Origin of the sequence: Magnetovibrio sp. PR-2, assembly GCF_036689815.1 — a bacterium.
Classification (GTDB): Bacteria; Pseudomonadota; Alphaproteobacteria; order Rhodospirillales; family Magnetovibrionaceae; genus Magnetovibrio.
Window position 1 is genome coordinate 57,672 of record NZ_JBAHUR010000014.1, and the last position, 42,867, is coordinate 100,538.

A 42,867-nucleotide genomic window follows, 5' to 3' on the forward strand; every position below is an offset into this window, starting at 1 on the left:
GGCCTATCTGACCCGTGCCCTACAGCAGGTGGTTGAGGACACTGACAATTCTGCTAGGTTGACTTTCAACGGTTCTGCCTTTCATATTGTCAATTATTGAGGTTCGGGAAGGTGTTACGGGGCAGAATCCAGGGGATTTGTCACAGATACAAATACAATTATTGGCTGCCTGAAGGGGATGTCGGAAAAAAGCCAGCTTGTCTCCTCCATTCCCATATTGAATGATGACACAACAGCTTTGCTGAGAAGAGGAACAATACCATGCAATCGATTAAAGCAATTATGACGGCAGGCGCCATCGCCATGGGGATTTCGTCGTTTGCGGCCATTCCGGCAGCTTTTGCCGGTGAACAGCCCAACGTTATGATCATGGGCGAAGACGCCGACAAAGATACCGTGCCGCGCAATTCGCGGGTGTTCAAACGCGTTGTTGATGCCTTGGCGAACGAGCTGCACAACGAAGGTTTCGATGTCTATGACGAAGTCTCGTTGACCATGGACGATTTCGCCCAAGGCCGCACCCGGCGCACGGATGTGGAAATCATCGATATTGCGCGCTCGGTGAAAACCGCGCCCATCGATGTCGCAACCATTTTTGCGATTTATCCGAAAATTAAGAAAACGGCTTACACCACCAAAGTGGAAGCGCGCATCACGGGACGTTTGCTGAACGTTAAATCCGGCCAGCGCCTGGGCAACTTCGAGGTCATGTCTGCCATGCCGGACAATGCCCCTGTGGAATGTGATCGCGAATGCATCTTGGAAGTCTTCGGGGACAACGCCAAAATTCTGGCTCAAGATTTGGGTGTCGTTCTGGCGACCAAGCTGGATGCGCAGTCCCCGGTTTCGGGTGGAGCTGCGATGGGGACCGGTGAAGGCGGCATGTCGATGGCCTATAGCCTGACGTTCTCTGGTTTTTCACCGGATGAAATCACATCCATTGAAGAATACATTGTGGCGTTCAGCGGCTATCACCACCATCGCCCTTTGTCGAGCTCCATGCGCACCAATGAATACTGGTATGAAACCAACAGCGAAAGTGCGCGTTTGAACCGCAACCTGCGCCGTATGATGGATCATTTAGGTGTACAAGGTCGTGTGGTGTTCGCCGGCAATAAATTTAGCGTCGAAAAAATCGCCACGGTCCGCAAACAACGCTAACGGTTTTGCCGATAGGCGAGAACCGAGACAAAGAATGCCGGGATCGTGATGGGCTTCGCCAATCTGACCCCGGCATTTTTTTGAAATTCAAGAGAGAGTGTTATGCGTAATTTTTACACTGGAATAACAGCAGCCTTGGTGTTGGGTGTTTTGGCCTTTGGACAGGCCGTCCCCGTACTTGCGTCGGATGAGATGGAACCGCAAGCACGTGTGAAAAGCTTCAACGACATTGTACGTTCTCTCGCTCCCATCGCCGGTCAAACGGAAGCCAATGGATCTGTTGATTTGGAAATTCCGTTTGCTTTAAACAGCGCAGAGCTTTTGCCCGGTGCCTTGGCGCAGTTGGAGGCGCTGGCCGCAGCACTGGAAACGGGTGAATTGGCGGCGCATCGTTTTCAAATCATTGGTCATACGGACGCCAGTGGGGCTGCTGAATACAATCGTCAACTCTCCGCCAAACGCGCCGATGCGGTTAAGGCCTTCCTCACGGGCGAACATAAAATCGCCGAAGATCGCTTGAGCACAAAAGGCATGGGTGAGGATCAATTGAAAAACGCATTGAGCCCGGAAGCGGCTGACAATCGTCGGGTAGAGGTTATCCTTATCCCCTTAACCGGAGAAGACGTCGATAAAACGCCCCTTCCGTCCGACGGCGTAGAAGTCCGTTCGGATGGGACCGTGAAGGTTCAGTGGTGAGGTTGATAGTTGATGATGCGCATCGGGGTAATCTTACTGGTTGGTTTGTTGGCGTTTCCTATCGCTGTGCAGGCCAGATCGCGCGGCTTGTCCGTTGAGCTTCGCACATCCGAAACAGCAAACGCGCCTCTCGCAAAAACCGTCAAACTGTACCAACGTTCATACGCCTTGGTGATCGGCAACGATGACTACACCAACGGCTGGCCCCGCTTATCCAATGCCGTAAAAGATGCCCAGGATGTGGCGGAGGCTTTGGGTAATATGGGCTTTGACGTCACCCTCAAAACGGATTTGAATAGCCGTCAGTTGGTGACCGTGTTGGAAGATTTCATCTATTCCAAAGGCGCCGATAAAGAGGCCCGATTGTTTTTATGGTATGCGGGCCACGGCCATACTTTAAACGGAGAAGGCTATCTCGTCCCCACCGACGCCCCTCGCCCAAAGGCCGGGGCTAAATTTAAACGCAAAGCTTTATCCATCCGCCGATTTGGCGAGTACATGCGTGATGCCGAATCAAAACACGTGTTCACAATCTTTGATTCATGTTTTGCCGGAACCGTATTCGACAGCGCCCGCGCCATGCCGCCGGAAGCTATCACACGCGCGACGACTTTCCCGGTGCGACAATTTTTAACGTCCGGTGATGCTGACCAGGAAGTTTCCGACAATGGTGACTTTGCAGAACTTTTTATTCGTGCGGTGAAGGGGGATGAGCGCGCAGATGCAAACGGCGATGGGTATGTCACCGCCAGCGAGTTGGGTTTATTTTTGACGGACCGGGTCACCAACCTGACACGGTCCCGCCAAACACCCAAATACGGCAAGTTGTTAGATAAGGATTATGACCGGGGGGATTTCGTCTTTCGGTTAGCTTCGGCTTCACCGTCTGCACCAAAAGTTTCCCTACCGTCGTCGCCAACAGGCGGTGGAGTGAATTTTGATGATTTGGAACAACAGGCAGATAAGCTTGAGGAATCAAAACGCGAGTGGTCAGCCTGGCAGAAAAAGATGAACAAAGATTATGACAAAGTCATTGCCTACCTTGATCGTGACGTACCGTTTGATTTGAAAAAAGCAGCGTTAGAACGGTTTGTAAAGGGGTACGATACTGACAACCCCTATAGTGATCAGGATGACATTATTCGATCAAAACTGAAGCACCAACTCAGCCAGATATACCAAAACAACAAGTTCGTAAATGCTGATAGTACACCCAAAAAAATGGGCGATAAAAGGTGTTACGATGTTGTTGAAGTCGCTGAAATAAACGGTAAAGAGATAAGGCAAGAATCCACATTTTGCCAACAACCAGATGGATCTATGGTTAAGGTGAAGAATATTAAATAGTACGCTCTACACCCTACATACCCATTGATGAATTTTACAATATCATCAATGGAGAGATAGCTATGTCCCATACCGTCCCAAACTGAATATGGAAGAAATTCTCAGTTCCATCCGGCGATTTTTGTTGATGATGAGACACCTTCCTCAACAAATGAAAATGCCTATAACATTGACGGTCAGTTCCTGAGAGCAAAGAACAGGAAATGCCTCTCTGCTGTCATAACATCATTAAATTCAAACATGCTGCAGTTGATGGATTTAGATGGGCAGACCTAACAATAGCTTCCTAAATACATGAAGCCAGATCTTATCTCCAATAATTTTATAGCCGATGCCTAAATTGCATTTGCGTCCTCCATACCCGTTATAGAACAAAGTTATGTGGGGTGAATTATGGGAATGCAGATAAGAGAACTTACAAAGCAATTGCACCGAGCGGAAGTAATTGAGCAATGCTGGAATATATTGGCAAAAGCTTGCACGAGGGAGGGATTATTGTTCGCCAACATGTTCTGGCGCGGCAGGGTATATACACAGTATCCACCGAATTTTCAGACCAGCTTAACTCACCCTCACCAGCACACGGTTTTCACATTTGGGCACGGCACTAAAGATGTTTTGAATGTCACCATTGGTGATGGACGTCAGCGCAATTATTCAGCATTAAATCTCGATTTTGATGTTTGGAACGAAGTTGTTGAGGCCTTGTATCATCGTCTCGTTGAGATTGGTGAAACACAAGATTTAACACCGCGTGAACTGCAATGCTTGCACCTGATTGCTCAAGGCAACACCAGCAAAGACATTTCCGAAATCATCGGCATCTCTTTACCTGGTGTGAATTTTCACGTCCGCAATGCAACCCATAAACTCAATGCAAAAAGCCGAACACATGCTGTGGCACTTGCTATGGCCGCAGGGATTATTGGACTTTAGCGATTTTTCTGTGGGCGGCGTGCTAAAAGTCGTCCCGTTTCCTCCATACCTCAACATAACCGGAACAGTTATTGATCGTTTACGCGATGTATGAATGAAAAGGGCATGGAGCCCAGAAGGAGTGAAGATAATGAAACAGGTTTTGTCCGTTAAAGCTTTTCTTGTCGGAGCCGCTCTTTGTATAGGCATGTCGTTGATGACCTCTGGAGAGGCATTTGCAGCGACACGTTCAGAGATCAAGCAGATGGTGATTGAAGAGGCTAAAGAGAGCCGCGTCCCTCCTGCTTTGGCCTTGGCCGTCGCCAAGATTGAATCCGACTTCCAGGAACGTGCATTGTCGACCGCTGGCGCACGTGGCGTCATGCAGATTATGCCTCAAACAGCACAGGGTGTGTTTGGCGTCCACAAAGACGACCTTTGGGACCCGCGCCTAAACATTCAATTGGGGATCGAGTATCTCGAACAACTTTACGATCAATACGGCGGCCGCTGGGATTTAGCCTTGTCGCATTATAACGGTGGAACGCTCAAAGGCGGCAAAGGCGCACATGCAACACCGCACAGCTATACTCGAAAGTACGTCGCCAGCGTCATGAAATGGCACCAGCGTTATGACGAACAAGCCCAAGTCTGGCAGGTTGCATCTGCATACCCCGCGCAGGATGACTGGGAACTGTCACAAACACAAACACGTATGGAGGAGTTAGAGCAAACCCGCAAGGTTATCGTACGTGAGTTGGCCGACCGTGAATTCGACAACCGCTACAAACCTTGGCGTGCTGCTCAAAATGGTACTCTGCATCGTCCCTGGCGTAAACAGAGTGCCTGGACAGATAATCGCACAGATTTTGACAGATCTGATTTCAACAAACGCTTGAGAGCTGTTCGCGGCACGTTAGACGACTTTACGCCGAAGGAGATTTGGACGGAGGGTAGTTAGTTATATTGGGCTAGACATCTGGACACTTGCCTAGAGCCGATCGAATAAGCAATACTGATGGTTGTTGAATGCCTGATCTATGTGTGTGAAATGATTTATTGTAATCGTTATAAAAAAATACTTCTAGTAGCCTTTATTGCCTTTTCCATTTCAATGAGCTTTGTAATGGGGGGCGTGCAGGCAAATCAGAACGGTGACTCAAATGAGGGAACAGCAAATTCTATATGGGATGGCAATACCTCATTTTACATCTCTGGACACAATATATTTAGATTTAACTATCCCTTCATAGAAAAATGGCATTGGCACAGTGGGCAATGGAGGAGTTCCAGATATGATTTGAGCTCCGTTATCAGCCCGCATTTTGAGGAACCTGAAAAATGCGAGCTTCCAGGCAAGAGTAATGGCTCCCAACTGTATTTACTTTGTCAAACAGACACACAAAAACTTATTTTTTATATTAATGACTATTCGATGGAGGTGCAGGAAAAAGTTAACCTTGATAGGTATTGCGCTGGCTACTATCAGATGTGGTTTAGGGTTGTTAAAAGCCACCCAGTCTTAAAATGCATGTCAGGAAAAGCTTCGGATAAGCTTATTCTTTTTACCAGATATCTCGAACTCATGAACGAGTATAGTGCACCAATATCATGGTTGTTTACACTGGATGAAAACCTCACGAAATTTATATCCGGCTGGTTTTCAAATCAAATCATGTATGAGCATAAAAATGATGCTTTGCTTCAGACTTGGTTGGGGGGGCGTGCCTTCGGTGGTGGCTTGGCAATTTATCTAAACAACGACCTTGTTATTGAAGAAGGGCGTTTTAGGTTTTTTGTGCGCGATATTCATCAACCGATCCGGGTTCCAATCTCACCCATATTTGGAAAAGTGTTGGGAGCTGAATTCTTAGGCAGACATCTCGTTTTTAAGGAGGATGATGTCAGAAATAAATATAGGGTGGTGATGTATGATGTCACGACAAAAGAAGAAAGCGTCGTTTATTCTTCCTATGTCAGGAAGCGCGGTAATCTTTACGTGGACGGTATCTATCATTTTGCGTCTGACAGTTTGATTGTCACTCCTGACCGCCCCGGGTCTGGAAGCGACTTTTCAGTATATAAGCTGGGGCACACAACCCCGCTACTCAAGGTGATTGGCTCAGATGTTTTTGTGGGAGCAAAAGTAGACAAAAACATACGTAAGTTAACTTATTTACAGCTCTTCAATTTATATGAACAACATCAATATTCACAAAAATTAGATATGGAAGAAGTCGAAGAAGTCATAAACAAATTCTTTTCCCCACTACCTGATTGGCGAACGCCTCCCCAGTGTCGCACAAGACCGGAAATTGTAAATTTATCTTTATTGCATTCACTTGTAGGTAGCAGTTTCCCTGACGCATTCCTTTTTCAAGCGTATTCTCGTCCAGTTGATACGTTTGCGACGATTATCACAAATAGACAGTATCTTCGGTTGTTGAATGCTAATGCTGACCGTTTTTCATCACTGGCAGCGCTTATGTTGAAACAACGCGATAAAGTTCTGTCTACGGATAAATGGCAAAACAAATTCAACGGTTTTAATCCCATGGAGACTGGGCTTGAGCAATACCGGGAAGCTGGTTTCCCAATAACTACTGATTCCTGTCTATTAAATTCGAATGCTGTCCAAGGTGGGCTGGAATACTGGATGTATTCCTTCTGGTACCGTCGTTACCTCGATGGAAGCTTTGAACGTGTTTCTTCTATTTTAGAAGCTATATCGACTGCAGACGGGTTGGCAAACACTGTTTTAGCCAATCTCGAAGCCTTATCTTTTAACAATACACCTCCTGCCAACGAAAATTCTGTGTTAACTGGAGCGCTTCCCGCAAATTCAAGCTCTGATAATATTTCCCTCCTCGGCACATTCCATGCCTTAGTCATCGGAAACAACCAATATCATGGTTCTGGATTGGCAAAATTACAAACGGCAGTCAATGATGCGACAGAGGTTGGGCGTGTCTTAAACAGTCGGTATGGCTTTGACGTCACCTACCTGAATAACGCCAGCCGGGCGGATATCATTACGTCTTTGGATAAGTATCGATCAGCTTTAGGTGAGGGTGATAGTCTTCTCATCTATTATGCAGGTCATGGCTGGCTTGATGAGCAGGCAGAGCGCGGATATTGGCTGCCTGTTGATGCCAGCGCAGACAACCGGGTCAACTGGCTATCAAATGCAGACATAACAGATACACTCAAGGCTCTGAAAGCTAAGCGGGTGATGGTTGTAGCTGATAGTTGTTATTCAGGAACATTAACGAGAAGTGCAACACGCGGCATATCTGTTGTGCAAAAAGATGCTACTTTTTACGATGACCTAGCCAGAAAAACCGCACGGACAGTTCTCAGTTCCGGTGGGCTTGAACCCGTTGACGATAGCCGTGGAGGGAAACACTCCGTGTTTGCCAAGGCCTTTATTAATGCCTTGAATGACAACACAGCAACAATGGACGGCACGCAGCTCTTCGCCAATGTCCGAGAACAAGTCCGCCTCAACGCACGCCAAACCCCCCAATATCAAAACATCCGCTTTGCTGGGCACGAAGTCGGCGGCGACTTCTTGTTTGTAAAGAAACAATGACCCGTTCATAGCAATGCGTGATGACTGTGAAGAGACGCAATAATTTCTGCATGCTGTTGGGTCAGAATCTTCTACCTGAAAGTTGGCTATGCCAGAGCTTGTTGCGTGTTGCGGTTAATAACTGAAATCAGTCTACTTATAATAGTTACAACCTATTATTTATAATAGCTACACAAGCGATATTCATGCTGGTATAGTCCCGTCTAGTGGGGCGGCCTGATATTTTTGCATTACCTTCTATTCCATTTGCAGGCCCGTAGGTATACGCATGAATGCATTACGGAAGATATCTTTAGCTATTGCGTCTTGTGCGCTGGGTTTGTTTCTGATTGCCACAGACACAAATGCATTCGACCTTCCATTTTCTCTGAAAAACAAAAAACAGTCTGTTGCGGCCATGACGATTGAAGATCGCCTTCGGGAAGGGCGGGTGAAGTTCTTAGGTGTGTTTTCATCTTTGGGAAATAGCGACGCGGCCCAACATCTCGGCCGGGATCTGGTGACTGGTGGCGACAGTGGCGTGTTGGTAAACTCAAATAGAAACAATCAGCTCTTGCGCGAAGCTTGCCCGATCCTTTCTCAAAATGCCGAGTTGGTCAGCCTGCTTAGAATTGAGCCTCAAAACTGCTTAAGGTCGGGCGATGGTGGAGTGTTTGGTTACAAGTACTTCTTAGCTATTTATGTGCCAGACGCCTTTGACGATCTCACTTCTTATGAGCTTTTCGGGGCGAAAGCGCACCGCAAGGAAGTCTTTGTACCTGTGTATATAGATCTGATGCAGGTCAATGATGAGAAAATGCTCGAATCTGTTTACACGCGCTTGTTCATTGGCTCAGATTATAAAGTTCAAGATTTTCAGATTTCTCCAAACCAAACGAAAGAACTTTACTTAAAGGCTTTTCGCGGTGCCATCGAAGATCATGTGACAACTTTGCTCAGCCATAAAACGGCCCCGCTACCAGAATTAGATTCAGAAATGGGATTTGCAAAAACAATGCAAATTCATCAAGTCGGTCTCGTTGACAGCGTCAAATTGAGTTTGTCCACTTACGGGAAAAAGTACGATGAGTATTTTCTGCAGTTTCTGGCTTTCGATTTGTATAGCAACCTCTTGTCTGACCTCATTAAGCAAGGTGAGACAGGAATAAAGATAATGCCCCCCAAGTTGAATGGGCAGGTGGCAGATATCAAAATGGATATTGCCAAACTGATTTCCAATATGCTGGACGATGACGAAATTTCCGCCGCATATTTAGATGTTCCAATGATGGCGGATAGAATTGTTATCAAAGGCATGTTTTTGAAGCTGCAAAATCAAGTCGTTGCGGAATCAAAAGTCGATCAAGCCCGAAAGGTCAGATCCGTTTTGGGTGCCGCAGCATACCTTGTGTCAGATGGTGAAGATATAATCCTGCCATGCGATGGATCTCCGAAAAAAAGTAAGATTGCTTTGGCCGCAGGTAATTCCGTTTACAAAAATATTTACAACGTCAAAAAGTCCAAATCGAAACAGATTGTCTTAGCGGAATCCGTTCATAACAGTTTGGGTGGGGTTTCAGAAAGGTTAGTGCCGATCATTCAAAAGATCAGCAGGCAAACAAGTCAGAATTCAAAATGCTTTTGATGTATAGCTTTTCTTCCAAAAATGTAGGTAGCGCGTTTGTCTTGAAGCGGATAGCGCTCTATGCGCGTTTGGTCGTGATCTCCTTGCTGATCCCCATATCTTCTGCTCACGCAGAGGCTATCAGATTATATGGACAAGGAGAGACTGAACCCGCCGCCATTGAGCAAGGCATGCGAATTGTCGTTAAGAAAATTCTCGATAAGCAAGCTGGCGGCTTGTCTGGAGACAGCCGCTTTCTGAAAACATTGGATGGCGAAGTATCACGCATCGGGCTCACGTCTCTATTTTCAGAAAACGTCAAAAAACGCTGTGCCAAAGATGATGATACTACCGTATGTGAAATGGTTTTGGATGTAAGCGTTGAAGCCGTTAAAACAGTCATTGCCGAGGCTATTTCCAAGCATAACGCCAGCAAAACATCTCAAGTTCGCATTGCGGCTTGGAGCAATGGCACCTGCACACTAAATGGCAGCGCCACAAGTCCGAAGCAAAAATGCGCGGATGTCTTCCAACACTTACAAAGCGCCATGGGAACTTATGGGTATAAGTTCAAGATGTACACGCAGACCTCAAAGCCAAATTATTTTCCTGATATTGATTACATCCTGCAATTTCAGGCCATCTCATTCTCTGGCTTTGAGTACGATCCGAAGGCGTTGGAAATGTCTGGAACATTGAGCGTTTCATATACGCTCAGCAACAACCTGAACAATTCAATTCTGAATATGAGGCCTGTTAGCGTACAGGCTGTGCGCCAAGGGCTTAATCCGGATGAGCTCAAAGACCTTGTCTCCTCAGATCTTGCTGAACGGGTGTCCCGGAACTTAATTGGTGAAGTGAACAGTAAAATATCTAGCGCTTTGAAGAACGGCACAGCGCAAACAGTCATCGAAGTTGTGTACACAGAAGACCGTAAGCCGCGTGAGCGCAAGCGTTTCATGAGAGTTCTGCGCCAAAATGTGAACGCTTGGGTATCTGCACTAGCGAAAGAGAACCGTGAACAGATTGAAGATTTCTCTCACGATTATTCCCACGCTGATTTTACATCAAATATTACCAACACCGCCTTTGGCGTACGGTCCCCTTCAAAAATCAACAGTGCGAAATTTGAAGACGATATTTTGAATTCTCTCCCCGAACAATATGACGAAGCGGACATCAACTTCGACGGTGCGGAGAATAAATTTGTGGTGACTTACTAAACCTAATTCTAAATAGAGGAGTGGAAGAATATGAAGATTGCTAAATCAATGACGGCAGCCGTCACGGCTGTGGTGTTGAGTGCTGGAATTGCAGGTTTTCCTGTGAGCGGGCACGCTTTTATGGACTCGATCGCTGGCGCCATCACAGGCGGTGACGAGAAAAAAAGCGGCAAGCCGATCGGTGAGCAGGCTGAAGACGTCCGTGTCCTTTTGGGTCTAGCGACAAACCATTTTATCGATGCAGCTCAAGTTGTAGCCGAGGCAGTGGAAGACAACGAAGAGGTAATGAAAGCTGCTTCGACACTAACTGATTTATGCAAAAACGGAGATGATGCTTGTGTGAAAGGAAATACCGATTTTGAATCTAAAATATCAGGCAAAAAAATTGATTTTTCCAAGTTAAGTAAAGAAAAAGCTCTAAAAGCACTATTAGATGTGTCTTTGGCGGGGGTTTATGATAAACGCGCAATTGATGCAGGTGGCGACCTCATGGATAACGCTTCAGCAACAGATCTAACTGATAGTGCTGTTTCGAGTGCAGTCAGCATGTACAAGGATTTTGCATCCTTACTTCCACAACACATTGAGTTGGGAGCAGGCTGGATTGACGGTCTGACCACATACCTTAAGGACCAGAATATTGACATGTCTGAGGTGTCGACAGAAGTCGCAAAAGCCGAAGATGTGTCTCCTAGCGAGGCAAAAGGCGCAGAAGACGTATTTCCTGGATAATATCATCAAACGCAATATCTATGCTAAGAATGCCCGGGATAAGACATCTCGGGCATTCTTTTCGTATATTTCCAGCTATAGGGGGCGAAAAGTCCCTTCTGTCCTCCATATCCATAAATTGACAGGGTTTTCCCTCCATTCAACTTTTGATAAAGTTTGTGCACGGTGCCGATAGGGGAAAGAGCATTGCGTCTGGTTGTTTTTTTAATCGTTATGTTGGGGACTTTTCCGGCTTGGGCGGAAAAGCGTGTAGCGTTGGTCATTGGCAACAATGCTTATGAAACCTTGCCGCCCTTACAAAATGCGAAAAAAGATGCGCAAGACATGGCGGCCAAGCTGAAGGGCTTGGGTTTTGATGTCATTTTGCAAACAAATGCCTCGAAACGCGATATCGGTCGGGCCTTGGCAGATTTTGAAGGACGTCTGGCCGGGGCGGATGCGGGCTTGGTGTTTTACGCCGGGCATGGCATTCAGGCCGACGGTATCAATTATCTGGTGCCTTCTGATTCTCGTATCGAAGAAGAAGCCGATCTGCGGTTTGAGGGGATCAATTCCCAAGAGTTTCTGCTCACCATGAAAAATGCGGGTGCGCCGGTGAATGTTGTGATCTTGGATGCTTGCCGTGATAACCCTTTGCCTAAGCGTTCCCGATCAGGTGTGCGGGGGTTGGCGGTGCAGGCTGTGCCGACAGGGGTGAAAGGCGTGGCGATGCTGTATTCCGCCGGGCCGGGTGAAACGGCAGCAGACGGTGCCCTTGGCGGCAATGGCGTGTTCACTGGGGAATTGCTCAAATCCATGGATGCCCCCGGCAAAACCATCGAGCAGGTTTTTAAAGACACAGCGCGCCGCGTCAATGTCGCAACACACGGCAAACAAACGCCCTGGATCAATGCCTCGTTAACCGGTGATTTTTATTTCCAACAAGGCAATCATAGGCCAAGTCAGGCAACATTACCTGTAGCCCCGCAAAATTCAGCGGAAGTTGTGTTTTGGCAATCCATCTCCAACAGTCAAAACGCGTCAGACTATGAAGCGTATTTGCAGCAATTCCCCCAAGGAACATTCGCACCGTTGGCGAAAAGCCGTGTGCAGCAGTATCGTGTTGCGGAAATTGTTCCACCGAAGCCTCCCAAACCCACCTCGCAGGCACGCAAAAGCGGTGGTGGTTCGAATGCCGGCGAAGTTTTCCGCGATTGCGCGGAATGCCCTGAAATGGTGATTATTCCACCGGGGAGCTTCCGGATGGGAGATTTGAGCGGCGATGGTCGTGATGATGAGAAGCCGGTGCATACGGTGAAGATAGGTTACAGCTTTGCGGTTAGTCGGTATGAAGTAACTTTAGCCGAGTGGGGCGTTTGCGTCCGAGACGGGGTGTGTGATGGTGATGGGACTTCGGAAAACAGAGGCCCCTCATATGACGAGGGGTGGGGCCGCGGGGATCGCCCAGTGATAAATGCGAACTGGAACGACGTGCAGAAGTATGTGAAGTGGCTAAATGGCAAGACGGGTCATGAGTATCGCTTAATGAGTGAATCTGAATGGGAATATGTAGCTCGCGCGGGCGCGGCAACGAGGTGGAGTTGTGGAGATAGTACAAGCTGTTTGAATGATGTAGCTTGGTACAGAGGTAACTCAGCATCATTTTTATCGTACAAAACCCATCCAGTTGGCGGGAAAACGGCGAATGCTTTTGGCGTTCATGATATGCACGGAAATGCTTCAGAATGGGTCGAGGATTGCTACAGAAATTCGTATAGGGGTGCACCAACAGACGGGAGTGCAATGACGGAAGGAAAATCATGCCATCGTGTCGCTCGTGGTGGTGGTTATATGTATGTTCCCAATGAGATCCGTTCAGCTATTCGTATCAGGAGACATCCTGATACTCGGGAGGGAATTTTGGGATTCCGCCTTGCAAGAGTGCTATAGATTCAAATCCTCTCAGGCCACCTACCTTAATGCATGGAACACCTAGGGTGAAAGTGGCCTGCTTGGTGTAGGTCGGGTGACCAATACAAGTGCCACCAGATATTTGTGGGGCAAAGTCCCCAGGAAGTTCGTACGGTCTAAAGAAAGGTAGCACAATGAATAACCCTATCCACATACTGCGACATGCCGGAGCGGATCAGGAATGTGTCGAACTGTTGCGGGGCATATTGGACTCTGGGCGGTATGCGTATCGGGATTGCGAACGTTTGGCGTCCATCATTGTCGGTGCATCAGGTGGCCCCAATCGTGATTCGCCTTTGTTCGAGTTATGTCACTTGATGAACGGTGTCGATGCCTGTGGCTTTGTTGGCAATGACCGTATGGCCTTTGTCATGGGGGAAGTCCAGGTGACTCCCAATGCCTTACGGCAATCTATGGAAAGCCGGTTGGATTCTACAGGTTGGCGGCGCAGCGAGTTTACCAACGACGATGCAGGGATTGAAATCAACTATCCAGATGGAACCTTTTCCGTTCGTTACGGGCGCATGCCGGTGTTATTGGCCTTGTACGAATTTTTGGGCGGGATGAATGACTTCACGTTCTTTACCCAATTGAACGATACGTTCGACACAATGCTATCCGCCGCCCCGGTCTCACAGAAAACTGTAAAAGCCGCCACAGGGGCTTTAGCCAGAGAATTTCGCAAGTACCGCCGCCAGCACATCAAGCGGGCCGAATACGAAGACAGCATTCAACGCATTTCACCTTTCTTGACCGAGCGTGCCGGTTCTGATGGTTGGCAAATCGATGACCTAGCCATTTTGGACTTCTGGCTCCTCCATAACCAAGTCAAGGCTTTCAAAGGATATGCAACCGTGTTCGAAAAATTCGTCCAGCTTGATCAAATTATGCGCCAAGGCCGACTCAGCACCGATATGGATGGCGCGCGGCCATTGGGCCTCAACCGCGAAGCCGGGGAGGTTGATGTCAGAGCGGACAAGGCTTTAGGGCCTGACGATTACAAGCAATGGTCCTCACCACTGGAAACGTTTGCGGATGAGGAGCTCCAGGACATCAAGTTCTTTAAGGCCAAAACCGAAAGTGGGCCGCTTCAAGGCCTGATGCGCTACGGCCCCCATGCGTCTCAATGGCCATTGTCCTTTATGCGTGTTGAATCTTTTGACCCCATACAGTCCGCCATATCGAATGATTTACGTATGAAGCGTGGGCCGCAATCTGTCCGTCAACGTATCACATGTGACGCAGCGATACCTTATCACGAAAAGGCTCAACAGTTCGATGCAGCGCAATCTCATGTGAAAAAATTGCAACAGGCCGTTTTGTACATTCTCTCCAACAGAGGTGAACAGATCCGAGAGGCCATTGATGGTAACGACATGGAGAGCGAGTCCCTATTGGGTCATGCCCGGAAAGCTTTTGAAAGCTTGAAACGCAAAGGTTTTGATCAATCCGCTTTTGATGAAGAAAACCGCATGGTTTTTGAAGAGGCGGCGGATGCTTTGGTGGCTATATCCAACCAGTTGCATGCGTTCTTAAATAAGATTCAATTCAACAAACATGAGGGGCAGACCGCTTTGAGTAACCAGTTCGAAGAAGACCGGGGTGTCTTTCGGATGCAATTTGAAGAATTGTATGGAGATGTATCATGACCAACTACCCCGTTCCCACAGATGAGCAAATGGCCTTCATCCAAGAACAGTTTGTGCATCTTTCCGCAACACAAGAATTATTGGACGAAGCGAGTGCAGAGGGTGCAAAGCGCACCATTCCAAGCCAACTTTATGCTTACGCGACAGGCGTTATTCTCTATCCGGATGCTGATTTGGAAATGGCGCTTCGTAAAAGCCCTGGAATGCGAGCAACGTATCGCCGCATCCTGGACGGAACATCCCTATATGACTTCGGAACGGCGATGGCCGCGAGTGATGGGGATCTTTTGCCCCGGGCTGGGAAAGGATGTTCTATCCGGTTTGAACGTTCACAAGCCGAAGCAGGCCAATATTACGTCATTATCGAATTGACGGACGATACGGGACATATACCGACTAAGCTTGTCATTTGTGATGATGAGAACAACTGCCAACAATTTGATGTCCCTCAAGCCCGCCGCGGAATTATTCAATTGCGTGTCCATGACGATCATGAGATTTTGGCATTGCTGCGTAATGCCAAAACGGAGGTTCTGTTGCGGTGAATAAAGTAGCGGTCTATATCGGCACGACAAACGGTCCAGTTCGTATTGAGCAAATCACGAATGAGCCAGCCCCCTTGACGGAAGTTTTTAAGGGACGCGACATCACTGCGCTTTCCCCGATCAGTGAAAGCTATGAAAATTTCGTGCGTCCAAGTCGCCCGGTAGAACGCGCATTCGGTCCCTTTACCCATCCGTCATTTCGTATGGACTTGTCCGATGATATCAAAAGCGGTGAAAGCTGGCGGCTTGCCGTTTTTGTTGCACATGGATTAAGTCGTTCCTCCAGGCTCGCTCGTCTTGATGAAAATGCTGATCACGTCATTTGGTTAACAGGTCGGGTAAATGCTGACTTTGAGGTGGATGCTGTCGGGCACATAGAAGAAAAGCTGTGCGCTTCAAAACCTCTATTTGACGAGCTGGAGGAACAGGGCATTCATCCCTCTATTTTCATCCCTCAAGCCGATGGGTATACCGAACCAGTCCCAGCCAAAATAAAATCTGTGAACAACGTCTTTTCTGTCCTTGATGATTTGGACATCCCACACAATCCCATTGGTCCCCAAGAAATTGTCATGCCTGATAGGCAACCCGTGGTCACCGTGGTGCAGGAACCGCGCAGGTTTTCTATGGGGACTGTTGTTCTGTTAGGCGGAATTTTGGCTTTGTCCGGTTTTGGGGTTTGGGCGGGTTTTTCCATCAATTTTCAGAGCTGGGTTCGTGCGTTGCAACTGGGTTCGGAACAGGCACATGATCCTGTCCCCGCCCCTGACACCCAAAATAAAAATGAGCCCATAGAACCTAAGCTTAAGAATGAAGTGACGCCGCAGTTGCCGGTGATTGTCATTTACGAACGTAGAGCACCTGATGGAAGCACATGTGCAGATGTTCAGTTTGGTGGCATAAGCCCACAACTGACGGAAATCGGCAACGACATCAATGGTGCGGCCAACTTAAGCGCGTCCTCGAATTTCTGTGGTCTCAAGGTCGTATATATGAGTGGGGAGCGCTCAGGTCCCCACACTGGTCGACTGGAAGTTCTCTCTGGTCGGTACGTTGGTCAACAAGGTCGCCTTCAGGAAGTGCGTTTTGAGGATACTGGCGAATTAGTACTCGATTTGCCAAGGGCAATGGTTGAACCGTTCCATTATCAGCTCACATTAGAAAGCTTGGCCGGAGCATCAGCCTCGCTGACACATCAAATACATCATGGCAAGTGAGGGGACATGAGAGAAAACGAAACAAGCGTCTTAACTTGGAAAAAAACTCATTTAATTCTGTGTGCCCTGGCTTTGACAGTGTTTTCATTTTCTGCGACCGCCAAGGCCTCGATTGATATTGAGCGTAAGCAGGCAATAGAACGTATAGCCACTGAAATTCTGAAAGGAATAGAGGCTTCCCAGTCCGTAGTTAGTGGTAGTGATATCTTCGATGCTGCTTCGACATACTACTCACGCATCATGGCCCAGGTTCAAAAAAAGAAACCTCGCATCGCTGTCTGGCCATTTAAGAAAGATGAAATCCCAATTTCGAAAGACTTAGCCGATGAACTCAATGCGGCGGTGCTGGCGAAACTCATTCAAAAATCCCGTGGTCGATACGAGTTTGTCGCGCGGGAGTCTCTCCGGAATATCATTTCAGATATGGAAGCAACAGGCGCCCTCAATAGAAGTGGAGCCAACCCTGTGGCGGCCCTTATGGAAAGCGCCCAAGACATCAGCATTTTGGTTTCTGGACGATTATCACTTAAAAGAAAAGACCTAAGTGTTTCCTATAAAGCCATGCGCGTTGACGGAGCAATTGTCGTAGCCGCTACGGATCCAGAAATCATTCATTTGAAGCGTGATGAGCGCAATACGGACCGTGCGACCTTATCATTGAATCAAGCCCTAACGGCTGCCGCCAAGAGCCTGGCGGATGACGCTCACGACATGCAGGAATTGCGTTTAGATGGCATTCGGTTTGAAACCTCAGGGTTACAGCCTGATTTTGGACGCTTTGCTCTGGACAAACTTTCATCAGAACTTCAAAGGGCGTTTGCCAATGTGGTCTCGGAACGTGCTTTAAAAGTACAAAAGGCACGCATCAATTTTAAAGAAATCTCTGGCTCACGCGGCATATCCGTTGATGCCAAAGAACTGCTCACTATCTCCTCTTCAAATGGTGGCGTGTATCTGCTATCCGGCACCTACTGGGATTTGGGGGATGATCTCGAGTTGCGCGTTTCGCTGAGGGGTAATAGTGGACGCATGTATTCTTGGTCTGGGCGTATTCGCATGGATAGCGTTTCAGCTTTGCGCATTCACCCGCAGAGCACATTCGGCGATCTCCGTGAAAACGACAACCTTGGCCCCATCGGCTTTACGTTGACGACCAATAAAGGCGACGACCCAAGTTACAAAATTGGGGAAAAAATGGACTTGGCGATTCGCCTGAGCCGAGATGCATGGGTCTATTGCTTCTACCAACAGGCTGACGGCAACACGATCCAAATCTTTCCCAATCCACACTTTCTCAACATTTATTCAGAACCGAAACTTGAAGGCCGACATGTGCACATCATCCCCGGTGAAACCACCTTCCCATTTGATTTGAAGTTCCAACCACCTCTAGGCGAAGAACTCCTAAAGTGTTTTGCCGTGTCGAAAAATGTAACAAGCCAGTTGCCCAAAGCGTTACGCGGAATGTCACTGTCGCCATTGCCCCAATCTTTGGCGAGAAAGCTCGCGCATACTTTTCGCGCACTGCCCAATGCATCCGTATCTGAGGCCAGTGTGGTGATTACGGTGGTCGAGTGAACCTGACTGTGGTTATGAGGAAGACACCTGTCAGAACTGATAGGTTGACGGCCTTACCCTGTCTTGGCACCATACAGAGAACTGTTTTGAAGGGATTTTTTTCTATGCGAGCTCTTCATATTGTTCCAGTGAGGCTGCTGTGCATTTTTACAGCATGCGCCGTGCTGTTTGGCATGGCCTTATAATTTTTATCGGTTCATGCGGAAAATAGACTTCCCTCCTCCATACCCCCAGAAATTATGATAGACGGAAGAGTGAACCTACACGTATGAACGTTTTCGTCGATATCGTGTAGGTCTGGAGGGCCATATGCCAAGACAAAACGACACTGATCCCAGCATGGAGGACATCCTCTCTTCTATCCGCCGCATATTGATGAAGGATGAGTTGGAGCAGGCAACCCCTACTGCACGTATCAAACGCTTCTGGTCACGATTGTTCCCAGGATGCGCCTTTCGCAAGCAGGCATTGTCGGAACTGCGGGGTATCCGCCAATCTCTCGACCGCGCTGCTGGCGCTGATGATGAAATCGCCGCAGAATGGGAACGTTTGACAGTTCCTGACACTCCATCGCCTTATCCACCAACGGCAATAAAGCAGGAGCTTCAACGCTTCTCCGACCTCATTCATCAAGCTCATGAAAATGACATGCTGGAGTTGATCGAGCGGTTGTCACGTGAACGCACAGACGATTATGCACAACAATTATGGCTCTTATTCGACCGTATTCCGGGTGTTGCGATGAAGAAGGCTTTGCAGGCTTGTGGCAAAGCTCTGCCAGAGCTTTTGGTGGAAATGGCAAAACTTGAATTGGTTAAGGTCGAAATTGTTGCTGAACTTAATGGGCAATTGGATAAGTTGATTCAAGAACGCTACTGGCTGGATAATCAACCGCAATTTCTCAGCCGCGTACTGCACTTTATCCCCGCATGGGAAGAACGCCGAGCCTGTCTAGAAAAATTGCGTCATCGCCAAACGGGTTTACCAAATATCACCCGTGCCATTGAATCCCTGGGCTTCAACTTTGCTGACCTGCAATGGCTACCTAAACACCTAGCAGCGCCCATCTTGTCTGGATTAAGTGATGATACGTGGTCGTTGGCCTTAGAGGGGGGTGTGAATGAAAACATACTCACATCTGTTTGGCTCGTCCTACCGCAAGAGCGCCGCGAGAACATCGAACAAAAAATTGAGCAAATGGGTGCCGTTCGTGAAGAGGATGCTCATGCCGCACGCATACGCGTAGTCGAACATGTGCGCCAATGGATCATAAACGGCGATTTGGTATGGCCGGGACGTCTTTATACGTCGTCATGGGCGTTCGATGCGCAAACTGTTGCCACAGTTTATGGCTTTGGCTCCGGACGTCTGTTCCGTCACATTGCTTTGGGCGGTGTGTTCTCAAACGATAAAACTCTTTCACAGGAAAATGCTCAGGATGTGATGGGACTAACCATAGAACACAATCTCGATATCGCCACCTTTGCTGCAAAGACGAGCGAGGACAACTATGCGGACTGGAAGGTCAAACACTGTCAGGCTTGGGGTGTCAGCATGATGTTTGACACGGACAAAGCTGTGATCGATGCGTGCCTAGAAAATGAAATGCTGGCTTTACAGGTTTTGCCATCAGATGGTCGAGACATTCCATCCGTAAAAAGCTTTCCCAAGGAAGCCGTCGCCCCACTCACGCAGCGTGTGCTGAACCAGGACGAGATCGATTCATTGTTAGGCTTTGATGAAACGCTAGGGGACGGGCTGGCTGTAGGTTTTGCGTGGTCCAATAGCTTGCCGAGTGATATCCGACCCTTCCGTGAAATGGCCAATGCGTTTGGTGCGGCAATTGTCGCTACTTGTGATCGCGACTTAACGACCGGATCCGTGGCCAGTGCTCTAGGGCTTGATGATCGAGCCGTGCGGGTCGCCTGCGCCATCAGTCCACACGACTTACCAGCTTTCGCCGCTGACGTCTTCCGCTCCTGGTGCTGCTGCGTTGCCGTGGTTGAAAGCCTCGACACGCTGGTAACTTGCCATCAAACAGGGACACCTGCAGTTCCAGTGGTAATGGAACGGATTGTATCATGACCGAAAAAACTAACCGAATCGTAGAAAAACTCCTACCCCTGATGGAAGCGGGGGATTGGGATGCTGTGAACATGGAATTTCGTGATATCGGCACATCTGGCCTTACGGCAGAGGAGGACGCCATGCGTCTTCGCTTACAGGGCATTTCTGCATTTCGCCAAGGCAAAGGCGCAGAGGCGTTGCATTGGTTTCACGCAGGTGCCAGTCACTACTCCCAAAACGGTGAACTCGCCTTTTCGTTCGGCCAACAGTTGATCTTTTCAGGTTTAGCGCGGTCCGGTTTTCAAATATGGCGACGAGAGTGTGCTCGGTTTCCGAAGCTTCCGGCTTCATATGCCATGGCACAGTCCCGTTATGCTTATTTGGCAGGGTATCCGAAATTGGCGATGAAATACCTGTTGCCCGTGTGGTGGCATGTGTTGAAGCTTGGCATTTCGGACCCAACGTATCTGATCATGCGTGAGTTGCCGATGTTTGAAACCTTATGGTCTGCCATAGGTGCAATGTGTGAAGAGCTGGAACAACCGGGACGTTTCCGAGTGATGACGGAGGACGCCATTAAGAAGCTAAAGGACTTAGACGGCGATCGCTATATGGACTTTTTGGACGTCATGGAAACAGGTAATGCAGACCGCTATGAAGAGGTTCTTCGCACTTATCATCACGAAGGCCATACCCATGGGGGAATGGAGTTGCGGCTCGCTATTCTGAGGGGGCTCAACACCGACGCCTCCAAGGCCAGGGATACTCTTTCTGAAGTATCCCTCCGCCCAGCACCGTCAGGTCAACAGATGAACCCGGAATACGATTTCCCGTGGTTAGAAGATGTAAGGAACTTGGCTCTGGCCGAGGCGGCGCACCGTATGGGTGATGCTGATTTGGAACAAACACACCGAGATGCGTTTCTACAGAAACAGGGCTTGTTGATGGAACCCTGGCATGCCTTTGATTTTCGTCTGTTGAAATATCAAGATACCTTGAAAAAGGCCCTGCGGGCCACCTGGAAACGCCCTGACGGCATGACGGACAAAACGTGGGTTGGCTACGTTGCCATTGATGATTGGCCCTACAGTGTAGAGTGAATGACGTTGGTGAAATTATGACCTCATACGTTGAAATAGATAAATACGGCATCGATTATTTAGGTTTCTTGCGGAAGCACGATTTACAAGCCGTATTTGCTCACGGTTGCGATGATGGCTCGCTGTTGAGTAATGAAACTCTGGGTAAGGCATTGTTCTTTGCCCAACCCGTGACAGAAAAGTATGTCTTATCTGTCTTAAATCGTATTCGTCGTCCTCAGGTTCAGGCCCTTTTGGAAAAATTGAAAACAAAGGCAGAAGAAACAGATGTCGACTCGCTTGAAATGAGTTTAGGCAGTGATCAATACATCACCAAAATTCTGCAAAAGGTAGAGCATTGCGCCAATTCTGGTGAAATAGTGATTGAAGCGAATTTGTTCGAGCCAATTGCAATCTCCGCCCCTGCAGCCGAAGAGGAAACTGATAGGCAATTCTCACCCCACGGAATCAGTGGTGTTTGTGAGAACGATAATGACGGGCAGCAAGCATTTGATGTTCATACGGGAACATCGCAAGACGTTGTTAACTACTGGGCAGGCTTGTCCATGCGCGTTCGCCGTCAGGGCCTAGAGGAACTGGACGGTTTTCTCGATTTTGTCGGCGATTCTTATTCTTTGAAGGTTCTGGAAATTGCTTTGGATGATTTTGCTGATACAGAAGTACGGCGCATGGTGGATGGTGAACGTGGCCGTTACATCTCTGAGTATCGCCACCGTCTGTGTTTGACGCAGACGGCTCTTATCGCGATTGCCGAAAGGGATGATCGGTTTTTATCGGTAGGTGAGGCACCGCTACCTGATCCAAGTGCACGCATGGATGAAATTGCGAATATTGATGAGCCGCGCATATCTGTTTCTCTCGGAACGGATGAGCATACCCTACACCTGTTGAAAATGTATCAGATCAATAAGGAACAGGGCGTTCTGGCATTGGAGTCCTATTGCGACAAATATGAAGACCCATTCACGGTTTGGGGCTTAGGTTTGGTGATGGACGGTTATCACACTGAACAAATTCGCAAAATGCTTTCTCACCGCATTGATGCCTTGGTACGAGACTTTAACGATCGTCTGCGTGTGGTCGAGGAATATACGGTGGGCATGCGCAGCAATCGTAACCCACGTATGCTACATGACTTGGCCTGCGCTCATTTACCCCAAACTCCGGCGTTTCCTGATTGAGGACGAGAGTGATGAACACAAATGACGCTTATATTGCCCAGATGGCCATGGCCGAGGGTTTGGCCATGAATATACGACGGATGCGTGGGGAAGATGTTGAGAGCAGCGTAGAGAAGGGCCAAATTAAGTCCATCCTCGACGGCTTAGGAAATTATCCACCACAATACGGTCAATGGTTGGCTTTTCACTATCCTGAATGTTTGATAGTGAAATTCCCTCTGTTGATGGCAAAGGGGGACTACAGCCTGGAACAAGTCATCAACGCTGTGCGGGCATTTCAGCACATTAACCGCGCCTTTTCTGATTATTGGGAGGACATGTACGCGGATTACGGGGATAGTGCATCATTGTTGGTACGTATAGCGTGGTGGTCGCCGCAAGATTTACGTTTTTTATCTGAGAAAGATACTCGCCTGTGGCTTTCCGAATTATCTGAAGACGATATTGGGGCTTTGTGGAGCGTGTGTGACACCGAATTGTGTACACGTCTGCAGCAAAATGGCTTCTCCCCTTCTGGGCAAGACGCATTGAGATCCGACAAGCCTGCCTCGACGCAGGGAATGGTCGTTTTGGAACGTGTTCTTGCCCGCGTGATTGCCGGTGTTGAGCGGGGAGAGATGTCTATGCCGCTAAAATCGTTTTCAGACTTGCCTATCCCGTGTTTGGAAAGGGCGCTTACAAATGAGTTGGCATTTACAAGCCATCCGAATGACACTCTGAAAGAGACGTGTCACCGTTTCTTGTTTGAAGCACCGGACGAGTTCGATGACGATTTCATGGTTGAAGTCGCTAAATCTTTGTCTGGTCCGACTTCTGACAACAAACATGTATTTCGCCGAATGCTTCCCTCAGCCCGCGAACGGGTGATGTTTTGGGTAATGTCCCTGGGCTATTCAAAGTACCGGAACGCAGATCCTGCTCGTCAGGAGTATGCCGAGAGTTTGCGAAAAAGTTTTTACCTGCCAGAGCCAGAGGGTGGCTTCAACCAAAATGATGATGACCCCGAACCCGGCATCACATCCGAACAACGCAATGCAGGTGGGCAGCTCCGTGAAATCATCGCCAACATAAAAAACATACTTTCAAAGCCTTCCGCAGATAACATCAATTTTCTAGAAAAGCCTCCGCACGACCCTTTGTTCGAATTTGTTCATGAAAATATGCGTAAGGCTATTTCTGACCTGTCCGACCAAGGACGTGAAGCTCTTCTTGAGGCGTTGAAGCAACGCGATGAGATTATGTATCGCGACGCGCGCAATTCCTGGTATGACTTTGAAGCATTGAACTGCATGCCTTATCTCGATGTGCAGGTTCTTCTGCGTCATCTGGATAAGGAAACCTTGGCCTATGCTCTCAAGGGTGCGCCATTTGATGTCTATAATTTGTTTATGGAAAACATAAGCGAACGTGCCGCAGAATTTCTGGTCGAGGACATGGAGGCTATGGGACCTGTACGTGAGGCTAAGGTCAATGACGCCCAGCAAAGCATTATGAAAACCGTGCGTGATTTGGAGCGGTCAGGGGAAATCTCCAGATTATGATGGTCGCAGTTTGAGTTGGTCTTCCGTCAATCGTTGACCAACGAGTAACTCGTACTGCGCCCACCACCCGGGTCTTTTTGCAGGGCGCCGCGATCAATCAGGTCGAGAATATCCCGATAAGCGGTGTCTTGTGAGCACTTGGCGAGTTTCGCCCATTTTGAGGTCGTCAGTTTACCCTCAAAGCCATCCAACAATCTGTTCAGAATTTTGATTTGTCGCTCATTTAAGGGCTCTGTCGCAAAGCGTTCCCAAAAACGGGCTTTGTCGAGAACGGCCCCAAGTGTTTCTTGAGCACCGTCAATGGCCCGCCCAAGACACCTCAAGAACCAATCTTGCCAACGCGTGATGTCAAGGTCACCTTTTTGTGTCCGCTCCAGCATGTCGTAATAGTCTTTATGTTCCCGGCGAATTTGTCCGGACATGCTGTAGAAGCGTTGTTCTGCTGTTTCGGAACGGGAAAGAGCCATATCGGCGATGGCCCGCGCAATCCGGCCATTGCCGTCTTCAAACGGATGTATGGTGACAAACCACAGATGCGCCAATCCCGCGATCAGCAGCGGGTCCATATCACCCGGTTTTTCAAACCAGTCTAAAAATTTTGCCATTTCTTCGGGCACGCGTTCTGTCGGCGGGGCCTCATAGTGAACCTTTTCTCGCCCAATGGGCCCTGACACAACTTGCATTGGTCCATCGCGGTCATCCCGCCAAGACCCGACACGGATTTTGGTCATGCCGCTTCGTCCCGTTGGGAACAAAGATGCATGCCAAGTGAACAGGCGTTCAGCCGTTAGGGGGGCAGCATAATTCCCCGTCGCATCCAGCATCATTTCCACAACGCCCTCGACGTTCCGGTCAGCCGGAATCAAACCGCCAACATCCATACCCAACCGTCGTGCGATCGACGAGCGGACTTGTTCGCGCTCCAGTCTCTCCCCCTCGATCTCGCTCGACTTCACCACGTCCTCGGTCAAAGTTTGCAGGTGGGTTTCGCTGCGCAAGTCAAAACCCAACGCTTCCATTTTTCCAAGCAACCGGCCTTGTTCCCTGGAAACGTCAGTAAGCAATCTCGTTAGAGCTTTTTCATCCCAGGTGAGTGCGGGCCAGTCTGGGATTTCCCATATGTACATACTCAATCTCCGCTAATCATGCGGATATTATCTGCCCTATTCTCCGCATTCGCAATATTATTCTCAGTATTTTATGCGGAGAATACGTCATTTATTCTCCGCAAAATGAGCGTTTCGACTTCTTTAAAAGCGTTTATTTTTGTCTGAGTAACGCAAACAAAAAACAGAAGTAACGTGGGGAATAGTGATGAAAAAAAGGTGCCTTTTCCCACCATGAAGCTCTCTGTTTTCAGGGCTTTCGACGCCTGTGTTTTTGTCGGAAGAACTTTGCTAAAGTCGGCGTCGATATTTTGATTTTCAATTATAGAAACTGGCCTTTATGTCACGCTTTCTCGATATGCACCCTGACTTCATTGACCTACGACGACGGTATGAATCCGTGCCGCTGGATCAAGAAGAACTGGATGGATCTTCCATCCTGAGCACGGTCGCCCTTATGAAGGGGGAGGAGCCGGGCAAGTTGCTGTACGAGTTGGTATCCCACCCTTTAACTGTGGTGTTGGGAGAAGCACGTAGCGGCAAAACGACAGAATTCCGGCTGGCGGCTGATGAACTCCGTGCTAATGGACAAGCTGCCTTTTTCGTCCGTATTGAAGATTTATCTCATGCGCAGGCTTCACCCGAAAGCATCGCCAATGCTCTTGAACTTGACGCTGAAGAGGCCTTCGACGGTTGGTTAACCTGCACAGAGGAGGCTGTGTTCTTCCTCGATTCCGTCGATGAGGCCAAGCTCCAGCAGGTGGGGGATTACCGGCGCGCCATACGCGTCTTTCAAAAGTCCTTGCGCCAGCACCTGCACCGTATCCGTTTGGCTGTTTCTTGTCGCGTCACGGAGTGGCGGCCAAAGGATGACATTGCCCCCCTGCGCGAACTGTTGCCTTTCTTGGCAAAGCCTTTACCGAAACGTGAGGAGCCACAGGAAGACTTCACAGATGCAGAGCTTGGGCTGGGTGCAGGTGCTGATGCTGGTGCAGATGATCAAGTGAGCGATAATGATGTGTCCTTGGTTCAAATCCTACCGCTCGATACCGACAGGATTACGGTGCTAGCCGAAGTGCGGGCCTTGGGAGATGTACAGGAATTTCTGGATGCAATCCGAGAAACCGACGCTGAAGAATTTGCAGGACGCCCCGGCGATGCCATTGATCTGATCGAACTCTGGAAAGAAAAACAGCGGTTGGGCACGTTGACCGAGTTGACGCAGCATAACGTCACTCGAAAGCTGACCGAAGAGGCCGAGGCTTATAAGGATGTGATATCCGCCGCCCGTGCCCGTGAAGGGGCTGAGCGTCTTGCTGCGGCATCCATGTTGTGCGGGGCAAAGTCATTTCGTTTCGCGAAACCCGAGCAAGATCCTCATGATGCCCTACCTGCGCTAAACCCATACGATCTTTTGCCCGACTGGCAACCTGATGAGGTTCAGGCCTTGTTGCGTCGGCCTATATTTGACGAAGCCACTTATGGACGCGTGCGGTTTCATACCGAAGGAGTGCGCCAATACTTAGCGGCATCGTGGTTTCGCGTGCGCCATGAGCAAGGGTGCCCGCCACGTGATTTGCTCGGTGTCTTTTTCATTCAGCGTTACGGGCGTACTGTCATCAATCCAACCCTGACAACTGTGGCTGCGTGGTTGGCGCCCTACGTGCCAGAGCTGATGGACGCCGTTCTGGCACACAATCCAGAAATTTTACCGGATGAAGGTGATCCGCAGGCCATTCCTGTGGACATTCGCAAGCGTGTCTTGCGCGATTATGCGTCCCGGTACGCAGGCCGAAAGCGGACGGGACACAGTTTCGATCGGAATGGGTTGCGCCGTTTCGCACACGAAGATTTGGCGGAGACGATTAACGAACTGCTTTTGGACAAAGCGACCCCGCATGACATCCGCACCATGCTGTTGGATGTCGTCGAATTGCGCAAAATTCAGGGGTGTGTGGAAATCGTATCTGCCATCGCATTGGACAAGAATGAATTGAGTGATGTCCGCGTGGACGCTCTTGGTGCATTACGGGCGTGCGGAGCCACGGATGAATTGCGTAAAGTTTACGCCCAGTTGCTGAAAGCCAAGAAAGTCCCAAACCGTTTATACGGATGGGCTATCTATGAGCTTTTCCCAGTGGCCATCGAGGCGGACGAACTGCTCGCCTTGATCCAAAAGGCGCAAACGATATTTGCTCCACCCTTTAAACATATCGAAGACTTGCTTGAGCGGCGTCTGAATCAGACACATGAGACCAAACAATTACAGGTGTTGATTCCGACACTCTTGGATTGGGTGAAGCCTTCTGCTCAGAGAAAAGGAAACAAGCTTGGGCCTACGTTCTGGCTGTATGGCAGTTTGTGTATTTGCATTGATAAATGGCTGGAACAGTCAAATGATGCCCCCGATTGGATGTTCGCGGCCCTGAAACTCATTGAGGACCAGCCGGGTGGGGACTACGGCGAAAGAAACTCTATTGCTGGCATCCGCGCCAGTTTGGGCGAAAAGCCGCAGACGTTCCGTAAGGTGTATTTCGAACACCGTCACACGGACTACGCAGCGCAGCATGAAGATGGGGATATCTATTATTATCAACTTCGGTGTTATCACGAATTGTTCGAACTCGTTTATGATGACGTTCCGTGGCTGTTGGATATGGTCGATCAAACCCAAGATGATCGGCTGCGCTTTACCGCGTTCAATGCTGCAGTGGACCTGTCACATGTCAATGGGCTCGAATATAAGAATGCCGAAAAACTGGAACAACGAGCAAAATCGCACCCGCAATTGATAGATCACTGGCAAAAGGTCATCACGCCCCGACCGCGAAGGGTTTGGGAATACATGAACGAATTGAGAGGGTGGACAGGCAAGCTGAAAAAGCGGTGGCGGCGTGTCAAAGCGCAAGAGTACTTTTTGCCCCGCCTGCCAGATATTACTGTTTGCAAGAATTCAAGTGACTTGGCGGGTATGTACGATTGGATGCGCCATTCGGGTCACACGTATTCCGCCCGTGACCCCGAAAGCCTTGAGCCTCTGTTCGGCCAACAAGGGGTGGATGCCTTTCGTCAAGGCTTGAAAGTCTTTTGGAAAACTTGGGAGGTCTCGACGGACAAGCCGGGCGGACCTACCAAGGTGGGAGACCATATGGCATTGGTGGGCGTGGCCTGTGAGGTTGCTGACGGTTTCGATTTTTTCGTTATTGACCAAGACACAGCAGAGCGGCTCACACGCCTTGCTTTTAAGGAGCTACACCTACCGTCATGGTTCCCAGAACTGCTCCGTCACCATGAAGCCGTGGTGAAGGCCATTGTTTTCCCGTGGCTGGAAAGCGACATATCCATCGAACAAGACAGTCAAGCTCACCCGTCGATTTTATCGGACATCGTGATGTCTTCTCCCGAAGTCGTCAGCCTGTTTTACGACTTCGTATATAAGAACGCGGCCCGAAACATGCCGATGGCAATCAATGTTCGCCGTAATGTGGTGCGCATGTTGGCCGAGCATAATGGGGGCAATAAGCTTGCCGAAATGGCCGGCTCCTATCTCCGAAACAAAAGGGCGCTTACCCCGCTTCATCTTTATTGGTTAGCTATTTGGTTTCAAACGGATGCTATTCCTGCTCTTGACTGGCTGGAAAGTCGACTATCCAAACTGAGTGAGAAGTGCGCGAAAAATGCGGTGATCACGTTTACATCCATGCTCGACACATTCCATTCCGGTGACGCGGTTATTCCGGTAACACCAGCTTACAAATGCGTGCCCGTTATGCGCAGATTTATTCCAATCATTCACCACTATTTACCGAGTGAAGAAGCACCGGAGCACCATGGCTGCTTCAAACCGGACCGCAAGGATTACGCCTATACATTCCGTGGGACCTTGGTAGGCGCCTTGGCTGATATCCCCGGGGATGGGGCGTACCATGCATTGTTGGAAATTCGCGATCAGACAGAAGATCCCTACGAACGGGATTGGATGACCAAACGAGCGGACGACAAAATTGGACGTGACGGTCAAAATGCTTGGGTTCCCTGTGATGTTCTTGAATTTGAAAACAAGCACGAACATGCCCCGCGCACAGCAGATAACTTGTTCGACATCGGTCAAAAACGCCTGATCGAAATCAAAGATAAGTTGGAGCGGGGCGACACAAGCCTACGAGACCTTTTTGACGTCAAAACCGATGAAAGCCTGTTGCAAAAATACATGGCAGAACGGCTGGGAGAGCTGGCACGAGGACGGTATTCGGTGGTGCGTGAAGCCGAGGTCGATAACGAAAAAGAACCAGATATTCGCCTGTTGTTTGCAGACATCAACTCAACCACCATCGAAATCAAATGGGCACACAAATGGCGCTTGGTTGAACTGGAGGAGGCCCTGACGGATCAGCTTGTCAGTCAATATCTCAAGGCAGAAGACAGTGGCCATGGCATTCTGTTGGTCGTTAATGCGGAAAACGGGAAAACTTGGTCGAAACGAGGTATGAAACAGAACTTTAGTTTTGATGCACTCCTGAATCACCTGTCTGTAATGGCTCACGAAATTGAGCGAACGACGCCGGGTGTGTCGCGATTGGAAATTATCGGGATTGATGTATCTCGATGAATACTTTTGCGAAGAACGCTGCAATCGACACAAAGCAACTCTCCCTTACATCCCCGTGTTGCTGAAGCCGCAAACGTTCAAAAAAATCTGGTGATCAAAGATTTGAGCTATTCATTTGGCTGAATCCGTTCCGCAATACGATCCGAGGCCATCTTCAAGTTATTGATGTCATGATGCGTGTACCTTAGTGTGGTTCTAGGGCTGGTATGGCCCAGCATTTTTCCGATGTCGGCCAGCGGTGTCCCCATGGCAAGGCCCATTGATGCAAAAGTGTGTCTCAAGTCGTGAAAGCGTAGTTGTCCTTGCGGAAAACCTTTCTTTTCCCGAGCGCGATCACGGACTTTTACCCAAACCTTCGAGGTTTGGGTATCCGATAATGGTTCGTCTAAATTCCGTCCATGGAAAACGAAATCACGGCCATCTTCCACTTCGTACTGTGGTCGGATCAATTCGATGGCGGCAGCGGGGAGTATCACCGTTTTAATGCCGGTACCCTCCTTGATCACCTTGCCGGTTTTGTGTTCGTGGCGCTGAAAAATCAAAACGCCACGGTCGAGGTCAATTTGATGGTGTTTGAGTTTGCGGAGTTCACCCTTGCGCGCACCTGTTAGCAAGGCAAGCCGGATAACATCCAGCGCGTATCCTGTCACAACACCTTTTGATTCTTGTGCCTCTTCTTCAATGGCCTCCCACATTTGCTTCAGGTTTTTCTCTCGCAAAGCATTATCGACCAAATTTTGTTTGGGTAGTTTCAGATGCTTGGATGGATCTGGGAAGTCATCGTCCAAAATTTTTGTGAGTTTCGCCCAAGAGAGAATGCTGGAGACGACCTCTCCACACCGCCGGGCCGTTGTTGGGCGTGTCTTGGCAATTCCATCGACCATGTCCTGAATGTCCTCTTTGGATAGGATATGGACTTGGATCTCGCCAAGCACGGGAAGGATATCTTTGCGCAGCCAACGTTCAGCGTCATAGCGGTATTTGTCACCCAGATCGGCATTTTCGGCGATATAGCGATTTGCGAACTGGGAAAAGGTGTCCTCTTTCGGATCCTCAGCAGCGACCTTTATGGCTTTGTAGCGCTCCTTTTCAATTAGACGATGTTCAGAAGGGTCAATATGGTTCGCTACTTGACCGGCAAGGTTCTTCACTGTTGTACGCACGTCTTCCAGTTTGAGACTCTTAGCGTCTCCAATGGTCATACGGCGCTGCTGTCCGAGCGCATTTCGGTAGTAAAAGACGAACCTTTTCGTTCCGGAGGGGCGAATTCTGAGGCCGAATCCAGCCTGATCAATATCCCAGATCGTGTAATCGCTCGTTTTTGGCTTTGCGGCAGCGATTACCGCCTTCGTGATCCGCTCACCTTCGCGTTTTCGTCCCATTTTCGCACCTAAAACCAAAGAAACCGTGGGTAGCTATTGGGTAGCAAAATATTTGCAATCAACACATTCCTCTGAAAAGGCTTCGGAGAGCGCTTCAGACCCAATAACGTTATTTTACAAGCAAATATAAGCTGTTATTTTTAGGCGGCAAGTGGTCGGAAGTGATTTAGACGACCTTGAAATAAGATAACAACTGGTTCAATCCCAGTCGTGCCCACCATGTTAAGGCTTCAGGGAAACCTGGAGCCTTTTCTTAATGCTAAGGTTCGTGAACTGGGATTGATCTTTTTGTTGGGCCGACCAGACATAAAAGGTGCGAACACAACGTGTCCGCGGGCGTGCCCACCATGCCCCCCTAGGGAAACCAAGGCCTTTTCTTTTTGCGCTTATGGCTGGCTAGCTATTGGGTAGCAAAATAATTGCAAAAAACAGTAAATTTTGTGCCTTAGGAACATGCAAAGCCCATATGTTCTTCACCCAACCTGTCGAAATTTCCGACTGGTTGAACATGTGCATTTTCAGCACAAGTTGAGTTGCACTTGACGTGAGAATCCAGCGACCAGAGATGGGGGCAAGTTCAAATGAACGGCAGAACACCTGCAACCGTCTTCGTCGCGGGCCTGCAAGCCAACACCGCAACGCCAAAATCAAAGGAGGAATAATCGAAAAAAGCCGCGTAAATTATCCGAGCTCCAGAGGCGCGAGGGGCAGGCGATTCTAACCTAAAGCAGCCTTAGCTACATTTCATAGACACCCAAAACGATATTGACTTTGGGTATCAAACTGGAATGAAATGACTTGAGATTAAGAATGGTTCTCAAAAGTGTCAGGGTCTGATAGTGTAGGCATTTACGGGTAGTGCTTTTGGGCAATTGTTTTGATGCATGACCATAGGGCTGTTATCCGAAGGCATCACGATAGAGTAACGAGGGACTGTTTTTATGACAAAGACCACATTGAATTTAGCGGACCTAAAACCAGGGCAGGAAGGTGTTATTGCCGGCATCAATGGTGATCTCGATTTGAAGCGCCGCTTGTCTTCCATGGGCATTGTCCGTGGTGTGAAGGTTTCTTTGGGCCAAAAGGCACCACTTGGAGATCCGTGCACATATGAAGTTTTGGACTACATGTTGAGCCTGCGCAAAAGCGAAGCTGAAAAAATTCAGCTTCAAGACGCTGACGAATAGGCTTTTGCCTGAACGAACACCTAAACGAACTTGCGCGAAATATAAAACCTAAAGAATAGGTAGGGCATGAGCAACAAAACCATTACCGTCGCCTTGGTTGGGAATCCCAACGCAGGCAAGACAACGCTATCGAACGCATTGACAGGGTCCAAAGACAGTGTCGGCAATTATCCGCGTGTGACTGTTTCCAAACGGGAAAACACCATCGAATACAAGGGTTGGACGATCAACCTGGTGGATTTACCAGGCATTTACTCATTGACCTCCCAGTCCCCCGAAGAACGCATTGGACGTGATTTTATTCAAAATGAACGCCCTGACATCGTGCTGAACGTATTGGACGGCGGGACGTTGGACCGCAGCCTGTTTTTGACCACGCAGTTGATCGAAATGGGCCGCCCACGGGTTTATGCGTTGAACATGGCCGACGAAATGCTGCAAAAGGGCTATGAAATTAGCACCGATGATCTCAGTTCCATGCTTAATGGCGCAGTGGTAAAAACCGTTGCCACAAAAGGTGAAGGCCTGACAGATTTGCTGGACGCCATTGTCGCACGTGCTCAAAGTGGTTTGGAAGACAAGCCCATGGGCATTCCATATGACCATCATTTGGAAGAAGCCATTGAACGCGTACAAGGCCTGATTGCGGACCTCCACCCTGGTAAGTTGGAAGCACGACAAAGCCGCTGGTTAGCGATCAAGCTGCTAGAAGGCGACAATGATATGCTCAAGCGTGAAGATGATCATGAGCAGCTGATCGAAATGGTCCGCCGTGAACGCTTCGACTTGGCAAAATCGCACAGTGAAGATGTGGAAACCATGTTTGCCGACAGTCGCTATGGCTTTATCCACGGCCTGATGTCCGAAGCCCGCACACGTACAGTTGAGCCGGGCAAGCGCATGGCAACCACCAAAATGTTGGATTCAGTGCTGTTGCACCGGACATTGGGGCTGCCGCTGTTTTTGGGGCTGATGTGGTTGATGTTTGAAACCACGTTTACGGTCGGGGCTTACCCGATGGATTGGATCGATGGGGCCGTTGGCTTCATTTCTGACCTTGTGGCAGGGATACTGCCCGATGGCATGGTCAAAGACTTGATTGTCGAAGGCATCATTGCCGGTGTTGGTGGGACAATTATTTTCTTGCCCAACATTGTCATCTTGTTCTTCTTTCTGGCCTTTTTCAGCGAAACGGGATACTTGGCGCGTTCAGCCTTTTTGCTGGATCGCTTCATGCACTCTTTTGGTCTGCATGGCAAAGCGTTCATTCCGCTGGTCATGGGCTTTGGCTGTAACGTGCCGGCGATTATGGCAACGCGCACCATTGAAAGTGACCGCGCGCGCCTCATCGCCATTTTGATCAATCCGTTTATGGCCTGTACGGCTCGTTTGCCGGTGTTTATTTTGTTCGCGGGCGCGTTCTTTGCCCAATGGGCCGGGACCATTGTGTTCTTGATGTACATGTTGAGCATTCTGATCGCGTTTGGTGCAGCCGTGTTCTTGGGCCGCTTTGTGGTTCATGGCGCAAGCGAACCGTTTGTGATGGAATTGCCCCCCTATCGCATGCCGTCCTTGCGTGCGGTGGTGTACCACATGTGGGAAAAAGCAGCCGACTTCCTGCGCAAGGTTGCAGGCATCATTTTCATCGGCTCCATCGTATTGTGGTTCTTGCAGGCCTTTCCGAAAGACGTGAATTGGTCCCAAGACTACGAAGGCCAAATTGCCGTGTTGGAAGCTGCACCTGAAAGTGAAGTGCGCGACGCCGCCCTTTCGAAGCTTGAGCTTGAAATGGGCCGTGAGCACCTGGAAAAAAGCTATCTTGGCCGTGCGGCCTTGACCGTTTCGCCCATATTTGAGCCCTTGGGCTTCAATTGGAAAGATACGGTCGCCATTTTGACGGGCATCGTTGCGAAGGAAGTCGTGGTGGCCAGTTACGCGGTGATATACTCTCAGGGCGAAGACGCCACCGAAGAAAGTGACAGTCTTCGCGATGCTCTGTCAGCAACCATGAACCCACTTGTGGCCTTTGCCTTTATGGTTTTTGTGTTGATTTATGTACCGTGCTTAGCGACTATTGCGGTGATCAAGCGTGAGGCTGGCAGCTGGAAATGGGCTGGGTTCTCAGTCGGGTTTTCGATGTCATTGGCATGGCTTCTGGCGTTTGCCATAGTCTCAATTGGACGGGTGATTGCGTAAATGGATAGCATGATGGAAGGCATTATTTTGACGGCCGTGTTTGGCGCTTGTGTCGTATACATTACGCGCAAAGGCATTACGCGGTTTTCGGGAAATGGTGGATGTTCAAGCAGTTGCAGCGGCTGTAGCTCTGACAAGGATACATCCTCTTGCAGTACTGACCCTGTACAGATCGAAGAGCCGCCACGTTCTTCCTAAGGCCTTCTGCCCCATATAACAAAGGCCCGAAACCTTGCGGTTTCGGGCCTTTTGTGTGCGTGTGTATGCGTTCTTAAGGGTGCTTTATAGGCAGCTTTCGCCCTGACAGTGATGGACCTCAATATTCACATGGCTTAGCTGTGTATGGTGCGCCAGCAACGCTTTGTAGTGTGCTGGGTCTTGGGGGAAGTGAGTGACCACTGCGACCACACCAGCCCATTTCCCCGGTGCCAATTGCCAGATGTGCAGGTCACAAACACGGTTGTCGGCATCGGCTTCGATGTCCGTCTGTATGGCACTGGCTAAGCTGTCATCCGTGTTGCCATCCAGCAAGACACTGCTGGTGTCACGAAGTAAGCCATATGCCCATTTTGTGATGACCAAGGCCCCGACGATGCCCATGATGGGGTCCATCCAGGTCCAGCCCATCATTTTACCACACACCAGCGCGACAATGGCCAACACCGACGTTAAAACATCGGCCATGACGTGCAAGTAGGCCGCCCGCAAGTTGTGGTCTTGTGCGTGGTTGTGATGGTCGTGATGGTCGTGAACGTGGTCATGGCTGTGCGAATGGGCTTGGTGGTGGTCGTGAGCATGGTCATGGCCATGATCATGGCCATGATGTCCGTCGCCATGCAACAACCACACACTTGCCAAATTCACGACCAAACCAATGCCCGCCACCACAATGGCTTGGTCAAAGGAAATCGGTAGCGGGGTGATGATGCGATGAACCGATTCCCAAATCATCATCAACGCGACCACGCCCAACAAAAGTGCACTGGAATACCCCCCCAATACAGTGACCTTACCCGTGCCGAACGAAAAGCGTTTTTCGGCGGCATTTTTTTTGGCATACCAATAGGCAAACAGCGTAATGGCAAGCGCAGCACTATGACTGGCCATATGCCAGCCATCGGCCACCAATGCCATAGAATTGAAAAGTGTTCCGGCAACGATTTCTACCACCATGGTCACGGTGGTCAGCGCCAAAACGTAAAAAACGCGTCGCTGTCCAGTTTCAATTTGTTGATTGTCTAGGTAGTCGTGGCTGTGTTGCCACTGGTGCATGTTATCGACGTGCATGAATGTATCCCCGGTTAGAAATTCCGGGGCGAACATACCGCAAATGCGAATTAGTTGCAATGTTCGGCACTGGGGAAACCTGAGGTGAATACAGGTTATTGTGTGGTTGAGTCTGGGTTTGTGGGGGGGTCTGCCTTAAGAGCTAAGTCCTCATTCATGACCTTGGAATGTTTCAACACAATGTAGCTCAGCGGCAACAGGTGCAAGATCAGTGCGCTGCCAACCAACACATCGCCAAAATGCCACAAGGGGCCAAGGGGCAGGAAGGGCCCCACCAATGTTAATGCGACAAAAAACAGACGAAAGCGTTTGGTGTTGGTGCCACCCAAAAATTCAAAACAGCGTTCTGAAAAATGCGCCCAGTTAACGATGGTGGTAAAGGCAAACACGATCAAGCATGTCGTCACCAAAATTCGGCCTGTGTCGCCTAAGAAATGTGTGAACGAAGACACCGTCAAGAATGCCCCGGTGGTGTCAAGCCATTGGTCTGCGGTCAAAATCACCAATGCGGTGGTGGTGCACACGATCAAGGTATCGGCAACGGGGACGGCAGCCGCCATATAGGCGCTCCGGGCGGGGTGGTCTTGGTTTGCACCTTGCCAAAACGGTGTGATGCCAATGCCGGACCCATGCGAAAATACCCCGCGCGAAACCCCATATTGCAAGGTTTCTAAAACGGCATAGCCTGCCACGCCACCCGCAACGGAATAAGGGTTAAAGGCATAATAAAAAACGGAGCCCAGGGCGTTTAAGGTTTGGGCTTCACTAAACAATAAAATGGACCACCCGCCCAGCAGGTAGCCTAAAATCATCCACGGTGCGATGGTGAACGACAGTTTTAAAATGCTTTTGTAGCCACCGATGACGACCAAGGCCACGGCCGTTGCCAGCAAGACGGCAACGGTCATGTTTGACAGGCCGATTTCACCGGAAATGGCATGCGCGACGGAGTTCGCCTGGATTAAGTTGGCCGTAACCATGCCTTTGATCATCAAGACTCCGGCGAGACCGGTTGCCAGCCATTTCCAGCGCTCTTTGACCAAGCTCACCACATACAACATTGGCGTTGCAAACAGTTCCGGGTTTTCACCTTTGCGGGCTAACTTGACCGCCCAATACGCCGAGGTCATGCGAAATGACATTCCAGCCAAGGCCGATACCCACATCCAAAACAACGCCCCCGGGCCACCAAGGTGTATGGCTGTGCCGACGCCTGCTAAGTTGCCGACACCGACCGTCGCGGCCAGGGCCGCGAAAAAAGCGTGATGGTGGGCGACGGTGCGTTCATCCGCATGGGGGGCATCAGGGCGAAATCGGCTGAAAACGGACCGAACCTCAGCCCACATGCCTTTGAAGGCGGCACCACGCGTTGCAATGAAAAACAGGATTCCCAGCTCGATGTAAATGAACGCTAAAAAAGGGTTCCACAGCCAAGACGATAGCGCTTCCATGGGGGTGACATCCTGCAAACAGCAAAAAACAATCTATAGTAAGGCGTCCCTGATCGGGCAACTCTCTGGCCAAAGACATTGAAGAGACATAGCACGGTCATTGGGAAATGTGATTAATTATTTTGGCTGGCGGGTCGGAGCTGAGCAAATCTTCTTGTTTTTGAGTATCCGCAAGTTATGCTGAGCCCTCATCCTACTGTTAATATTGATCTTCAAGCATTATGTCCTCAGCGTTAAAGTCTGCGTGAAGAGTTTGTGAATAGCTTATGAAGTTAATTGTTATCTCTCTAATAATCCTTGCTTTGGGGCTGTCAGGGTTGGCGGCATGGTGGTGGTCCGTCGCGGAGCTCATGCGTGGCTTTGCCCCCTTGGCTATGTTGGCGATTGGCGCCATTAGCGTTGTTGCGGGCATTCAAAAGCTTCCGGCTGTGACCGTTGCGGGTGGCGCGCAAGACAGTGGTTCTGGCGATGCGCTTGCTTCAAACCAAAAGGCTATTGGATCTTTCTTTTTAAAAGAAGACTGGTGGGCCGTGTGGCTGGGTTTGACATTTACAGTGTTTGCCCTGGCAACCTTCGCCACCAGCACGGATGTTTTGCAAGCTTTGGCCGTGCATCCCGGTAGCCTGAAATGGCAATCGTTGCCTGAACTTTTTGCCCATTTTGGTGAACACGTTCACTTATATGCCATACAATTTTGTGTGTGGGCCTTTTTCTTGGGCGTTGCCTGCCGGGTTATGGGGATCGAGTTTTGGACCTTTGTCAGGGGCTTTGGCGTTTTGTACGGGCTGTCCATTGCGGTATTTTCTGTTAGTGGTTGGCATGGTGCGGCGCAATTCAACCTTGAACCACCATTGGTGGCTTTGGTCGTTGGACTGGTCTTGGCCAACACGGTGCGCATCCCCCCCTGGGTAAGCGCTGCGCTGCGGGTTGAGTTTTTTGTCAAGTTGGGCATTGTTTTTTTAGGGGCAACGTTCCCGATCACATTGGTGCTAACGGCAGGACCCGTTGCCATTGGCCAAGCCACGGTGATTTCGTTGATCGGGTGTTTAACCATTTATTTCACGGCGACGCGTTGGTTCGGCCTGGATAGGCGCTTGGCGGCTGTGATCAGCGTTGGTGGCTCGGTTTGTGGGGTCAGTGCGTCCATGGCGATTGCGGCGGCTGTTGGGGCGACCAAAGACCATATCTATGCGTCTGTGACGTTGGTGGTCGGTTGGGCGCTGGTGATGATTTTATTTTTGCCGTTTGTGTCGCAGGCTTTGGGGCTGCATCCCGGTGTTGCCGGGGCCTGGATTGGGACATCCGAATTTGCCGATGCGGCTGGTTTTGCTGCGGCTGCTTCTTATGGAAAAATGGCTGGAAACGAAGAAGCTGCCTTAAAATCCTTTACGCTGATGAAAGTGATTGGGCGAGATCTCTGGATTGGCATCTGGGCCATGGTATGGGCCTTGGTTGCAACGACGGTTTGGGACCGTGAAAGCAAAGAAGGCGAAGCCCAAAAACATGGGGCAAGCAAAGTTGACCCTGGTGAAATCTGGCGTCGGTTCCCTAAATTTGTGATCGGCTTTTTTGCGGCGTCCATCATCGTAACGCTGGCGACCAGCGGTTACAGCGAACAAGAGATTGTGAAAACCGTCAAACCGGCTTTGCTGGACCCCATCAATGCCATGCGCAGTTGGGCCTTTATCTTTTGCTTTTTGGCCATTGGTATGACCACGCGGTTTCGTGACTTGCATGCCGTCAATTGGCCGACGTTCAGTGCCTTTTCCATTGGCGTGGCGGTGAACGTTGTGGCGGGCTTTATCTTGTCTGTTTACATCTTTGGTGAATATTGGGCGCGAATGTGAGCGATTGTGCCGCCGCCCCGGCCTGCATGACGTGTCAAAGCTTCGTCGATGATGCTGAGGCTTTGGAGCGCGAAATTGCGGGGGTGAATATCCTCTCGTCTGCCTATGGCTCGGTGCGTGCTGATACAGGCTGGTGTCGCCGCTGGGATCGTTTTTGTGTTTCCGCATCTGTGTGTGATGAGTATCAGAGCCGCAATTGAGCCAAGCCCCCCTATGTCATCGGGCATAGCAATGAAAATCATTATCAATTACATAGGCTTGTGCATTTTTTTATTTATTAATTAACTCGCGTTTTGTGCCGTTTCGTCGTAATAATATCACTCCCTGTTTTGGGTGAGTGTTGTCGTCGAACATTGTGCATTGCGAAATATTCGCTAAGTGATGTAGTTTAGGTGCGCTCACTGGCAAAATAGGTGAGCTTTTGCCTGTGTGTGGTGATGTATTGTGTTATATCGAATGAGATATAATAGCTTGGTTGCTGAGAGCGAATGTACCTTAGGGATTGAGGTCTCTGTGTTTTTTAGAGGGTTGGATTTATGAACGTAGTCATCTTTGGCTTGCTGGCTGTCTCTTTGGGTTTGTGGGGCATGTCTGTTTGGTGGTGGTCTGTTGCGGAACTTTTGCGCGGCCTGATCCCGATTGTTTTGGTGTTTGTAGGCGTTGTTTCTCTTGCGGCTGGTGTTTCAAACATTCGCAAAGAAAAAGAAGCCGATGATGAAGATCTCATTGAGGGCGAAAGCTGATCCAGATGAGCGAATACAGCGATTGGGAAGTCGACGAAAAGCCTGAATTACCTGAAAACTGTGGAATTGAATTGCGCCAGTACCTGTTTTTCGTTGGGGCTGCAGCACTTCTAATTCTCATCGGTACCTATTGGGTAACCAATTACTACAATCCTAAGGTTCATAATCAGACGTTTATGAGCTCCTTGGGCGTGGGTGGTAGTGGTCAGGGGAAACGCACGACAGATGCTGTCAATGCGCCTTCGAATGTCCAGCAAGGCGCTGGTAATGTTCAGGCGCAGCCGAGGGCTGGCACGCGGAATTTTGTTCCCAATCAAGCGATGGCGCAAAATGTTGCCCACCGTGATTTTGCCTCCGTTGCGATGCAGATGCGTGGCAGTGTGGTGAATATTTCAACGGTTGGGGATGTCGGCGCAGCCATTGCCGCGAAAAAAGAAGGGCAGAACAGTCCGTCCAAAGTTGCTTTTGCCAATCCCTTTTCACCGCGTATGAGCGCCAGCACGGGTTCAGGCGTCATTGTGCGCGATGACGGCTACATCATTTCCAATTATCATATTATTCGCGGGTCAAATGCAGCCGTTGTGACAGTCTTTACGCGTGATGGGACGCAGCGTTACAAGGCAAATATTGTCAAAATCGATGAAACCATGGATTTGGTGCTGTTGAAAATCAACACACCGGGGCCGCTGCCGACCGCACGGTTGGCCGACAGCTCAACAGTCCGTGTTGCGGATGAAGTCATCGCCATTGGGTCTCCGTTTGGTTTGGATCAAACCGTTAGTCGGGGGATTGTGTCTGCGTTGCGTAAGTCTTTGGCGATTGAAGGCGTCACCCATTCTGACTTGCTTCAGACGGATGCTGCCATCAACCAGGGTAATTCCGGTGGTCCGTTGATCGGTGCAGACGGTATGGTCGTGGGCATCAATACGGCGATTTATACGCCGACTGGCGCTTTTTCAGGAATTGGCTTTGCTATTCCATCCAACCAGGTTCGCAAATTCATGCTCGACGAATTGGGACGTCCGCTACAGGCGCCGCGTTCGTTCAATGCAGCAGCACAAACGACAGCTCAACCAGCCCCCGTTATTGCAGCGTCTTCTACACCGCCCGGCAATCACCAAAATGATGGCCGCGCTAAAATGGCGTGCACCACGTGTCACCAAATGACGGGTGGGCAAACCGTGGCCTTTTGGCCTGTGGCCCAGCCCAACACACAGCAGCCGGCACCGGTTATTCGGGCGAACAGCAAAACCCCGGGTAATCACAAAAATGACGGACGCGATAAGATGGCTTGTAACTCATGCCATCAAATTAAGGGCCAACCCGCTGGGCAGGCTGCGGCTTTACAATTCACCAAGCCGACGCCAAGCATGGTGATGAACGTTGCAACCCCCCAACCCGGTGAGGGGCAAGGTGGCACCCAAGGTGGTGTTAAGGCCTTTGGTGTTCCAGGTGCAAACTACATGTTCATGGGTGCTGGCCTGATGCCAGTGAGTGCGGCTTTAGCAGAACGATTGAACCATCCTCAAGACCGCGGTGTGTTTGTCAGCCAGGTGGTGCCGGGTTCCCCGGCGGCGCAAGGTGGCTTGCAAGCGGGCGATATCGTTTTGAAAGTTGGTGGCCGGCGCGTTTGGGCTCCGGGGCAGCTTGGGTCTTTGATCAAGGACATGACCGCAGGTGAATTGCTGCGTCTTGGCGTAAAACGCGATGGCAGCCGTTTTGATATCGAAGTCGCCGTCAGCAAAATGCCAACTGGCACAATGCAAAGCCCTGTTTCTGCCGTCACGCCTGCACGTGCGGTTCCCAATGAGTTCAATTGGCGCGGCATGAACATTGAAAGCTTCGTACCCGTTGGTTTGCCCGGTGCTTTGGGTGAGCCTGGACGCAAAGGGGCCGAGCTGGACGGCGTGGCAAAAGGCTCAGCCGCAGAAAAAGCAGGTCTGAAAACGCGTGACATCATCTTGCAGGTCAATGGTGAAACGGTTGGTACGCCAGCTATGTTTGACAAGGTGACGCGCAAAGCCAAGGGTCAAACGTCTATTTTGGTTCAGGTCATGCGTAATGGTCGTGAATTCTTCGTTGTGTTGCCTTAGGGCGCATGTGTTAGGGCATAAGGGTACTTTGTCGTGAGCTTAGGTAGTAAAAACAAGGCGATGGCTAGGCGTGCGTTGTTGGGGGGGAAGACCCCGTTCGATGACGTGTCCGCATCTACGTCTTCTCCGTGGGATAAAAAAGCCACGCTGCCTGCATTTGCCCAGTCAAAAAGGCCAATGCCCAAAGCTGGCCCTTCAGCTAAAGCTGGTCATATGACCACGATGAAGGAAGATTCTTCTTCCGAAACAGCATTGAAAAACAATGCGGGCGCCTGGTCGAATACCTCTGCGCAGTCTGACCAAGACAAGGCACGCAATACGGCGCCTGTAGAGTTGTCTGACCTGTATGATGACGCAGGCCATAAAGTGTTGAGCGTAGAAGAAAAAGACGCCCTTTTCGACGACTGGGATGACGCCCTTCAATTGTCCCCCTGGATGACTGTTGGTATGGAAGGGGGGGGGGAACCTGCACCGCAGATGCGCCCTGCAAATTCCCTTCGCACGTCTTCTCATGAGGCTGATTTTCATGAGGCTGGTTCTCATGAAACTGGGGAAACTTCGCCAGCATCAAACGCAGTGTTTGAAAATGCAGCACCGCGCGTAACATCCTCGTGTGTGACAACGTCCTCTGATACGGAAAAACACGAAACACAGGCGGCCTCAACGCAGAGTATGAAGGTTAACTTTAAATCGAAAAGCCTTGCAGAGCGTAAGGCAAGTTCAAGCCAAAATCGTGATGACACCCATTCTACAGTTTGGGGGAATTCGTCCCAAACCAATTCCAATTCATCGCACGAATGAGCTGATTACTTGGTGAAGTTATGAATGCAGATATGACAGATATGAGCACGACCGATACGACAAATTCT

Annotated in this window: 32 protein-coding genes (1 of these 32 cut by a window edge); 28 read left to right on the forward strand and 4 right to left on the reverse strand. The window is 49.6% G+C overall.

What is annotated here, in order from left to right; translation table 11 throughout:
- The 19 genes from V5T82_RS15045 to V5T82_RS15135 all read left to right on the forward strand — a co-directional run.
- Positions 1–100, forward strand: the end of a protein-coding gene (locus V5T82_RS15045; RefSeq protein WP_332896484.1) for a hypothetical protein. The gene continues 812 nt to the left of window position 1, outside the view; only the last 100 of its 912 coding nucleotides appear in the window; its start codon lies beyond the left edge, outside the window; its stop codon occupies positions 98–100.
- Between the two features lie 161 nt (positions 101–261).
- Complete coding sequence (locus V5T82_RS15050; protein WP_332896485.1) at positions 262–1,161, forward strand: hypothetical protein; 900 nt, start codon at positions 262–264, stop codon at positions 1,159–1,161.
- Positions 1,162–1,263: 102 nt separating this feature from the next.
- Complete coding sequence (locus V5T82_RS15055; RefSeq protein ID WP_332896486.1) at positions 1,264–1,857, forward strand: OmpA family protein; 594 nt, start codon at positions 1,264–1,266, stop codon at positions 1,855–1,857.
- 12 nt (positions 1,858–1,869) lie between these two features.
- Entirely contained in the window at positions 1,870–3,204 is a 1,335-nt protein-coding gene (locus V5T82_RS15060) for a caspase family protein (protein WP_332896487.1), read from the forward strand.
- 393 nt (positions 3,205–3,597) lie between these two features.
- Positions 3,598–4,140, forward strand: a complete 543-nt coding sequence (locus V5T82_RS15065; protein WP_332896488.1) for a response regulator transcription factor — start codon at positions 3,598–3,600, stop codon at positions 4,138–4,140.
- A gap of 130 nt (positions 4,141–4,270) precedes the next feature.
- Positions 4,271–5,080, forward strand: a complete 810-nt coding sequence (locus V5T82_RS15070) for a lytic transglycosylase domain-containing protein (protein WP_332896489.1) — start codon at positions 4,271–4,273, stop codon at positions 5,078–5,080.
- A 57-nt stretch (positions 5,081–5,137) separates the two neighbouring features.
- Positions 5,138–7,711, forward strand: coding sequence for a caspase family protein (locus V5T82_RS15075; protein ID WP_332896490.1), 2,574 nt, complete (start codon positions 5,138–5,140; stop codon positions 7,709–7,711).
- A 268-nt stretch (positions 7,712–7,979) separates the two neighbouring features.
- Positions 7,980–9,335 carry a hypothetical protein gene (locus V5T82_RS15080; RefSeq protein WP_332896491.1) on the forward strand — a complete coding sequence of 452 codons (1,356 nt, stop codon included), beginning with the start codon at positions 7,980–7,982 and terminating at the stop codon, positions 9,333–9,335.
- Positions 9,326–10,537, forward strand: coding sequence for a hypothetical protein (locus V5T82_RS15085; protein WP_332896492.1), 1,212 nt, complete (start codon positions 9,326–9,328; stop codon positions 10,535–10,537). The genes V5T82_RS15080 and V5T82_RS15085 overlap by 10 nt, the downstream gene beginning before the upstream one ends.
- A gap of 30 nt (positions 10,538–10,567) precedes the next feature.
- Complete coding sequence (locus V5T82_RS15090; RefSeq protein ID WP_332896493.1) at positions 10,568–11,269, forward strand: hypothetical protein; 702 nt, start codon at positions 10,568–10,570, stop codon at positions 11,267–11,269.
- 186 nt (positions 11,270–11,455) lie between these two features.
- Positions 11,456–13,198 (forward strand): SUMF1/EgtB/PvdO family nonheme iron enzyme, encoded by a 1,743-nt coding sequence (locus V5T82_RS15095; protein ID WP_332896494.1) that lies wholly within the window; start codon positions 11,456–11,458, stop codon positions 13,196–13,198.
- A gap of 155 nt (positions 13,199–13,353) precedes the next feature.
- Positions 13,354–14,868 carry a hypothetical protein gene (locus tag V5T82_RS15100; RefSeq protein WP_332896495.1) on the forward strand — a complete coding sequence of 505 codons (1,515 nt, stop codon included), beginning with the start codon at positions 13,354–13,356 and terminating at the stop codon, positions 14,866–14,868.
- Positions 14,865–15,413: a hypothetical protein gene (locus tag V5T82_RS15105; protein ID WP_332896496.1), complete on the forward strand. Its 549-nt coding sequence runs from the start codon at positions 14,865–14,867 to the stop codon at positions 15,411–15,413. Before V5T82_RS15100 ends, V5T82_RS15105 begins: the two co-directional genes overlap by 4 nt.
- Complete coding sequence (locus tag V5T82_RS15110; RefSeq protein WP_332896497.1) at positions 15,410–16,630, forward strand: hypothetical protein; 1,221 nt, start codon at positions 15,410–15,412, stop codon at positions 16,628–16,630. The genes V5T82_RS15105 and V5T82_RS15110 overlap by 4 nt, the downstream gene beginning before the upstream one ends.
- A gap of 6 nt (positions 16,631–16,636) precedes the next feature.
- Positions 16,637–18,208 (forward strand): DUF4384 domain-containing protein, encoded by a 1,572-nt coding sequence (locus V5T82_RS15115; RefSeq protein WP_332896498.1) that lies wholly within the window; start codon positions 16,637–16,639, stop codon positions 18,206–18,208.
- Positions 18,209–18,517: 309 nt separating this feature from the next.
- Complete coding sequence (locus V5T82_RS15120) at positions 18,518–20,293, forward strand: FliG C-terminal domain-containing protein (protein WP_332896499.1); 1,776 nt, start codon at positions 18,518–18,520, stop codon at positions 20,291–20,293.
- Complete coding sequence (locus V5T82_RS15125) at positions 20,290–21,375, forward strand: hypothetical protein (RefSeq protein ID WP_332896500.1); 1,086 nt, start codon at positions 20,290–20,292, stop codon at positions 21,373–21,375. Before V5T82_RS15120 ends, V5T82_RS15125 begins: the two co-directional genes overlap by 4 nt.
- Positions 21,376–21,392: 17 nt before the next feature.
- A complete protein-coding gene (locus V5T82_RS15130; protein WP_332896501.1) occupies positions 21,393–22,556 on the forward strand; it encodes a hypothetical protein in 1,164 nt (387 codons plus the stop codon).
- Positions 22,557–22,567: 11 nt separating this feature from the next.
- Complete coding sequence (locus V5T82_RS15135; protein WP_332896502.1) at positions 22,568–24,097, forward strand: FliG C-terminal domain-containing protein; 1,530 nt, start codon at positions 22,568–22,570, stop codon at positions 24,095–24,097.
- Positions 24,098–24,123: 26 nt separating this feature from the next.
- Here the strand turns inward: V5T82_RS15135 and V5T82_RS15140 are convergent, their stop codons facing one another.
- Positions 24,124–25,224, reverse strand: a complete 1,101-nt coding sequence (locus V5T82_RS15140) for a Fic family protein (RefSeq protein ID WP_442917812.1) — start codon at positions 25,222–25,224, stop codon at positions 24,124–24,126.
- A 319-nt stretch (positions 25,225–25,543) separates the two neighbouring features.
- Between V5T82_RS15140 and V5T82_RS15145 the strand changes: the two genes are divergently transcribed.
- Positions 25,544–29,812, forward strand: coding sequence for a hypothetical protein (locus tag V5T82_RS15145; protein ID WP_332896504.1), 4,269 nt, complete (start codon positions 25,544–25,546; stop codon positions 29,810–29,812).
- A gap of 107 nt (positions 29,813–29,919) precedes the next feature.
- Here V5T82_RS15145 and V5T82_RS15150 read toward each other — a convergent pair whose 3' ends face one another.
- Positions 29,920–31,194 (reverse strand): tyrosine-type recombinase/integrase, encoded by a 1,275-nt coding sequence (locus V5T82_RS15150; protein WP_332896505.1) that lies wholly within the window; start codon positions 31,192–31,194, stop codon positions 29,920–29,922.
- 941 nt (positions 31,195–32,135) lie between these two features.
- Here V5T82_RS15150 and V5T82_RS15155 point away from each other — a divergent pair.
- The 3 genes from V5T82_RS15155 to V5T82_RS18285 all read left to right on the forward strand — a co-directional run bounded on the left by V5T82_RS15155 (position 32,136) and on the right by V5T82_RS18285 (position 34,775).
- Complete coding sequence (locus tag V5T82_RS15155) at positions 32,136–32,381, forward strand: FeoA family protein (RefSeq protein WP_332896506.1); 246 nt, start codon at positions 32,136–32,138, stop codon at positions 32,379–32,381.
- Between the two features lie 66 nt (positions 32,382–32,447).
- Positions 32,448–34,577 carry a ferrous iron transport protein B gene (gene feoB / locus V5T82_RS15160; protein ID WP_332896507.1) on the forward strand — a complete coding sequence of 710 codons (2,130 nt, stop codon included), beginning with the start codon at positions 32,448–32,450 and terminating at the stop codon, positions 34,575–34,577.
- 12 nt (positions 34,578–34,589) lie between these two features.
- Positions 34,590–34,775 (forward strand): FeoB-associated Cys-rich membrane protein, encoded by a 186-nt coding sequence (locus V5T82_RS18285; RefSeq protein WP_442917817.1) that lies wholly within the window; start codon positions 34,590–34,592, stop codon positions 34,773–34,775.
- 84 nt (positions 34,776–34,859) lie between these two features.
- Here the strand turns inward: V5T82_RS18285 and dmeF are convergent, their stop codons facing one another.
- Both dmeF and V5T82_RS15170 read right to left on the reverse strand, forming a co-directional pair.
- Entirely contained in the window at positions 34,860–35,864 is a 1,005-nt protein-coding gene (dmeF, locus tag V5T82_RS15165) for a CDF family Co(II)/Ni(II) efflux transporter DmeF (protein WP_332896508.1), read from the reverse strand.
- Positions 35,865–35,959: 95 nt separating this feature from the next.
- On the reverse strand, positions 35,960–37,315 hold the full coding sequence (locus tag V5T82_RS15170) for an alanine/glycine:cation symporter family protein (RefSeq protein ID WP_332896509.1): 1,356 nt from the start codon (positions 37,313–37,315) through the stop codon (positions 35,960–35,962).
- A 266-nt stretch (positions 37,316–37,581) separates the two neighbouring features.
- Here V5T82_RS15170 and V5T82_RS15175 point away from each other — a divergent pair, with 266 nt between their 5' ends.
- The 5 genes from V5T82_RS15175 to V5T82_RS15195 all read left to right on the forward strand — a co-directional run bounded on the left by V5T82_RS15175 (position 37,582) and on the right by V5T82_RS15195 (position 42,799).
- Positions 37,582–39,162 carry a putative sulfate exporter family transporter gene (locus tag V5T82_RS15175; protein WP_332896510.1) on the forward strand — a complete coding sequence of 527 codons (1,581 nt, stop codon included), beginning with the start codon at positions 37,582–37,584 and terminating at the stop codon, positions 39,160–39,162.
- Positions 39,159–39,362 (forward strand): hypothetical protein, encoded by a 204-nt coding sequence (locus V5T82_RS15180; protein WP_332896511.1) that lies wholly within the window; start codon positions 39,159–39,161, stop codon positions 39,360–39,362. Before V5T82_RS15175 ends, V5T82_RS15180 begins: the two co-directional genes overlap by 4 nt.
- A gap of 336 nt (positions 39,363–39,698) precedes the next feature.
- The gene (gene mamI / locus V5T82_RS15185) at positions 39,699–39,905 is read left to right on the forward strand and encodes a magnetosome protein MamI (protein ID WP_332896512.1); all 207 of its coding nucleotides are present in this window, start codon (positions 39,699–39,701) and stop codon (positions 39,903–39,905) included.
- 5 nt (positions 39,906–39,910) lie between these two features.
- The gene (locus tag V5T82_RS15190) at positions 39,911–41,998 is read left to right on the forward strand and encodes a trypsin-like peptidase domain-containing protein (protein ID WP_332896513.1); all 2,088 of its coding nucleotides are present in this window, start codon (positions 39,911–39,913) and stop codon (positions 41,996–41,998) included.
- Positions 41,999–42,031: 33 nt separating this feature from the next.
- The gene (locus V5T82_RS15195) at positions 42,032–42,799 is read left to right on the forward strand and encodes a hypothetical protein (protein ID WP_332896514.1); all 768 of its coding nucleotides are present in this window, start codon (positions 42,032–42,034) and stop codon (positions 42,797–42,799) included.
- The last annotated feature ends 68 nt before the right edge of the window (positions 42,800–42,867 follow it).

Bases quoted from the DNA above. Each gene is read 5' to 3' on its own strand.
- V5T82_RS15050 (WP_332896485.1), top strand. From the start codon at position 262: ATGCAATCGATTAAAGCAATTATGACGGCAGGCGCCATCGCCATGGGG.
- V5T82_RS15055 (WP_332896486.1), top strand. From the start codon at position 1,264: ATGCGTAATTTTTACACTGGAATAACAGCAGCCTTGGTGTTGGGTGTT.
- V5T82_RS15060 (WP_332896487.1), top strand. From the start codon at position 1,870: ATGATGCGCATCGGGGTAATCTTACTGGTTGGTTTGTTGGCGTTTCCT.
- V5T82_RS15065 (WP_332896488.1), top strand. From the start codon at position 3,598: ATGGGAATGCAGATAAGAGAACTTACAAAGCAATTGCACCGAGCGGAA.
- V5T82_RS15070 (WP_332896489.1), top strand. From the start codon at position 4,271: ATGAAACAGGTTTTGTCCGTTAAAGCTTTTCTTGTCGGAGCCGCTCTT.
- V5T82_RS15075 (WP_332896490.1), top strand. From the start codon at position 5,138: ATGGTTGTTGAATGCCTGATCTATGTGTGTGAAATGATTTATTGTAAT.
- V5T82_RS15080 (WP_332896491.1), top strand. From the start codon at position 7,980: ATGAATGCATTACGGAAGATATCTTTAGCTATTGCGTCTTGTGCGCTG.
- V5T82_RS15085 (WP_332896492.1), top strand. From the start codon at position 9,326: ATGCTTTTGATGTATAGCTTTTCTTCCAAAAATGTAGGTAGCGCGTTT.
- V5T82_RS15090 (WP_332896493.1), top strand. From the start codon at position 10,568: ATGAAGATTGCTAAATCAATGACGGCAGCCGTCACGGCTGTGGTGTTG.
- V5T82_RS15100 (WP_332896495.1), top strand. From the start codon at position 13,354: ATGAATAACCCTATCCACATACTGCGACATGCCGGAGCGGATCAGGAA.
- V5T82_RS15105 (WP_332896496.1), top strand. From the start codon at position 14,865: ATGACCAACTACCCCGTTCCCACAGATGAGCAAATGGCCTTCATCCAA.
- V5T82_RS15115 (WP_332896498.1), top strand. From the start codon at position 16,637: ATGAGAGAAAACGAAACAAGCGTCTTAACTTGGAAAAAAACTCATTTA.
- V5T82_RS15120 (WP_332896499.1), top strand. From the start codon at position 18,518: ATGCCAAGACAAAACGACACTGATCCCAGCATGGAGGACATCCTCTCT.
- V5T82_RS15125 (WP_332896500.1), top strand. From the start codon at position 20,290: ATGACCGAAAAAACTAACCGAATCGTAGAAAAACTCCTACCCCTGATG.
- V5T82_RS15130 (WP_332896501.1), top strand. From the start codon at position 21,393: ATGACCTCATACGTTGAAATAGATAAATACGGCATCGATTATTTAGGT.
- V5T82_RS15135 (WP_332896502.1), top strand. From the start codon at position 22,568: ATGAACACAAATGACGCTTATATTGCCCAGATGGCCATGGCCGAGGGT.
- V5T82_RS15140 (WP_442917812.1), bottom strand. From the start codon at position 25,224: ATGTACATATGGGAAATCCCAGACTGGCCCGCACTCACCTGGGATGAA.
- V5T82_RS15145 (WP_332896504.1), top strand. From the start codon at position 25,544: ATGTCACGCTTTCTCGATATGCACCCTGACTTCATTGACCTACGACGA.
- V5T82_RS15150 (WP_332896505.1), bottom strand. From the start codon at position 31,194: ATGGGACGAAAACGCGAAGGTGAGCGGATCACGAAGGCGGTAATCGCT.
- V5T82_RS15155 (WP_332896506.1), top strand. From the start codon at position 32,136: ATGACAAAGACCACATTGAATTTAGCGGACCTAAAACCAGGGCAGGAA.
- feoB (WP_332896507.1), top strand. From the start codon at position 32,448: ATGAGCAACAAAACCATTACCGTCGCCTTGGTTGGGAATCCCAACGCA.
- V5T82_RS18285 (WP_442917817.1), top strand. From the start codon at position 34,590: ATGGAAGGCATTATTTTGACGGCCGTGTTTGGCGCTTGTGTCGTATAC.
- dmeF (WP_332896508.1), bottom strand. From the start codon at position 35,864: ATGCACGTCGATAACATGCACCAGTGGCAACACAGCCACGACTACCTA.
- V5T82_RS15170 (WP_332896509.1), bottom strand. From the start codon at position 37,315: ATGGAAGCGCTATCGTCTTGGCTGTGGAACCCTTTTTTAGCGTTCATT.
- V5T82_RS15175 (WP_332896510.1), top strand. From the start codon at position 37,582: ATGAAGTTAATTGTTATCTCTCTAATAATCCTTGCTTTGGGGCTGTCA.
- mamI (WP_332896512.1), top strand. From the start codon at position 39,699: ATGAACGTAGTCATCTTTGGCTTGCTGGCTGTCTCTTTGGGTTTGTGG.
- V5T82_RS15190 (WP_332896513.1), top strand. From the start codon at position 39,911: ATGAGCGAATACAGCGATTGGGAAGTCGACGAAAAGCCTGAATTACCT.